This is a genomic window from Thermosipho atlanticus DSM 15807 (genome assembly GCF_900129985.1).
Classification (GTDB): Bacteria; Thermotogota; Thermotogae; order Thermotogales; family Fervidobacteriaceae; genus Thermosipho_A; species Thermosipho_A atlanticus.
In genome coordinates this window covers 1-57,671 of sequence record NZ_FQXN01000002.1, presented here as the reverse complement: position 1 = coordinate 57,671, position 57,671 = coordinate 1, and the positions used below count along the sequence as shown (strand labels likewise).

The 57,671-nt window shown below is 29.3% G+C and carries 54 protein-coding genes and 2 pseudogenes; 14 read left to right on the top strand and 42 right to left on the bottom strand.

What is annotated here, in order from left to right:
- The first annotated feature begins 156 nt into the window (after positions 1-156).
- Positions 157-1,509, top strand: a complete 1,353-nt coding sequence (locus BUB65_RS02575) for an ATP-binding protein (RefSeq protein WP_073071898.1) — start codon at positions 157-159, stop codon at positions 1,507-1,509.
- 233 nt (positions 1,510-1,742) lie between these two features.
- Here the strand turns inward: BUB65_RS02575 and BUB65_RS02570 are convergent, their stop codons facing one another.
- The 13 genes from BUB65_RS02570 to BUB65_RS02515 all read right to left on the bottom strand — a co-directional run bounded on the left by BUB65_RS02570 (position 1,743) and on the right by BUB65_RS02515 (position 15,595).
- Positions 1,743-3,137 (bottom strand): ATP-binding protein, encoded by a 1,395-nt coding sequence (locus BUB65_RS02570; RefSeq protein ID WP_073071896.1) that lies wholly within the window; start codon positions 3,135-3,137, stop codon positions 1,743-1,745.
- Between the two features lie 751 nt (positions 3,138-3,888).
- The gene (locus BUB65_RS02565; RefSeq protein WP_073071894.1) at positions 3,889-4,509 is read right to left on the bottom strand and encodes a DUF3226 domain-containing protein; all 621 of its coding nucleotides are present in this window, start codon (positions 4,507-4,509) and stop codon (positions 3,889-3,891) included.
- Positions 4,506-5,588 carry an AAA family ATPase gene (locus BUB65_RS02560; protein WP_073071892.1) on the bottom strand — a complete coding sequence of 361 codons (1,083 nt, stop codon included), beginning with the start codon at positions 5,586-5,588 and terminating at the stop codon, positions 4,506-4,508. Before BUB65_RS02560 ends, BUB65_RS02565 begins: the two co-directional genes overlap by 4 nt.
- Positions 5,589-5,843: 255 nt before the next feature.
- Entirely contained in the window at positions 5,844-6,284 is a 441-nt protein-coding gene (locus BUB65_RS02555; protein ID WP_073071890.1) for a protein-export chaperone SecB, read from the bottom strand.
- Positions 6,281-6,664 carry a helix-turn-helix domain-containing protein gene (locus BUB65_RS02550; protein ID WP_073071888.1) on the bottom strand — a complete coding sequence of 128 codons (384 nt, stop codon included), beginning with the start codon at positions 6,662-6,664 and terminating at the stop codon, positions 6,281-6,283. The genes BUB65_RS02555 and BUB65_RS02550 overlap by 4 nt, the downstream gene beginning before the upstream one ends.
- Positions 6,657-7,070, bottom strand: coding sequence for a hypothetical protein (locus BUB65_RS02545; RefSeq protein WP_073071886.1), 414 nt, complete (start codon positions 7,068-7,070; stop codon positions 6,657-6,659). The genes BUB65_RS02550 and BUB65_RS02545 overlap by 8 nt, the downstream gene beginning before the upstream one ends.
- 648 nt (positions 7,071-7,718) lie before the next feature.
- Positions 7,719-11,234 carry a P-loop NTPase family protein gene (locus BUB65_RS02540; RefSeq protein ID WP_073071884.1) on the bottom strand — a complete coding sequence of 1,172 codons (3,516 nt, stop codon included), beginning with the start codon at positions 11,232-11,234 and terminating at the stop codon, positions 7,719-7,721.
- Complete coding sequence (locus tag BUB65_RS02535; RefSeq protein ID WP_073071882.1) at positions 11,132-11,407, bottom strand: hypothetical protein; 276 nt, start codon at positions 11,405-11,407, stop codon at positions 11,132-11,134. Before BUB65_RS02535 ends, BUB65_RS02540 begins: the two co-directional genes overlap by 103 nt.
- Before the next feature lie 207 nt (positions 11,408-11,614).
- Positions 11,615-13,486 carry a DUF4209 domain-containing protein gene (locus tag BUB65_RS02530; protein ID WP_073071880.1) on the bottom strand — a complete coding sequence of 624 codons (1,872 nt, stop codon included), beginning with the start codon at positions 13,484-13,486 and terminating at the stop codon, positions 11,615-11,617.
- An 88-nt stretch (positions 13,487-13,574) separates the two neighbouring features.
- Positions 13,575-14,021 carry a hypothetical protein gene (locus BUB65_RS02525; RefSeq protein WP_073071878.1) on the bottom strand — a complete coding sequence of 149 codons (447 nt, stop codon included), beginning with the start codon at positions 14,019-14,021 and terminating at the stop codon, positions 13,575-13,577.
- A gap of 304 nt (positions 14,022-14,325) precedes the next feature.
- On the bottom strand, positions 14,326-15,036 hold the full coding sequence (locus BUB65_RS02520) for a hypothetical protein (protein WP_143606648.1): 711 nt from the start codon (positions 15,034-15,036) through the stop codon (positions 14,326-14,328).
- Positions 15,037-15,127: 91 nt separating this feature from the next.
- Positions 15,128-15,286, bottom strand: a complete 159-nt coding sequence (locus BUB65_RS08550; protein ID WP_407701160.1) for a DUF3644 domain-containing protein — start codon at positions 15,284-15,286, stop codon at positions 15,128-15,130.
- 102 nt (positions 15,287-15,388) lie between these two features.
- Entirely contained in the window at positions 15,389-15,595 is a 207-nt protein-coding gene (locus tag BUB65_RS02515) for a hypothetical protein (RefSeq protein ID WP_073071874.1), read from the bottom strand.
- A gap of 454 nt (positions 15,596-16,049) precedes the next feature.
- On the opposite strand from BUB65_RS02515, the gene BUB65_RS02510 reads away from it, so the two are divergent.
- Positions 16,050-16,235, top strand: coding sequence for a hypothetical protein (locus tag BUB65_RS02510; RefSeq protein ID WP_073071872.1), 186 nt, complete (start codon positions 16,050-16,052; stop codon positions 16,233-16,235).
- Entirely contained in the window at positions 16,199-16,438 is a 240-nt protein-coding gene (locus BUB65_RS08545; protein ID WP_407701161.1) for a hypothetical protein, read from the top strand. The genes BUB65_RS02510 and BUB65_RS08545 overlap by 37 nt, the downstream gene beginning before the upstream one ends.
- 604 nt (positions 16,439-17,042) lie before the next feature.
- On the opposite strand, the gene BUB65_RS02505 is transcribed toward BUB65_RS08545, so the two are convergent.
- Both BUB65_RS02505 and BUB65_RS02500 read right to left on the bottom strand, forming a co-directional pair.
- Entirely contained in the window at positions 17,043-19,427 is a 2,385-nt protein-coding gene (locus tag BUB65_RS02505; RefSeq protein ID WP_073071871.1) for a glycoside hydrolase family 38 N-terminal domain-containing protein, read from the bottom strand.
- A gap of 9 nt (positions 19,428-19,436) precedes the next feature.
- Complete coding sequence (locus BUB65_RS02500; RefSeq protein ID WP_073071869.1) at positions 19,437-20,435, bottom strand: lipocalin-like domain-containing protein; 999 nt, start codon at positions 20,433-20,435, stop codon at positions 19,437-19,439.
- A 222-nt stretch (positions 20,436-20,657) separates the two neighbouring features.
- On the opposite strand from BUB65_RS02500, the gene dps reads away from it, so the two are divergent.
- The 3 genes and pseudogenes from dps to BUB65_RS08390 form a co-directional block, all read left to right on the top strand.
- Positions 20,658-21,206 carry a DNA protection during starvation protein gene (gene dps, locus BUB65_RS02495; protein ID WP_073071867.1) on the top strand — a complete coding sequence of 183 codons (549 nt, stop codon included), beginning with the start codon at positions 20,658-20,660 and terminating at the stop codon, positions 21,204-21,206.
- On the top strand, positions 21,203-21,436 hold the full coding sequence (locus BUB65_RS02490; protein WP_073071865.1) for a cytochrome b5 domain-containing protein: 234 nt from the start codon (positions 21,203-21,205) through the stop codon (positions 21,434-21,436). Before dps ends, BUB65_RS02490 begins: the two co-directional genes overlap by 4 nt.
- 672 nt (positions 21,437-22,108) lie before the next feature.
- Positions 22,109-22,204: pseudogene (locus BUB65_RS08390) on the top strand (ATP-binding protein); the annotation flags it as partial.
- Between the two features lie 171 nt (positions 22,205-22,375).
- Here BUB65_RS08390 and BUB65_RS02485 read toward each other — a convergent pair.
- The 24 genes and pseudogenes from BUB65_RS02485 to BUB65_RS02350 all read right to left on the bottom strand — a co-directional run bounded on the left by BUB65_RS02485 (position 22,376) and on the right by BUB65_RS02350 (position 47,170).
- Positions 22,376-23,269 (bottom strand): hypothetical protein, encoded by an 894-nt coding sequence (locus BUB65_RS02485; RefSeq protein WP_073071863.1) that lies wholly within the window; start codon positions 23,267-23,269, stop codon positions 22,376-22,378.
- A 241-nt stretch (positions 23,270-23,510) separates the two neighbouring features.
- Entirely contained in the window at positions 23,511-23,972 is a 462-nt protein-coding gene (locus tag BUB65_RS02475; RefSeq protein ID WP_073071858.1) for a Panacea domain-containing protein, read from the bottom strand.
- Between the two features lie 379 nt (positions 23,973-24,351).
- Positions 24,352-24,711, bottom strand: coding sequence for a HepT-like ribonuclease domain-containing protein (locus BUB65_RS02470; protein ID WP_073071856.1), 360 nt, complete (start codon positions 24,709-24,711; stop codon positions 24,352-24,354).
- Complete coding sequence (locus tag BUB65_RS02465; protein ID WP_073071854.1) at positions 24,704-24,997, bottom strand: nucleotidyltransferase family protein; 294 nt, start codon at positions 24,995-24,997, stop codon at positions 24,704-24,706. The genes BUB65_RS02470 and BUB65_RS02465 overlap by 8 nt, the downstream gene beginning before the upstream one ends.
- Before the next feature lie 331 nt (positions 24,998-25,328).
- Positions 25,329-25,589, bottom strand: a complete 261-nt coding sequence (locus BUB65_RS02460) for an AlbA family DNA-binding domain-containing protein (protein ID WP_073071852.1) — start codon at positions 25,587-25,589, stop codon at positions 25,329-25,331.
- 493 nt (positions 25,590-26,082) lie between these two features.
- Entirely contained in the window at positions 26,083-26,658 is a 576-nt protein-coding gene (locus tag BUB65_RS02455; protein ID WP_073071850.1) for an RloB family protein, read from the bottom strand.
- Positions 26,642-27,457: an AAA family ATPase gene (locus tag BUB65_RS02450; protein WP_073071848.1), complete on the bottom strand. Its 816-nt coding sequence runs from the start codon at positions 27,455-27,457 to the stop codon at positions 26,642-26,644. Before BUB65_RS02450 ends, BUB65_RS02455 begins: the two co-directional genes overlap by 17 nt.
- Positions 27,458-28,066: 609 nt before the next feature.
- The gene (locus tag BUB65_RS02445; protein ID WP_268807473.1) at positions 28,067-29,488 is read right to left on the bottom strand and encodes a lipopolysaccharide biosynthesis protein; all 1,422 of its coding nucleotides are present in this window, start codon (positions 29,486-29,488) and stop codon (positions 28,067-28,069) included.
- A 36-nt stretch (positions 29,489-29,524) separates the two neighbouring features.
- Positions 29,525-30,664, bottom strand: a complete 1,140-nt coding sequence (locus BUB65_RS02440) for a coenzyme F420 hydrogenase/dehydrogenase beta subunit N-terminal domain-containing protein (protein WP_073071843.1) — start codon at positions 30,662-30,664, stop codon at positions 29,525-29,527.
- 1 nt (position 30,665) lies between these two features.
- The gene (locus tag BUB65_RS02435) at positions 30,666-31,811 is read right to left on the bottom strand and encodes a polysaccharide pyruvyl transferase family protein (protein ID WP_073071841.1); all 1,146 of its coding nucleotides are present in this window, start codon (positions 31,809-31,811) and stop codon (positions 30,666-30,668) included.
- The gene (locus BUB65_RS02430) at positions 31,808-33,175 is read right to left on the bottom strand and encodes a glycosyltransferase (RefSeq protein WP_143606644.1); all 1,368 of its coding nucleotides are present in this window, start codon (positions 33,173-33,175) and stop codon (positions 31,808-31,810) included. Before BUB65_RS02430 ends, BUB65_RS02435 begins: the two co-directional genes overlap by 4 nt.
- Before the next feature lie 61 nt (positions 33,176-33,236).
- On the bottom strand, positions 33,237-34,334 hold the full coding sequence (rfbB, locus tag BUB65_RS02425; RefSeq protein ID WP_073071836.1) for a dTDP-glucose 4,6-dehydratase: 1,098 nt from the start codon (positions 34,332-34,334) through the stop codon (positions 33,237-33,239).
- 73 nt (positions 34,335-34,407) lie between these two features.
- Positions 34,408-35,268 (bottom strand): dTDP-4-dehydrorhamnose reductase, encoded by an 861-nt coding sequence (gene rfbD, locus BUB65_RS02420; RefSeq protein ID WP_073071834.1) that lies wholly within the window; start codon positions 35,266-35,268, stop codon positions 34,408-34,410.
- 17 nt (positions 35,269-35,285) lie between these two features.
- Positions 35,286-35,855 (bottom strand): dTDP-4-dehydrorhamnose 3,5-epimerase, encoded by a 570-nt coding sequence (rfbC, locus tag BUB65_RS02415; protein ID WP_073071832.1) that lies wholly within the window; start codon positions 35,853-35,855, stop codon positions 35,286-35,288.
- A gap of 89 nt (positions 35,856-35,944) precedes the next feature.
- Positions 35,945-36,685 carry a glycosyltransferase family 2 protein gene (locus tag BUB65_RS02410; protein WP_073071830.1) on the bottom strand — a complete coding sequence of 247 codons (741 nt, stop codon included), beginning with the start codon at positions 36,683-36,685 and terminating at the stop codon, positions 35,945-35,947.
- Positions 36,686-36,754: 69 nt separating this feature from the next.
- Complete coding sequence (gene rfbA, locus BUB65_RS02405) at positions 36,755-37,615, bottom strand: glucose-1-phosphate thymidylyltransferase RfbA (protein WP_073071827.1); 861 nt, start codon at positions 37,613-37,615, stop codon at positions 36,755-36,757.
- A gap of 597 nt (positions 37,616-38,212) precedes the next feature.
- Positions 38,213-38,884 (bottom strand): annotated as a pseudogene (locus BUB65_RS08265) (transposase).
- Positions 38,885-39,443: 559 nt separating this feature from the next.
- Positions 39,444-40,688, bottom strand: coding sequence for a hypothetical protein (locus tag BUB65_RS02380; RefSeq protein ID WP_073071815.1), 1,245 nt, complete (start codon positions 40,686-40,688; stop codon positions 39,444-39,446).
- 182 nt (positions 40,689-40,870) lie between these two features.
- The gene (locus tag BUB65_RS02375) at positions 40,871-41,794 is read right to left on the bottom strand and encodes a glycosyltransferase family protein (protein ID WP_073071813.1); all 924 of its coding nucleotides are present in this window, start codon (positions 41,792-41,794) and stop codon (positions 40,871-40,873) included.
- A 95-nt stretch (positions 41,795-41,889) separates the two neighbouring features.
- Positions 41,890-43,089: an HAD-IIIA family hydrolase gene (locus BUB65_RS02370; RefSeq protein WP_073071810.1), complete on the bottom strand. Its 1,200-nt coding sequence runs from the start codon at positions 43,087-43,089 to the stop codon at positions 41,890-41,892.
- Positions 43,086-43,670 (bottom strand): D-sedoheptulose 7-phosphate isomerase, encoded by a 585-nt coding sequence (gene gmhA / locus BUB65_RS02365; RefSeq protein ID WP_073071808.1) that lies wholly within the window; start codon positions 43,668-43,670, stop codon positions 43,086-43,088. The genes BUB65_RS02370 and gmhA overlap by 4 nt, the downstream gene beginning before the upstream one ends.
- Positions 43,671-43,682: 12 nt before the next feature.
- Entirely contained in the window at positions 43,683-44,705 is a 1,023-nt protein-coding gene (locus BUB65_RS02360) for a GHMP family kinase ATP-binding protein (protein ID WP_073071806.1), read from the bottom strand.
- A gap of 23 nt (positions 44,706-44,728) precedes the next feature.
- A complete protein-coding gene (locus BUB65_RS02355) occupies positions 44,729-45,919 on the bottom strand; it encodes a glycosyltransferase (RefSeq protein ID WP_073071803.1) in 1,191 nt (396 codons plus the stop codon).
- Entirely contained in the window at positions 45,920-47,170 is a 1,251-nt protein-coding gene (locus tag BUB65_RS02350) for a sugar transferase (protein WP_073071800.1), read from the bottom strand. It lies immediately after the preceding gene.
- A 784-nt stretch (positions 47,171-47,954) separates the two neighbouring features.
- Here BUB65_RS02350 and BUB65_RS02345 point away from each other — a divergent pair.
- The 7 genes from BUB65_RS02345 to BUB65_RS02315 all read left to right on the top strand — a co-directional run bounded on the left by BUB65_RS02345 (position 47,955) and on the right by BUB65_RS02315 (position 55,119).
- Positions 47,955-48,146 (top strand): DUF1659 domain-containing protein, encoded by a 192-nt coding sequence (locus BUB65_RS02345; RefSeq protein WP_073071798.1) that lies wholly within the window; start codon positions 47,955-47,957, stop codon positions 48,144-48,146.
- Between the two features lie 52 nt (positions 48,147-48,198).
- Positions 48,199-48,411, top strand: a complete 213-nt coding sequence (locus BUB65_RS02340) for a DUF2922 family protein (protein ID WP_073071795.1) — start codon at positions 48,199-48,201, stop codon at positions 48,409-48,411.
- A 31-nt stretch (positions 48,412-48,442) separates the two neighbouring features.
- The gene (locus BUB65_RS02335) at positions 48,443-48,631 is read left to right on the top strand and encodes a hypothetical protein (protein ID WP_073071793.1); all 189 of its coding nucleotides are present in this window, start codon (positions 48,443-48,445) and stop codon (positions 48,629-48,631) included.
- Between the two features lie 87 nt (positions 48,632-48,718).
- On the top strand, positions 48,719-49,048 hold the full coding sequence (locus BUB65_RS02330) for a sigma factor (RefSeq protein ID WP_073071791.1): 330 nt from the start codon (positions 48,719-48,721) through the stop codon (positions 49,046-49,048).
- A gap of 297 nt (positions 49,049-49,345) precedes the next feature.
- Positions 49,346-50,446 carry an MFS transporter gene (locus BUB65_RS02325; protein ID WP_073071789.1) on the top strand — a complete coding sequence of 367 codons (1,101 nt, stop codon included), beginning with the start codon at positions 49,346-49,348 and terminating at the stop codon, positions 50,444-50,446.
- 77 nt (positions 50,447-50,523) lie between these two features.
- Positions 50,524-50,997 carry a crossover junction endodeoxyribonuclease RuvC gene (gene ruvC, locus BUB65_RS02320; protein ID WP_073071786.1) on the top strand — a complete coding sequence of 158 codons (474 nt, stop codon included), beginning with the start codon at positions 50,524-50,526 and terminating at the stop codon, positions 50,995-50,997.
- A 12-nt stretch (positions 50,998-51,009) separates the two neighbouring features.
- A complete protein-coding gene (locus BUB65_RS02315) occupies positions 51,010-55,119 on the top strand; it encodes a PolC-type DNA polymerase III (protein WP_073071784.1) in 4,110 nt (1,369 codons plus the stop codon).
- 59 nt (positions 55,120-55,178) lie between these two features.
- On the opposite strand, the gene BUB65_RS02310 is transcribed toward BUB65_RS02315, so the two are convergent.
- From BUB65_RS02310 to BUB65_RS02300, 3 genes are read right to left on the bottom strand one after another with little or no spacing between them, the layout of a single operon-like run.
- A complete protein-coding gene (locus tag BUB65_RS02310) occupies positions 55,179-55,358 on the bottom strand; it encodes a hypothetical protein (RefSeq protein WP_073071782.1) in 180 nt (59 codons plus the stop codon).
- Between the two features lie 29 nt (positions 55,359-55,387).
- A complete protein-coding gene (locus BUB65_RS02305) occupies positions 55,388-55,885 on the bottom strand; it encodes a hypothetical protein (protein WP_073071780.1) in 498 nt (165 codons plus the stop codon).
- Complete coding sequence (locus BUB65_RS02300) at positions 55,885-56,979, bottom strand: AAA family ATPase (RefSeq protein WP_268807472.1); 1,095 nt, start codon at positions 56,977-56,979, stop codon at positions 55,885-55,887. The genes BUB65_RS02305 and BUB65_RS02300 overlap by 1 nt, the downstream gene beginning before the upstream one ends.
- Positions 56,980-57,416: 437 nt before the next feature.
- Here BUB65_RS02300 and BUB65_RS02295 point away from each other — a divergent pair.
- Positions 57,417-57,671, top strand: a 255-nt coding sequence (locus tag BUB65_RS02295) for a transposase (protein ID WP_143606643.1), incomplete at its 3' end; no start/stop codon positions are given.

The following is a 57,671-nucleotide window of genomic DNA, read 5'->3' as shown; positions in this document are numbered from 1 at the left end:
GTGCCCAGAATGACAAAAGGAATCCAATCTATCCAACCTCTCTAACAGTTGCTAACTCTCGCCAATCTTTTCAATCTCTCTAACGCTCTTTACTAAAGATATCTTTAGTAAATATATCTTTAGTAAATTATGATATAATTCATTTGAGGTGAAAATATGTTCATAAATAGAAAAAAGGAAAAGGAGTTTCTTGAAAAGAAACTTTCCAGTAAAAAGGCTGAATTGATAATAATCTACGGCAGAAGAAGAGTGGGAAAGACCTTTCTTCTTGAACACGTAGTAAAAGACGGCCTTTTTTTCACCGCAAACCTTTCTGGAAGTACAATGTTAATGAACAGATTTCTAAATGAAATAAAAGAACTCATAAACCTTCCTGAAACTCTCAAAATTAGCTCATGGGAAGAATTTTTCTCTTTTTTAAATATGGCAATTGATGCGGGAAAAACTACTTCTGTTGTTATCGACGAGTTTCAATACATTCCTTACAAAGACGATACTTTTCTATCTATATTTCAAAGATGGTGGGACAAAGAATTTTCAAAAAAAGGTGTAAAGTTCATTTTTTGTGGATCATACAGCGGCATGATAGAAAAAATCGCTCTTTCACAAAACAGCCCAATATATGGCCGCAGAACAGGACAATACAAAATATCTCCTATGGATTTTGAAGATTCCGCAAAATTCTATAACTTCAAAACAAAGCAAGATTATATTCTTGCATATAGCGTCACAGGCGGTATTCCGCTCTATCTTCTTGAATTTTCTGGATATACCAGCTTTTTTGATGCATTAAAAGAAAAAATTTTGACTCCCGGAGAATTTTTGGTGGAAGAGGGAAAGTTTCTGACTCTTGAAGAATTCAAAAAAGACCCATCAAACTATTTTTCTATCTTAACTGCCATAGCAAATGGAAAGACCACACCAAATGAGATAGCAAATGAAAGTGGTATGGAACATAAAAATATAGGTACATACCTTTCAAGACTTCTTGAACTTGAGCTTGTAAAAAAAGAACAACCATTTTCACTGAAAAGACCACGAAAAAAAGCATTTTATTACATAAACGATGAATACCTCAGGTTTTATTTCCGTTATATTTATCCCTATCAAGAAATGATATACAGAGGCCTTGGAAACAAACTGCTTGAAAAAATAAAATTCACCATATCTCAACATGCGTCCTTCACATTTGAAAAAATCTCAAAACAATACTTTAAAAAACACACTGGTGTTGAAAAAGCGGGAAGATGGTGGGATGCTGGTAATAAAATAGATATTGTTGGCATTAAAGACAATATCCTATATGTCGGTGAATGCAAATGGACAAATAAAAAAGTTGATGAAAAAGTTTTGAATAATCTTCGAAAAAAAATTCCATTTCTTCTAAAAGACCTCGAATACGAACCGGCAAAAATCGTTTATTATTTATTCTCAAAAAGTGGTTTCAAAAATTTAAAAGAAAGCGATGATGTAAAATGTATAGATCTAAATAAAATAATTCCTCAATAGCAAAGAAAATGTTATTCAACCTCTTTCGTCATTCTGAGGAGTGTAACGACGAATGGAATGTCGTCCTGTGCAGAGCGCAAGCGTAGTCAAAGGATCTTACTTTACATTCGAAAAGTCATTCAAGATCTTTCGCGCATACGTGCTCAGAATGACAAAAAGGTTCCAGTCTATCCAACACTTGCTAACTCTCTCTAACTCTTGCCAATAATAACGTCTTTTTTATTTCTCTATTTTCAAGAAAGATTAATCAAATCATTTAAACTAAACAATAGGATATTTCCACTAACCTTTGAAAAATTAACAACTTCATCGGTAAAACCATTTTTTGAAAAAAATACGTAAAATTTGTTTTTAAAATCAAACAAAACGCTTTTGTCTATCATTTTTTTTACAATAGACATATCAACCAAACCATTTTTCCATTTGCATTCTCCAAAAAGGATATTTTCTTTATCATAGGCAACTATATCTATTTCCTCTTCTTGTTTTTTTATAGGATTATTTCCCCACCATTTTCCTATTCTTTCAAAAACAAATGGTAATTTTCCATTTTTATTCATCTTTTTTAGATATTCAAAGGCTATATCCTCAAATACAAACCCCAAATAATCATTTATAAACGGTTTAATCTTTTTCTCTAACACAGTATCCAACAATTCTTGTTCAATTAATTCCCTATTTTCAAAGACAAATCTGTACCAAAATCTGAAAAAATTGTCTTTAATTTTAAAAATGCTGCTTCTTCCAGTTTTGCCTATTGGTTCTGGTTTGATTTTTTCAACTATTTTCAAATTAATTAGCGTATCTATATATTTCGAAACCTTGGCATTATTAACTTTTATTTTTGTAGCAATTTCATTTAATTTTGTTCTTCCAGTCGCAATTGCTTCTAAAATAGAATTGTACAACATTGGCTCTCTTAACTCTTCACGTAACAAAAATCTTGGTTCTTCGTATAGATAAGATGATTTATTTAAAATTTTTTGTTTTACATTTTCAAAAACATACAAATTTTCATCAAAAGTTATTAGATATTGAGGTGTTCCACCTAAAATCCCATACACACTAACTTGACTTTCCAAATCATACTTTGGAAAGAACTTTTTACTATCAAAAAAATCAAATGGAGTAATTTCAAATTGTGCGGTTCTCCTACCATACAATGGACTTTCATATCCTAAAACCTCTTTTTCCATAAAACTAACATACGAACCACAGATAATCAAAAATAATTTAGTATTTTTTAAATGATGATCTATCAATTTTTGTAAAATCGATGGTATACTTTTGTTGGAATTTACAAGATATTGAAACTCATCTATTACTATAACCAACCTTTTTTCCTTTGACCTTTCACCTAAAAAATTAAATGCCTCTTCCCATGTCTTAAAACTACTCAAACCACTTAAATGGAAATATGAAAAAACTTCTTTTGAAAACTTCTCTAAAGATATACTGTCTACAGATTCATCTGCTACATAAAAAATACAAGGTTTTTCTTTGCAAAACTCTAAAAGTAAAGTAGTTTTTCCAACTCGTCTTCGACCATATACAACAACAAATTGAAATTTATCCTCTTTGTATAACTCATTCAAAGTTTTCAATTCTTTTTCCCTACCCACGAACATATTACCACCTCATTTATATACTTATAAGTTACTAACTCATAAGTAAGTAACTCGTAAGTTAGTAATATTATACCATAAAATAACTCAAAAATACAAATAAAAATTAAAACTCCTACTTTGTCATTCTGAGCATTTGCGAAAGGTATGCCATTCTGAGGAACAGGCGGGCGAAGTGAATGTCATCCGAAAGGAGCAGGCAGGCAAAGGATATGTCATCCTGAGCACGTAGTGCGAAAGGTACGTCATCCTGAGGAACAAAGCGTCGAATGGGATGTCATCCTGAACGCATGTGAAGGATCTTATACATTCGAAAAATCATTCAAGATTCTTCGTCACTTCGTTCCTCAGAATGACAAAAAAACACTAACCTCGCCAAACTGCCAACCTTTCCAACTCTCTCCAACCTCTCCAACACTCTCTAACCTCGCTAATTCTTATAGGAATTGTCATTTGTTTTTTTGTCACAACTGTCACAATTTGTAGACAGTTGTCACATAAGTCACAGATAAGATTCTTTACCTTTCTGCTCCTCAGAATGACAAAAAGAGAGGGAACTACTTAAAACAATAGAAAAGGGAAACTTTATTTAAAATCCTTTTTCCACATTCTATAATGACATAAAATTGGGACTGCTATATAAAATTATTAAAAGAAGAGTTGGAAATATGAAGTATTATCACTAAAAATAATAAAATTGTGGTGTAGTTATAGAGATACACCTAACTCAGCACAACTTTATCATTACATTTTTTTATCTACAAACCATACGTTTTAAAAATTCTTTTATGTTATCAAATACCGATGCTTCAAGATCTATATGTTTCCTCTTAATCGATACATCAAAATTTCCGGAAGGCTCGTGTTGCACTGCTATGTAACAATAAACAAATGATTTCGCTTCATTTTTGGGATTAAAACCTAATTTTTCTGCACAATTTATGTACTCTTTAATACAGTTCAAAACATTTTTATCAAAAGATCTTATAATTAAATCTTCAATAGTACCAGGATTCTTACAATCTGGGAATAAAAATATTCCCACCTTAATCTGTCCATTATTTGTAGGCTCACCTGGCCTTTTAGGCAACGGTAAATTAGCTTTTTTTAAAGCTGATAAAACACTTTTAAAAGTGTTATCAGGTGAATCATCTGCATCAAGGATAATCAATATATTTTTTACTTTATCAAATCCACTTACTTTTACTGCTGCTGGCAATACTTTATTTAGATTATTTTTACCATTTAACTGTATAATTTTATAATCTTCTATCTCTATTTTTTGCAAAAGTCCTCTTAAAAATTGTTCGTCGTCTTTTCCTTCAACAAATATTATTGTCGATTCATTAATTTCAGTGGGAAATACTTTTTTCATCTGATTTCAAATCCCATCTCTAATGATGTCTCAAGTTCATCTTTTGAGTAGTCTATTACCTTTATATCTTCTTTTATTTTTTCCAATCTGTAAAGTTTAAAATCATATTCTTTACTTTTTGAAAATGCTCTGTGAGCTGCCGCTAAGCATTCATAACTGTGAGTTGTTGCAAAAACTTGAACGTTGAATATATTCGCTAACTTTGAAATAGATAACCAATAATCTTCCAAAATTGAATAGTGGATACCATTTTCTATTTCATCTATAAGCAAAACACCATCTCTAACACTAAACATGGACAATCCTATATCTATTGCTTTGACCAACCCATAGCTAAGATAATAAATAGGAATCAATCTTTTCATACCAATGTCTGCATGCAAAATAGGAACATTTCCAACAACCAATAACTTTATATCCTTCAACCTTGGTTCAAAAATTTTAAGCAAATTAATAATTTCATTCATAAATTCTCCATTCATTGTCAATTCACTAAATCTCTCTGCCATTTCCTGGAAAGAACTTCTTTTCATAGCTCCAAGAAAAACACATGGAAATGAAGGTGGTAGAGGAACGGGAAACGAACTTATTCTACCTTGATCTATTATCATGTAAAAATTACGCTTTTCACCTTCAGATGTTTCACTTATAAGTTCTAATACCTGTATAGCTTCAGCTGATAAATTAGCTCCTCCAAAAGTTGTTTTTCGAATATTTTCAACAAGTTTTATCCTCTTTTCTATATTAAGACATTTTAAGATTGTCTTGCGGTGACCTTTTTTATTATTGCTAATAATTTCTATTGGAACATCAATTTTATATTCATTGAACAAGGAATTCCAAGGTGTTTCAGATGATTTTAAAGGATCAACTTTAAACACTTCTACACCTCTAAAATGATTAACTCTGAAGGCTAATTCAGGATTATATCCTCCAGAATGAATAAAAATGGCTTCCAATATTGCTGTTTTTCCAACTGCATTTTTTCCAACAAATAAATTAACTCTTGAAAAATTGTTCAATTTTAAATCTTTGAAACCTCTAAAATTCTTTATTTGTAAATACTCATATTTTAACATCTAATCACCACCGTAAGCTCCTACTGTTCACCAAATTAGATTATATCATATCTTATAAATGTCATGTTTCCACATTGTCATTCTGGACGAGGTGAAGAATCTTATTTTTCTCTCGATGATCAGTTAAGATTCTTCGCGCATATACGCTCAGAATAACAAAAAGGAGAATTCTTTGGGATGAACGTAGGGATATTCCTCATAGTATTATCTTTTGTCATCATGAATAAAAACCCTTATTTTTAAATCTTAACAAATTCATTCCTTTTTTTGAGAATTTTGCTCATAGGTTTTTAAAAGATTTATCAAAGGCATGATGACAGGTATGTTACCACTTTGAGAAGTAAAAGAAATTATTACACTTCTTGTTATCATTATCAAATTTGCAAAGCCACTTGTGGCACAAAGACTCAAAAAATCCTTTTCATTTAATTTTGTAGAACCCGCAAAAAGCCCCGTAATAGAACATCTAATTTTTGTAAGGATTGTTCTTCCTTTTTTTCCATTTATTTGTAAAGCCAAGTCTAACCGAACAAAATATTTACCATGTTCATCATCTTTAACAATTTTTCCAATTTGAGGATTAACTCTTACTTCATATTTTATATTTTCTTCTTTAGATTGTAATAAGTTTACATATTCAAATTTTGTAATTTTATAATCTAAAAATTCTATGTCGCTTTTTTGAGCTTTCATCATGATACTCTCTCCCAAATTTTATTAATAGAATCTATTTGATATTTATCTAAATCGCTATTTTTATCAACAACAATATCAAAGATGTTTTGAACTTGTTCTTTGGATTTTATTTCAAATTCAGCATCTAAAGCCTTTAAAACTTTAAAAAGAAATTTAAGAGTAGGATTAGAACTAAAACTTTCAAACCTTGAAATAGCACTTTGTTTTGTTCCGATCTTTTTTGCTAAATCTTTTTGAGAAAGCCCTTTTTCTACCCTCAATTTCACTACTTGAGAAATTAGTTTAATAAGAAAATTTTCAAATTCTTCTTCTTCATTAGAAGCTTTCAATTCAAATCTTTCTAATTCGTCATTATCAATTAATTGTTTCAATTTACTCATTCCATCCAGCCTCCTTTTTTAATCTTTTTAACTTGTTTCTAGCAGGTTCTAATCTTTTAGGTTCTTTTTCTGTTTTATACTCCGCATCAAGAATCATTATTTTTTTATTATCCGGAAATATGGTAAAATAAACTCTAAAAACGCCCTCCTTACTTTGTTTGGGTACACGTAATTCATAAAAATTTGATTCCAATACAACTATCTTTTTCTTTTTGTTATTAAAACCACGCTCTTCTTCTAAAACACTAAAGATGTAATCTGCTCCTATTAAATCCATTTTAGCTAATTCAACTTCCAATCTTTTAAAAAGTTTTTTATTTTTATTTTTAAACTCTTCTTCTATTAGCTTTTTCAACCTATTCGAAGATGATGAATTATCATCTGGAAAATATCTTATAAATCCCATGTCCGTCCAACTCTCCCCTATTATATAACATATATGTTATATTCACAACCTGGAAATACTGAAGATTATACACAATTAAACCATAATAAATAGAAATAATTTGCATTTTCATTGTAACTCATATATAATACCTTATTTTAACTTTCAATTTTTTTATGACACTACCACCTGATTTATTATTACAAATAACCTTTTTACCTATCCTTAACAATGTTATAATTAATAAATGCATGTAAACAATCTTGTATTCTTGAAATAACATAAGCGAATGTAAAAGTCAAGAAAAATGGGGTCTGTTTCAAAAATAATAGAAATATATTCTTAAGATTCTTCGTTGCTAACGCTCCTCAGAATAACAGAAAGAGGGGATGTCATCCTGAACGTAAGCGAAGGATCTTAATTTTTTCCTCATCGACAGTCATTTCAAGATTCTTCGCACTTACGTGCTCAGAATGACAAAAAGGTTCCAATATATCCAATACTTGCTAACTCTTACAGGGATAGTCATTGGTTTTTTGTCACAAGTGTCACAATTTGTAGACAGTTGTCACATAAGTCACAGATAAGATTTTTCTCTTTTCTACTCCTCGGAATGGCAGAAAAGGTAATAAATATTATGTAAAATTGTTTCCCGTCTCATTTATCATTTTAAAGAAGTTTAACAAATTCTTTTATTGCTTTTGGAAGTTCTGGAGCTAAGCCTTCAAGTGCCTCAACGAAATCTTGCTCACTTGGTTTTTTAAATACTTCTTTAAATATTTTTGGTCTTTGTTGTTTGAGCTTGTGAGAAAACTCATTGAATTTTTCAAATATTGAGTTGATCTCTTCTGCAACTCCTCTATTATCTTCTGTTTCGCGAGCTTTCCTTGTAATATAATATTTGAAAGTTTCCAAAAACGGTTTAAGAAATAAATCATTTTGAATCAAAAGAAAATCAGTTATTATTCTTATATTCTTAAATTTTTCGAGATTGTTTATGAGCCCATTAAATATATATTTATGAAGGCCTTTATTTAGTTCTATTCTGTTTTTTACGCAGCATTCATAAAAAAATGAATTAGTAAATAATGTGGTTTCATAAAACTCTGGTTTAGAATTTAATTCATTCTCAAATTTTTCAAAAATTGTTTTATCTCTATTGCTTAATTCAAATAAATAACACCATAACTTTATGTTTGCATCTTCAAGTCTTATGTCGCACGAAGAAATAAGTGATGGTGTATACAGTTTTTTGATAACTTTTTCTATGTTTTCTTTTGAAATCCCACATTCTATTAAAAAAGAATAAAATTTAAGGATCCAGCATAGATTAGTTTCCTCAGTTTCTAATAAATATTCATAAATAGTTTCGTACAAATTTTTTATAGAAGAAATTCCCAACTTTGAGGATATCTTTTTGTAAACATCAGAAATATTTTCAGTTTTGCAAATATTGTCTATTTCAGGAGAGTATTCTTTCATATTATCAACGATAAAGTTTGGAACAGCTAAATTGAAAACATTGTTTATTGCTTGTAATTCAGAAGTTTTATCGAAAACTAAAAGAAACAGAGCAAGAAGGGAGGCAATTTTGATTTTCTCCTGATTTTGAGGAATTGAATTAAATAGATTAATAGAATCTTGAACCAAATTCCTTATAATATTGTTAGTCCGCTCATTTTCTTTTGAATAAAAGTAAACATAATAGGTCAGAATAAATTTAATATATTCATACAAAACAGAAGAATTAACAGTATTATATGTTCTTAAATTTTGTTGAAATATACTAGAAAATTTACTTAGAATAAGACTTATTATATATTGTTCTTCTTCCAGCTCTATAAGGTAATTTACTATTAAACCAATCCCCTTTAAAAAGTTAAGTAGTTGGGCATACTTGTCCTCCTTTTCTGCACTACCAATATTTGTTTCATACAATTTTAGAGACTCTTCTATCATAGTTTTAGTTAGATTCATAGTTTTTATCAATTGTTCTAATTGTTCTTTGTGTTTAAGCTTCCTCTCTTTAAAGAATTCTCCTATAAATTCCAGAATTTTATTAACATGTTTTGCATCGTTTTCAGGATTAAATACATTTTCCTCTAAACTGTTTAGAATTTCTGGAGTAAATGATTCATTTTCTAATCCCTTTATTAATCCTGTTACAATTTCACCCTTAAATTCTGAAAACTTTAAAATAGTGTTTATTAAGTTAATGTTAGATTCCTTCTGAATAAACATAATAGATTCCAAAACATATTTCTTATTAATAAGTTGCTTGTCAAATTTACTAAAAATCTTATCATCAACTAAAAAAACAAAACTTTCTGGTTCTTCTAATTTGTTTATCAATATCTCAAAAAAGCTTTCTTTTACTTTTTCATATAGATCTGGAAATATTTCCTTTAAATCTTTTAAGTATTTTCCATGACTAAGTATAATTTGTGGTTCATTACTATATATTTTATCTATAATCCTGTTAATAAGGCTTTCAATTGCCGATTTAAAATTTTCTTTAAAAGAATCAGGAACGTCCGAAACAATCTCTTTAAATTGTTCATCATAGAAAGGTTCAGAAAATATTTTTTCGAGTTTTGGAAGATTTAAAACACGAAAAGCATTTTCATAATTTGTATTGTGATACAAAGCATAAATCCTGTAAACAAGTTCTTCAAAATCAATAAAACTATATGTAGTATATCCTTTTTCCAAAAGATATAATTCAAAAATAGATTTGTCATCTTTGAATTTTTCAATAAAAAATTTTTCTACTTCATCTGAACTGTTTAAAATTCCATATGTTTTTAGAGCAGAAAACAAAGTATAAGAGAAAAGCTCTGAATTTTTTTGAGGGGTATTTAAAGATTTTAGATTAATAGTTGGTGGTATAATTGTGATAAGGTTGTTTAAAAATTTTTTAATTTCCCTAGGAGTTGGTGGTACAAATTTTGTATCAATTTTAAAATGAAATTCTTTTATTTCTTTTTCATTATTCTCTTCGTCATTATTTATATTCAAATCTGTTTTTTCACTATTATTAGCATAATTGACATAGTTTTTGAAATCAATCGCAATGTGAATAGATATTTCAAAAATATAAGACGGGATATCAAGCCCCAATTTTTTTTGGATTTTTTCAAAATAACTTTGCCAACTGCCATAAATTGGTTCAGGAACATAAAATTCCTTTTTAAATAGTTTGTTAAAGTAATCATACCCTCCTTTGTCCTTTCCTATTCTAATTCCATCTGGATCAAACGGTATTATGTAAAATACATTTTTTTCCTCTTGAGGTTTTTCCTCAACTTCATCTGAAACCATAAAAGGTTTCAAAGTTGCAAAAACTTCATCTACTTTATTTTCTGGAATTCTGTCAACATTATCAATCACAATAATAATTTTTCCATCATATACTTTTCTTATACACTCTAATATGCTCAAAAATTCTCTTTTGAAATCCAAAGAATTATTATCCAAAGTTCTCGTTTCTTCGAGTTCTTTAAATTTACCAATTAAAAGTCCACTATACATAGACACAATTGAAGTGATTCCTTCATCCTCTTTTAAGGTTTTTACAAACACCAAAAATGGGGTAGTAAAATAAATAATAAACGCTCCCACTAATATTATTTTTAACATTATTCCTAATATATTTTCATTTCTAAATATTCCACTAAAATTTAAATACACTATAGAACTACCCAACCAAATAAAATATAGAGTAAACCATATTTTCAAAATACGCTGGTTATGACTTTGTACTTCTTTCAGCCCTCTAAGATAATAAGTAAGAATAATTGTTAATGGAAATGAATATATTGAAAGTAAGCTTAAACTTCTTAGAAACCCTAATGATAAATAACCTAGAAATACACTTATAAGACTTGGTACAATGGTTAGCATTAAAATTATAATAAACAAATGAATCACTGCACTCTCTTTATTTGGTTTAACTGTCCTTTCAAGTTCTCGTTTCTTTCCCAAAATTTCAAGTCTTTTTCCTTCATAACTCACTTTACAATCTTCACTATTTTGAAAAACACCTTTTTCCTTAAACTCATTCCAACCCCAATCTAAGAATTTTAAGAGAAAAGCCTGTCTGAATTTATGTCCAAGTTCTGCCCATACATCAAATACAAATACTTTATAATTATAATCTCCTTCATAGCCTCTTTTTTTAACCATTTCAATAATACTAGATTTTCCACTACCCCATTTCCTTTCAGAGCAATTGTTGTGCCACTCTCAATATTTTGAACAAAATTTGCTATTTTTTCAGCTATTTCCTCATGAATTTTAAAATGATCCTCTGTCGTTGGATTATCTGAAATGAATAAAAATTCATCCTTTTTTCCCATTCTAAATCGCCCCCTATACCCCTTGTGAACCTGTCTTTATAATTCTCTTCCTTTTTAATTAACGCGTTTGTTAATCATTTCCTGTTTCACATAATAATTTTAACAACCATAGTTTTTCCTTAAATATTTATTCTTTATTAACTACAAACATTCATCTTTTGAAAATTATTAAAAATAATCTCTAAAAAACATAAAGCATCGTAATTTTCATTCATTATCACATAAATTAGTATCTTCTTTTTTGACAAAATCATATTTACCAATCCTTAGCAGTGCTATAATTAATAGATGCATATAAAAAATGCTATATTCTGGAAATAACATGAGCGAATGAGCGACTTTATGTCTCAAATTGTAACCCGCTTTTTCTACAAGTAAAAATTTAAAAAATAATAGATCATCTTTATCAAAAAGTTCTTTAATAACATCTTCATGCAGAAGTGCATGTATATCTTTTTCCCTTACAATATTCTTACCTTTGACTTTGTAATATGTTGGTTCACCGAAAAATTGACAAATATCTCTAATTAACCCTTCAAATTTAAGAGTAAGTGAATCAATACTGAGGACTAAATTTGGTAAACAATCAGGATTAACAAAAAAATATTGCATCTGAAGAAAATACTCATTAAGAGCAGGAGCTATCAAACTCAACCAATTGTATTCTATTGTTTGATTTGCTACTTTGTTGGTGATAGTTTTACCAAACCAGGAATATTTGCTAAAAAACTCTAATAAAATTTTAGTAGATAGTTTGCTTTTTTTAATAGCAGAAAAAAGAATTTCATTTATTAAATAAATTTTTTCTATTTTTAGTTGTAAATCGTATAATTGAAGAATATAAAAATATTCTCTTTCTTCATCGTTAGAAAACAGTTGAGCAGGATGCCCATTTTGATCAATTATCTCTTTTGAAATTAAATTTTGTAAAACAAATTCTTCACTGTAGTTTTTAACAACCTTGGCTATGTCTTCATACTTTGGAAGAATCTCTTTATTACACATTAAGAATTTTATAATTTCTTCAGGTTCCTTTTGAGTGACTTTTTCAGCTATTTGCTTACAACTTTTTATATGTTCCGTTAAATTTATAGTCGTTGCCAATTCAGCAAATTTAATTGTGTTTTTTAATTCAAGATATTTCTTTTCTAACTGATTAATTTTACTTTCATCTTTGAGTTGTTTATAATATTCTAAAGCTTCCAAGCAAAAAGTTAGAGCAGCTATTTTATTTTCAACTAATTCTGCTTTATTCATAAGAATTTCATAAGATTCTGCTATTTTTTTCTCCCAACTGTTCGTCTTTTTTCCAAGTTTTTGAGAAACTCTTTTTCCTAACTCAAGCATTCTAATTGCTCCATACATATTTCCCGACTTTTTTAGGCTTTCTGTTATTTTACAACATATTTTTTCAAGACCAACAAAATCATATTGTTTAAATCTCTTTTTGTCATCCAACATCAGTTTAATGAGATTAAACCTTAATACAAATGAAGAACTGCTTTCAAAATTGAATGTGCTTATTAACCTTTTAGTCTCTTCTTTGAGCTCTTCAATTTTATAATTCACTTGAGCACCAATAAAGTAAGCATTTTTAATTGCGTTGAGAACATATAAACCATAATGTTTCTGAGGTTCTTTTATATCTTTTTCTTCGTAAATTTTGACAAGCTCTAAATAAGAATCTACGGCTATTTTTGCATATTTTGTATGTTTTTTTGGAGAACACCAAAGGATATGCGAATATCGGGCTTTAAGCATGGGATTAGAGGTGCTACTTAATCTGTTAATAAGATATTCATACGTTTCTTCTATAAATCTATTAAAAGTAGGATACTCAATAATCTCTCCTCTTTTATTAGTTCCAATAAACATTGGTTCGGCTTTTCCCTCTTCAAGTATAAAACTAAAAAAGTCTACTTCCCATTGGACTTTTTTAGCTTCTTTAGTTTTATTTTCTTTTAACTTTAAATCTCTTAGTTTTAGAAATAAGTTTCCAATTTGTTGGGGATTTTCATAATTCATAGCATTTTCTTCTAAATATTTATATAATGATTCTAAGTTACTAAAGTTGTTCACATTATATCACTCCTTCAATGTTTTAATATCAGTTGTTATAAAGTTTGAAACTTGTTATCTTTGCACTATTACTTTTTCACTGGATTAGTTAAAAATCCAAAAATTCATCTGTTCCATCAAATTCTTCTATTTGTGCCATAACATCATTTATGTCTTCAGCTTTTAATCTATCAAAAACATGAATAGCAAAGGCCTTTATGGTATTTCTTATTTCTCTACTCCATCCAGAACCAATTCTTATTCCCTTAAAAATTTTATTTTGTGGAACATGAATTACTCTAAATTCACTGTCCTTTGTTTTTTCATAATTTCTTAAAATTTCATTACCGATGGCATAAAAAGCTTTTATATGTTCATTTTTCCAGTTGCTTGAAGAAGGTAGCACATAATAAAAATATTCTTTATTTCTCCATCTTGTTATAAAATGAAGCTTTAATGTTATTAAAATTTTCTTACTATATCCATCGTTTAAAGGATCATATACATAAACTTTTGAAATACCTCTTCCATCATAAAACTCAATATTTTTAAACATCTTCGGTTGAGATTCAAACAGTTCAACAAATTTATTAAAGAGTTCTATATTCTTATTCTTTACATTTACTGTTCTATATGCTATATAATCGGTCTTTTGAAGATATCTTAATGAGGTGTCTTTATCAAGGGTTTCTATGTATATTTTTATAGCTTCATAAAAAGATAAATAAAACTGTGAAATTATAGCTTCTTTGTTCGCAAACCTTCTTTAAATCGTTTCATGTTTATCAACAGGTCTCGATATCAATGTTGAAGTAATTTTGGTATCATATTCATTATCTGACATATAACTCCCTTCCCTATTAATTCCCTTTAACATATTCTTCCAGAAAATGTATAGAAGCAGTTTTAATATAATACGCCAAAATTATCGAGGTATATAGATATTGCATATCTCCACTTGCCCACAACGAAATCCAATATTTATTGTTTATATTCCAATCGATTCTTATTTCTACAATTCCTCCAGTAATATATTTCCACATTTCCTCATCATCCAAATTTAAATTTCTTTCAAATGTTTTTTTAGTTCCTTCAAATGATATTCTTCCTGTACCATACTCTTGTTCAATTTCATGCTTCAGTTGGTTAAAAAATTGATTTATCTCAGAAATCTCATAATTTCTAAAATTAACTCCATAAATCCCAGCTATTAACACATCATCATAGAAGTCATACATTACAACTCCTTCCTTTTCAAAAATGTTTTTGATATAAACCAATCGTACATACTTTCCCTTTTTATCAAAATACTTCGGTTCTCCTTTTGTTTCATAAACCTCACTTAAAGTAGTTTCAGATAATACAAACTCTCCAAATTTCAAAGATGAAGAAGCTTGTAAATCAACCTTTTCCTCCTTTTTAAAACTTGAGAAAAAGCTGACTATTTTGTTATAAATAAATTTCACTTCCTCAGCATATTTGGGAAACATTATTATATTCCAGAAAAACACAAATACAATTAAAAACACTAATGATAAAATCATTCCTATTTTTCGTAAAATATATATCACTCCTTTAATTGGTATTTACAGAATTAACTTAAAAACAACTTCATACTTCATATTACTTCTTTAAAAGGAATTTATCTCACACCATCAATTTTTACATATTTCCATTTTTCTTATAAAAGTACTTTATGTGAAAAAGAGAAGTCCAGGCAATAATCATTAGAACTATGTACCTATCAGAATGAAAAATTGTATTCAGTTTATTGTAAACCTCTACTGGCAGAAGTACTAATTTGCTTGATTTTTGAAGCAAAGTTGCAAGGCCCCCTCTTTCTAAAAACCAACTTCAAATTTTTAAAGAACATTTAATATTTTTCTCCTACCTCTGAAAATTTAACTTTTTTACCAATTTACATTACTTTGCTATTATTCTGCCTACAAAACCATCTATTATTTTTTTTATCATCAAACATACAAAACGTAGGTTCTCTTTCCTACCATAGCTTCCAAAATTTGCGTATATTATCTTTCTATCAACCGTTTCTTTCTTTAGTTCATAAGTATGTTTCAAATACAACAAATATTTTTCCAACCCTTTTCTTAAAAACTTTTGACCAAACACAACAAACCTTCTACATCATATTCTGAATAATCTCCAGTATATTCTTTACTAACAGGAAAGAACAATTGAGATTACTGGTTATTCTAAATTATTCGTCATTACCAGATAGGCCTAAAAGGAAAGGAAGGATTGATTTTTACAAATTACTTGATATAACTGTTTCATTTATCCCTATCCCCCCTGTATTTTATAACTCCCCCATTACTATATTAACATTTTCATATTGACAAAGTCAAATTTTAACAACTCAAATATAACAAATTGTTAATAATCATTTTTATAATAACAAACTCCTATATTTAGATTTTTTACTAACACGCTCCTCAGAATAATGAAAAATCCCAACAGTCCCCAACTTCTCTATACTTTCACCAATACTGTCACTATTTGTAAAAAGTTATCACATAAGTCACAGCTTGTGTTATAACTAATCCAAACAGCAGATATTATCTTAATGATAGCAAGAAACAAAAACGAAACAAAAGAAATCTTTCAAGCACTTTATAATACCTCTTTATCTTCAAAAAATCCACTTGTTAATAGAGATGAGAAAATAAACTCTCTTAACAATACAGGTAATATTGCTGTAGAAACTATTAAAAAATCACAAAAAAACATTTTGAAGGTTCATTACAACTAACAGAACTTCAGGAAATAGTATTAAATATAATAGCACAATGCAGCAGCAACAGAAACATACTGGTAAAAAAATTAGAAGAAAAAGGCATAAAAAAACAAACAGCATACACCTATATAAATCGTTTAAAAGAAAATGGATTAATTATCGAAAGAAATGGAAAACTAAAAGTTTCAGGTAAAATATTCTATATAATATCCAAGTAGTATTCAAATAATCTGTCACAACAGTCACAACTTGTAGACAGTTGTCACATAAGTCACAATAAGATTCTTCACCCGCTTGCTACTCGAAATGACAAAAAAGAGTGCTTCTTCTTTCATTGTCATCTTGAGCAAAACAGTAACGGAATCGAAGGGTAGGTCACCCTGAGAACGAAGTGAAGAATTTCTCCAAAAATTCTTTAAGATTCTTCACCCACTCGTTCCTCTGAATAACAAAAAAGGAATTTCTTAGAATGAAAAAAGGATATTTCTCATGGTATAACCTTTTAATTGCCATAATGAGTGAAAAAAACTTATTTTTAAATCCTAACAAATTCATTCCTTCTTTGGGAATTTTGCTTAGTGGAAAAATTCATAACAGAAAATTTCTTGCCAAATTTATATAATTAATAGTCTCTGCTTTTGATTCAAGCATGAAAATTTAAATTAAAGGCGTCAGAAATCACCTAAAAATTTTCCAAAATTCTACCTACATACTTGAGCAATTTTTACTAAACACCGCTTCTCAATAAAAATACTAACATTTACTCTTCTCTCAAAATCTTAAGAAAGCTTACCATGTTATTTTCTACTTGTTATGGTTGTTTTAAAAGCCATCAACAAACCTCACTGTTGCAACTGCTCTATTCATTTTAAGATAAACCACACCATCTGAAACTTTTAATTTTTCTATATCGCGTTCTCTTGCGTTGCAAAGGTATGCTTCTTTGAATTCAAAATTTGGTATTATCTTTAAAACCTCATTCACGCCAAAAGGAGCATAAAATCTTGCAATTATTCCATTTCCTTTGAAAGCTCTCTTTACAGAAACTGTTAAGACCTCATTCGGGTAAACTTTTATCAAAGAATCAAGCTCTCTTTTTAGCTCTTTATAACCATCTTCCCAAGGAAACGATAATTCTTTCAGAGATTGTATTACTTTCTCTTCAACATCATCCTTTTTATCAACCAGCATCACACCATAATCTACCACTTCATGTTTATGTTTTTTCAAACTCACAGGATTGGCTGGAAGACCTATTATTCCAAAAGCTTTCTCCCTTTGAGCGCTTCTCATAAGAGAAATTTCTATCCTTCCATTTTCCTCACACGAAATAGCCCCCGGAAAAGATTTAAATATGACAAGATGATAACTTTTTGCTTTAAAAAACGCAAACTCGTTGAGCGGCCAGAAGGTGGGTGCATATATTTTTTTACATGGGCGGTGTATGACGCCTCCCGGAGCATGCATGTATATACCATGAAAAGATGCTTTAAAGTTAAAACGAGCGGTAAGTGTATAGCCTTTTTTCAACTTTCCTTCCACTCTGAAATATATTATTGGATCTTCGTTCTCTATCCATATCCTTTTTTTGAAAACACTTCCTAAAATGCTAACAACACTGACAATTTCCAAAACATTATTATGTTCTATAACTTTTGTTTCGTAAACTTTCACCGGCATTTCAACTTCTTTCCAAACGCCCCCTTTAAACTCATATCCCATTCTCCAAAGTCCCCCAGAGTCGCGGTAAAGAGCATTATCGTTTGAAGGTAAATTTAAAAGATTTTCTTTACCTTTAAAACAAAGACGTGTTATAAGAGAATTCTTTCTATTAATCTCAATTTCATAGTGCATAGTTTCTATGAAAATTTTCTGACCATTCTCTGAAAATTCTGGGCAAGATTTAAAGTTTTCTTCTTTTTTAGAGGCATGCTCATTAACTTTTGCAAGAATTTCTTCTAATTTCTCATCTGCGTCTTTTAACCATGGAAGCTGCTCCCTTTCAACAACTTCGTCAGTAGATGTTCCGGTTATAAAGTCGTGGTGATTGGAAAGAGAAGCTATCCACCAAACCTTCTTCAGCTTCTCCCAATCGGATCCATTATAGTTTTTTGAATAAATGAGCATCTTTTCAAAAAGAAGCGCTTTTTCCACAAGAGAATGGGTAAGTTTTTTAACCTCTGGTCTTGATACGTAAAAACCGGTCCAGTAAGGATTTGGATCCACTTCAAAGACAGGTAATTTATCCTCATGAAACCCAACAAGGGTAAGATAATCATCAAGGCCTGCAACTACGGTCCATATTCCCGTCTTTGAATAATACTCTCTGTTGTAGCGCTCAAGTAGCTCTACAAGATCGGAAATTGGCTCTACAAAATCGAATCCTATTGGGCATAGCATGTATGGCGTTTTGCTGAAAGGTTCTAAGATCCTAACATAATGGTGAACTTTGCGGGCAATGTAACATCTTGCCTTTAAAGGAATTGCAAATCTTGCAAGATACACCCTGCTTATTCCTATGTATGAGAGCATGTCACCCATACCATAGGTAAAAGCATTCCAGTGAGCAAGAACTTTTCCTCCATTTTTGTCTTTCCAGATAAAATCAAGAGTTCTTTCCTTCTTTAGCAAAATTTCTGCCGTTGAACCTTCTCTTGGAAAATTTTTCCTGCTTTCAAGATCACAACCTGGAAAGTACATTCCATCCACACGAGTTATAGCCGTCTTTTCAAACCCTGCAGCGTTTAAAAGGGATGGAAGAAAAGGTGATGCTCCAAAGCTATCGGGGAAATATGCAACTTTAGGTTTTTGAGTCATTTTGTTCTCTTCAAGCCAAAGCTGCCCAATCAAAAAATCTCTTAAAATAGACTCTACTTTTGGAAGAATGGTATCTGCCGAAGTTGGTGCGCTGCTCATAAGGCGAAGCCTTCCCTCGTTAACAAACCTTTTTACAACTTCTCTCTTTTCCGGATTTTTATCCCAATACATCTTCAAAAAGAAAATGTTTTCAAGTGAGTAAATCCTTCTTGGATTTTTTTCTAGTTCCTTAAGTGCAAGATCAAGGTTTTTCTGGACAAATCTTTCAAAATACTCCTCTGATGTGTAGAGCCAGTTTGGATCCCAATGGCTGGATTCGGTGAAAATAAGCACCCTCTCTGCGTCATTTGGAATTCCAAGGCGCCTCCTTACTTCAAGTTCTCGTGTCATATTTCACCTCTACGATTTTTTCAAAAGATTTTTTATACTTGGCTTTTTCTTTTTACTTCTAACTCCTGGAAGAAGTTCAACAAAAGCATAACCAACGTGTTTTCCATATAAATCAATTACCTTTGCCATAAGCTCAAAATACGCTATGTTAACTTGACCATCCATCATGGGAACTACTTTGTAAAATTCTTCCTTTACGCCTGGAAGCATAACATCCCACCCAAATGAAAAAACATATCCATCTACCTCTACAAGTTCCTTCTCTTTAACCGTAAAATCGCAAATCCTCTTGCTCTTTCCATATTTGTCAACATATGTTCCATCCTGATATGGATGCTGTGGAAAGGAAAAGAGCATAACTTCCTCATCGTCAAAAAAGCGAAGAGAAAACCACTCCCAGTGCGTTGCAGGATCAACAATGTTAAAAGGTCCCCATTGTCTGTCAAACCATGATTTTCCGTGGACATCAAATTTTCTTTTTTCTTCTTCAGACTTTATAATAATCCTTCCTTCTGTTGGCATATTCGTAAAAGAGTAATAAACAGTTCTTTGCTTTGAATCTTTTGGAACGCCCATTATCAAAACTCCATTATCTCCATGCCACACTCCGCCTTTCCCATAACCAAGTTTAAGCTCAAAAGAAAATTTATCAGTACTCACCCAAAGATTCATTCCATCCTTTGATCTCTTTAAAACGGCATAAGGCAAAACATCTATGGTCCTCTCGTCTTTAAATACTTTTCTTTCAAAAAACAATGCCTTTTGTTTAAAATAGTGCTTCTTTCGTGAAATATCTGTGAGAGCAAGCTGGAGCACTTTCAGAGTGATACCATACACTCTGGCTCTAAGAAACGTGTATTGATACGAAAAGATTCTTTCTGGACTTTCTTTATCCACAAGATACCCTGTGATATACCACCATCCAGAAACCCCTTTATGAGGAAACCATTCTTCTTCAAAGTTTTTGTGATCTTCCTCTTTATATGGTATTAACAAACGCTTTCTCATACTTACCATCTCCTATGAAAGTTTATATTCTAAAAAACGTTCGGTAAACACTATGTAAATTAGATAAATATCTGATAACTTTTTATTTTAATTATACACTTATTCACAACTAATACAAAAACATTTGTAACATTGGTTAAAATGATTCTATTTTAATTATTTTTTTAATTAAAAAAATGTTATAATAGATTTGTTAACTTTTTTATGAAAGAAGGTGCTATCATGGCAAAAGTAACAAGGGAAATGGTGGAAAGGGCAGGAGTTGATGTGGACCAATTACTTGAGCTTCTTGTAAAAAACGCAGCAGCAGAGCTTACAACTTACTATTACTACACGATTCTCAGGGCAAATCTCATTGGAATGGAAGGAGAAACTCTAAAAGAAATAGCAGAAGTTGCAAGGATAGAAGATAGAAACCACTTTGAAGCTCTCATTCCAAGAATTTATGAACTTGGTGGAAAGCTTCCAGATGATATGAAAGTCTTCCATGACATGTCAGCATGTCCGCCGGCAAGGCTTCCAGAAAACGTAACTGCAGAAAATATCTTAAAAGTTCTCGTGGAAGCTGAAAGGTGCGCCGTTCGTGGATACACCCAGATATGCAACATGACCACCGGGAAAGACCACAGAACCTATGATCTTGCCCTTGCGATACTAAACGAAGAGATAGAACACGAATCATGGTTTTCTGAATTCCTTGGAGAGGGACCATCGGGACACTTCATGAGAAGGGGAGAAACATCACCGTTTGTTTCCAAATTCCTAAAATGAGAGTTTTTACAAAAGAAGAACTTTCAAAATATAATGGAAAGAACGGCTATCCTGCTTATATAGCTTACGAAGGTCTTGTTTACGACGTTACAGAAAGCTTTTTGTGGAAAAATGGAAAACATCAGGCACTTCACAAAGCAGGACAGGACCTGACGGAAGCTTTAAAAAACGCTCCTCATGGAAAAGAGTTTTTGAAAAAATTTCCAGTTGTTGGTATTTTGAAGGAATGAAACTTATCAAAATGGAAAAAGGTGGAATCTTCCACCTTTTTCTGATTTCAATTTTCTTTAATAAGATTTTCCATATCTGTAGCATGTATGCCACTCCTTGAAAACTCTATAAGCTTAACTTTTTCCAAAAACCTTTTAAAGCCTCTTTCTATAACCATCCAAAACCCTGAAATTCACAACTGATGCAACACTGCCCGATGGCGCTATATCAAGTATTCCGGATATTGAAACTATTATCATTGAAAAGAGTAAAAAGAACATAAGAAAAGACCTTGTGTTGAATTTTTCATTAATAATAGAAATATATTCTTAAGATTCTTCGCGCTCACGCTCTCAGAATGACAGGGAAAGATTCCTCGTCGTGTAACTCCTCGGAATGACTAAGAAAAGGAGATGTCATCCTGAACACGTAGTGTGAAGGTTCTTAGATTCTTCGTCACTTCGTTCCTCAGAATGACAGAAAGAGGGAATGTCATCCAAGATTCTTCGTACTTACGTGCTCGGAATGACAAAAAGGAAAGATTCCTCACACGCCCAGGTTTGGAAGAACAAAAAAGATAGCTTGGAATGACGAAAAAAGGTGTTAACACCTTCAAGAATTAATAGCTCAATTGAAAAAAGCTCTAAAAGAAAATAGATTGAAAGTAAGACTAAAACACTTTACAAAATACAAATGTTCTCTCTCAAGCAATATTAGATAGACTATTACACCATTCCCACGTAATCTTAATTAAAGGAAAATCCTATAGATTAAAGGAAAAACTTAAATTTTTCTCTAATTCTTCTAAACAATAATATCTAAACAACAATAATGAACCTTATTTATCCTTTTTTTGTACATTTTTATTTTCCCTTTTTTATGCATTTTTATCTTGACTTTTACAACAGAACCGGATCACAGGAGTGATAATTTTAAAACTGCACAAAACAAACCGTTAATCATTTGAAAAAAGAAAAAATCTTTTGAATTAAACCATTCTTTATTTTATCTAATTTTATATTAATATATTTAGTTATTTGCTCTTCATTACTATTCCAAATATAGCTTAGCTTAGAAAAGTCAGAAAAATCCCACATTTGTATGGGAACAAAAAAAGTATTGTCATCAACCTCATAAATATTAAAAGCTCCTTTTTTATCAAAGTTAAACCTATGTAGATAAAAATAAATTAGTTTAAAATCCCATTTTTCTTCAACTCCAAAAGCTTCATTGTACAAAAGCAACGATTGAGCCGATTTCTTTTGAAAATGTTCATACCATTGACTATTGTCTCTATCGCTATGACTTGTACTTTCTATTGCTAAAACTTTTTTTGAACTTTCATCAATTAAAGCAATATCAAGTTCTAAAGAATCAAATTTAACCTTATTAACAGGCTCTATTGTGACATTTGCATATAATTTGATATTATAACTCTCAAATTCTAACAAGAGTAATTTTCCCAACACTAAGTTGTAAGCAAACTCCATATTACCATGAAATTTCTGAGGATTATCCATACTAATTTCTATAGCTTCTATAAATGCTTCTAAAGTTTTGAATAAACCGCTATCAACTTCAAATGACATAATTCTTTTTAACCCTATTTTTGAATAACCATTTCCTAACCCGTCCTTAATAATTTCCTTGAATTTACAATTTTTCTCACATAAAAAATCACACAAATAATTTTTTAATGATCCGTCTTCTACCAAAATATTGTAATGGATCGTTGCCATAACCTTTTTACAAATATCATTATCTTGTTTAATATCTTTCTGAATATTAGCTAATTTCGGAAGGATTTTATTGTTGTCTATAAAAGAAGGAGTTATATATTTTTTTAATGGCAAGTATAAATTTATCCGCGAATTTTTTTCAAATTATACAAAAAGAATCTTCTTTAAAGTCCGACTAAAAATATAGTATATATGCAAAAATTGCCACACCTTATACAAATCTTCCTTGCACTGAATCTTTGTTATAATTCCATGCATCATTTTCCTTACTTCGTCATTTAGCTTATTTACATCTTTTTTCATTATCCACGGACCAATTTTTTCCATTGCATTCCCCCAACTAATTTTAAAACAACTAAATAATTTCTTCTCCGAAATTTTTATTTTTAACTTTTGGAATGTTATAGACTTCCTCTAAAATTTTACTTAAATCTTTTTTTGAATATCTATCCGCTATTTCCTTAATAATTTTTCTCTCTTTTTCACCTAAAGATTTTGAGACTTCGTTGTATTTTTCATTATTACTAAGCTCAATTAAGTAATAGGTTTTTCCGTCAGAGTTAATATGTTCTTCATAAGAAATAACACCTTTTGCATTTAAAAAAGTCAAGAGATAATCTATATCTCTGGAATATGGGCCATAAAAATATCGCACGTAAGTTAATTCGCTCATCTTCTTTCCATAAATTTCTAAAAATTTCATATCAATTAAAAACAAAAGCTTAACCAATTTTGTCTTTATTAACGGTTCTGTATTCCTCAAAAGTTCTACAATTATTTGAAGGGCTTTTTTATTTTTTTCAGCAATCTTCGTCATAAAAATCACCTTCTCATTATTTCCATTATATTTATATGCATTTACATTATAACATAAATAGAATTAACAATAAAAAGATACGTCAAACAAATAACGAAATTTTTCACTATGTTTATAACATAACTTTACTATTTTTGCTGATAAAATACTTGTTTTTTTCTCTTATCTCAAGCAAAACAGTAACGGAGTCGAAAAAGATGTCATCCCGAGCGTAAGCAAAAGGGATGTCATCCTGAGCACGTAGTGTGAAGGATCTTAGATTCTTCGTTACTTCGTTCCTCAGAATGACAAAAAACACCAACACTCTCCAATCTCTCCAACCTTGCCACGTTATATCACTATTAACATTAGTATGTGAAATTGTACAAAAAAGAGGCTGTTACCGAATGGAATTCTCATCTAAAGATTGTTTTGCTTTTTCAAGTAGCGGCTTTATCTCGGGAATTCTTTTCCTGACCGTTTCCCATAGCGTTTCATAGTCAATGCCAAAATAATTATGAATAAGTTTATCTCTCATTCCTGCTATTCTTTTCCACGGAATTTCTGGAAATTGCTCTCTTATATATTCAGGAATACTTTTAGCTGCTTCACCCATTACTTCAAAACACCTTATTACGGCAAACACCGTTTTTTCATCAGTGATAAATTGCTTGAAAGTGTAACCTTCTACAAATTTTTCAATTTTATTAATCATTTCCACCATGTCATTAACAAAATCCACGTAATTTTTTCTAAACATGTACAATCTCCTTCATTATTTTTCGTTCTATTCGAGGTTTCAAAGTTTTTTTCATAACAAGGTCAACTTTAATTCCCAACAAATTGGAAAGATATTCTTCAAAATCCAGAAATAGGAAAAAATCTATGGGTTTAGTAAACTCCACAAGAATATCAACATCGCTGTATTCATTTTGCTCGCCTCGAACATAAGAGCCGAAAACCCCTATTTCTTTTACAAAAAATCTCTCTTGCATTTCTTTTTTGTGAGTTTCCAACACCTTAAGTATTTCATTTAGAGTTTTCATTTCCGGCACCTCCATGCATTTGCCAGACGATAAAATATATTCTAACCTCATTATACCACAATTGTTACGCTTTTTTCTTTTGTCATTCCGAGCGTTTGCGAGGGGGATGTCATCCTGAGGAGCGTAGCGACGAAGGATCTTACCACATTCGAAAGACAATCCAAGATTCTTCGTCACTTCGTTCCTCAGAATGACAAAAAATATTTCTCAGAATGACAGAAAAAGTGAGAGAAGTTTATATTTTTTATTTTTTGAAATAGACTCATTTTTATCTTGATTTTTACACCCGGGATACACCTCATCCACAAGTAAATGTTTGTCATCTATATTTTCAACATATATCAAGTATAATGGTTGGATGGCATTTATCATGTACCATATTAGCTATTCTATCCTTTAAAGAAACTATTTCTTTATCTGGCACATCAACTATTTCCTTTGTTCCGTCTTTTATTCCAAAAATTATCTTTCCACCTGAACCATTTGCAAATGCAACAACAGTTTTTAAAAATGACTCTTTATTTTTACTAGAAAGTTTTTCTTTAAACTCAAGATTTTTATTTTCACCTTTCTTAATTTCATAAAGTATCATTCCATCACCTCAGAATCCAAAAATAAATTAAAAAACTTGGCATAATTCTTCAATAATACCAAACTTTGATCAGATTACAACCTTTAATATTTATAAAACTTTAAGACCATTTAAGTTTCATATACTTTCAACTTTCCCCTATTTATTCAAAATCCCATCCACTTTATTTTTATCACAAAATTTTACGTATGACCTTTATTTTGACACTTTCTTTATATTTTCTACCATTTACGAAAATTCTGATAAAGGTTTAATAGTTTTTCTATCATCTTTTTTCAATTATCTCAATTCATCTATTTTCTTCAAAATTATATTAATGTCTTTTCAGTTACATTTTAATAATACCAGATATTCTCTCTAATTTATAAATTTTTTCGTTCATTCTCGAAAGTAGTTTTTTTTAGTTTCTTCTATTACCCAAATATGATTCTTTTGAAAAATATCATCTTTATTTATTAAAGTTTTTATTTCAAAAATTTTTCAAGTTCAATAACTAATTTATAAACAAAGGTTTTGTATTACCTTGCTTTTTGTGCTTATTTTCCATCCTTTTTGCATTTTCAATAGCTACATATTTTTTATCAACAAATCTATAATAAACATCACCAAAATTTTTCCTGTATACAGGAAATCTATCTTTTAGTTTTTTTATACAATCTTTAGTTGTTAATGGTGTATTATAATAATCAAAATGCAACAAAAAACAATATTCAAAGCATGGAATAGAATATGCAACGTTTATCTTATTTTCATAAATTGCCTTGCTAACAATGCTATCAAATTCTTCATCACTTAAATCATCTTTGTCAAAAACAATCCAAACTTGGTCATATGTTATATTTTCATTTTTTACTTTATTTTGAGTAAATTTTAATAGAGACTTGGCGGATCTTCCTTTCCCTATGACTTCTATTTCTACGTTTGAAATTCCTGCATCCTTCCTAAAACCATAAAAATAAAACTTCTCCGTTTTTTCACCTTCACAAACTATTAATATTATAGGTTTTGGAGGCCGAATATTTTTTCTACGTCTATTTTTACTTCTAAAAAAGTTACTTTTCTTTCCCATACCTGTCAAACCCTTCTAAAAAATATTTTACAAAAGGTACTGCTCCATACCTTCCTTTCAAATACTCTTTCTCAAAATTAGCTTCTTTCCTGACAGATTTTATTTCAAGCAAAGAATACAATTCAGAGCTTCCATTCTTATTTTTATCAACAAACCAGATTTGATCCTTTCTAAAAATCTTAGGGGTTAAAATGGAAGTGTTATGTGTAGTAAAAACCAGCTGAGCATTATTTTTGTTTTTTTCGGAGTTAAAGAACTCGACTACTGCTTTTAATAACGTGGGATGAAGCTGGGTATCTAATTCATCTATAAACAATATTTTTCCCTCTTTTAATGCATAAATAATTTCACCAATTATATTGAAAAGTTTTTTTGTTCCAGCAGATTCTTCTTCTTCAAAATTAAATTTTTCTACATCAATAACATTTCCATTTTCATCGTATATATTATGATATGTATAAAGTTTTACATTAAATAGCTTATCTGGTTCTCTAATATTAGCATCTACAATCGCATTTTTTACCAAATCAGGCAACTTCGATATATCTATTTCATTTTTTGTATATTCGAAATCTACTATATCTAAGTCTGCCTTTTTTAAAAAACTAAGTATTTCTTCCTTTGTAATTTTTCCTTTTTCAAATAAATTTAGAGTTTGAGCCGGAGAAGAAAAATAAGGAAATTCCCACATTATAACGTTAATCTTTTTGAAAAAACTAACTATTTGTCTTGCAAGCTTACTATTCCATTGAGCAAGAGAAGAAAGAAAAAGTGTGTTTTCACTTGTTTTCTCTTCCACACCTTTTGCTTCAGAAAAATTCCCTCTTTCTATCTTTTGGTCTATTCTTTCAAATATTTTAGCTTCTTTTAATTTTTTGTTTTCAAGATTTGCGCGAAAAAACCATTCGCTTTTAATTTTTTACCATCAACTTCAAATCCATATCTATATATGAAATTTCCATTGATAAACCTATTCTCAAATATAGTATATAGTTTAGGAATAGAAGAAGTATCACCTGGGACAGTTTTTGTACATTTTTATTTTCCCTTTTTTATGCATTTTTATCTTGACTTTTACATTCGAAAGACAATCCAAGATTTTTCGCACATATCGCTCAGAATGACAAAAAACTTCAATCTCTCCAATCTCGCTAACACTTGCTAATACTGTCACTACCAGAGCGCCTGCGAGGAATCTTGTCACTTTGTCATTCTGAGCACATAGGACAATAGTACAAACAAAACAAAAACCACAGAATATTCTGTGGTTTTTGAGTATTAACACAAGAGTAATTTCCGAGCTATCTGATAAAATGCTAAACTTGTGCGAAAAGTTCCGCTTTTTATCTGAATTTACAAAAATTTTACAATTATTACTAAAATTCAAAACAAGAAAAAAGTACACATTTTATCTACCTGTTTTGGAAATAATCGCTACTTTTATTTTTAATAAAATTGCTTTAATTTCCTTTCTATTTATCAAAATGAAAACTATCAATGTTGCTATTTGTATAGTATACATAATAAAGATTTTTTGAATAAAATTTGCAAAAAGCGACAAAGAAACCAATAGAAAGCTTAAAACCAACTTTATCCAATTAATCTTTATTTGAAAATACTTTCTTGTTTCAAACACTCTCAAAATCCACATTGTAAAAAACGCAAGCATTGTTGAAATTGCTGCTGCTTTTAATCCTATTATTGGTATAAATAATATGTTTATTCCAAAATTTACCATTGCTCCTATTACTGATGTTTTAAACGCCCCCATTGTATTTTTGGACGCTATATATCCCACTCCAAAAAAACCTGAAAATGCCGAAAATATCGCTCCTAAGAATAAAAATGGGATATATTTCCATGCTTCATAGAAAGATTCACCTGTCATTATCATTACCATCGGTTTCAAGACTATTGCAAAAAGTAGTACTGTAAATAGTAAAAATATAGAAAGCATTTTAAATACATTTGAATAAAAAATACCTTTGTCTTCTCTTTCATATTGCTCTATTGCTGATATTTGCCATGCCTGGTAAAATATCCCATTTAAAATCGTTATTAGTGACATAAATTTGTATGACACCGAATAAATCCCATTTGCCGCAAACCCAAGAAATATTATTATTAAATATCTATCCGATACATTCATTATCCACCAGGAAAGTCCGTTTGGAATTAATGGAATCGAATATCTTAACATCGCTTTTACCTTATGAAATGATATATTTCTTAACAATATGTCTTTGTATACTTTTCCTGCTATTAAAAGATATATCACATCAATTAAACTAGAAAAAATGTAACTTAGAAAGTATCCTTGTATGCCATACCTTAAAACTGCCACTAATATTATTCCTAATGTTGCAAATGAAAGTGTATGTACTATGTCTCCTAATGCGTAAATAAAAAGTTTTTGTTTAGCTCTAATATAAGTTTTTAAAATCGAAAGTATAGAATTAATAGCAAATGCAAATGCCATGTAAATTGTTAATTCAGATATACTTTTTATTTTAGATATTATTGGAACAAGTACTAAAAATACAAAAGTTCCCCAAAAGGAAACCATTAACGCTGAAGAAAGAACCACTGACTTTTCTTTTTCACCTGTTTTTTCCATTGTAAAACGAAATACAGCATCAGTAATCCCTAATGTAAGAAATGGAAGTAATAGACTTATTGTAGTGTTAAAAAAGTCTATCTTTCCATAATCTGTTTGACTAAGAATTCTTGTAAAAATAGGAAGCATAAAAAAAGATATTGCTCTTGAACCAAAAGAACCCAAAGATATTATGAACGTATTTTTCGCAAGTGATTTATACGCTTTGTCCAGAACCTGTCACCAGCCCCATAAAATACTTTATTTTTATCATTTTCTTCTTGCAAAATTTTTTATATTCCATAATAAAAGCCTTCTTAATTTATATAACATTTTTTTTACCAAAGGATATTTTGAAAAACGCCTGTATATATACTTTAAAAGTCTAATTTGTTTATTTACCCTTTTTCTATTAAAGTACTTTAAAGGATATCCTAATGGTTGCGATTTTTTTAATTCTTCAATATTCGAATTAAATACATTAATAAGTTTATTTTCTTTTATTACTTGCAACCCCTTTTTTGTGTTCGCTGTAAAAATTGCTATTTTTTCCCCAGTATCAATTCCCCAATTATCTCCAACAGAGATATCTGAAAATTGTATTCCAAATAATTTTCTACAGTTCAAACACCCATCAGGAATAAAAAAGTAATCTTTACTAATAAAATAATCAAAACAATCAATTGTAATCTTTTTCCCATCCTCTAGAGTCACAATAATATTTCCAGGTCTTTTTAAACCATACCTTGATTTATAACTTTCAACATTTTTTTCAAATACACAAGATAAATTTTTTTCTTTAAAATATTCTTTTATTCCATTTTTCATTCTTCCAATTGTACAAGCCAAACTAATTGTTACATAAACATTATTTATATTAAATTTTTGACAAAATTTTTCAAACGCTATATTATGACAAGGAAGTCCTACAAACAAAACTGATTTATATTTTTTTATTTTTTCTATGTTTAAAAGTTGTTTCGACGTATGGTAAAATGATCCTGAATGTTGCATAACCTCATCTTTTGAAGTTATAAAATCACCATAAATATTTAATTGACTATCAAAAAATGCTACTAAAGCTGCATCTATTTTCTCTTTATCGAATAAGTCAATAATTATTGATGAGACAATTCCGCCCGAAGATGAGTTTTTAATAATTTCCTTATTTTTTGATTTTCCAACAAATATTTCTTTAACATCATTAAGATTTTCTTTTTTGCTTATTAAATCCGTTGGACAAACATCAACACAAATCCCACAAGAAGAACATTTTCTAATATCAACAAAAGGTAATATACCTTTATTTGAAACCTCATGTATATTTATACATTTCTTAGGACATATTCCTTCACAAAGTCCACACCCTATACAATTAAACTTTACTTTTTCAAAAACATTATTTTTCATATTACACCTCTTTGATTTTTAACTTTATTTTTTCCAATGCTTTAGTTAAATATTGTTTTGAATTTTCTATTACTCTGCTAATTTCTTTATTTTCCAGATTGTGATAAGCCATCTGAGTTTTTTTCAAAATTTTTTCAACAATTTCAAAATTATTCAAAGTATTTTTTATCTGAACATTCTTTAATTGATATAAATATAATAAACTTTCCATCCTTGAATTCACTTTAGAATGAGCAAAGGACACAAACGGTTTATGAAAGATTAACGAAAAAGCTGTACCATGAAATGAATTTGTTAAAATACATTTTGCGTGTAAAAATAATTTAATAAAATCTATAGGGCCAACATCATGTAATTTTTTTATTCCAAAGTTCTTACCAAAAAACCTTATAAAAGGTATTTCAATACTTAAAACAGGAATATTATATTTTTTAGATAAATATCTTGCTGTTTTTAATAAATTAGAATTATGTTCTAACATATATACTAGAACATAACCTTTTCTTGGAATATTATAATTACTATTTTCAGATATTTTTTTCCATTCATTTGAACTTATAAGAAAAACTGGATCTATACATAAATTATACTTTTTTCCCTTACAGATTTTACTTACATAATCTATCGAAGATTTTTCCCTTAATGAAACAAAATCAAAATCCGATAAAGACTTACAAAATAAATCCAATAACTCTTTTTTTACTTCGTCCTTACCAAGACTTGCAGCATAACTCATTTTATTACATCTAAAATTGTATAAAAGATAATCTTTAATATAATCTTTTGTTATATCATAATTCCAAACTTGGTCACTACCTACAATAACTAAATCAAATTTATTTATTATCTTAGATAACTCATCTCTATCTTTTGCTTTTTCTGTTAAAATTAAGTTTTCATGGATAAACTTCTCAAACTTTTTATATTGTTCGAATTTTATAAATTTCTCCATTAATCTTTTAATCGCCGTCCTAAAACGAATTTGTGTATTAAAAATCTTTTTATTATACATATTATCAAAATAATCTGGAACATAGTTTATAACATAAACCTCATTGTCTTTACTTAAATATTTATATTCCGCATACATCTGTAACACAGCTCCATAATTGATGGCCCAATTAAATGTTAATATACCTATTTTCATAATTTTTCCTCCAATAAATTTTTATAACAAACTATAATTTCATTTACATGATGCTTTAAAGTATATTTAAAACCAATTCTTTTAATTTCTTTATTCATTTCTTGCAACAAATATGGATTTTCTAAAATAGCTATTATAATTTTTTTCAAATGTTCATTTTCACTATCTTCTTTATAAATAAACCCTGTTTTACCATCCTCCACCAAATCACTAAACCCAACATTCTCAGAAGATATAACTGGAATCCCGTAAGAAAAAGCCTCTAACCCAATTAAACCAAAAGTTTCTTTCCATTTACTTGGAATTATTAGAATACTTGAATTTGAAAATATATAAATTAAATCTTTATAACTATATTTACCATAAAACTTGAAAAAATTATTATCAAAATTATCTAAATTTATCCCAGAATAATTACCATAGATATTTATTTGCCAATTTGTATGAGTTTTCTTTATTTCATTCAAAATATTTACCAAATCATAAAAACCTTTTCCCTTAACCAAACCTCCCATAAAAAGAAAATTAACTTTCCCATTAATTAAAGGTTTGTAATTTATAACATTTCTATTGTCTTTTATACTTGAATGTGTTACAGGCAAAATTTTATATGTTAATTTATTTAGATTGATATATTTAGAAAACTCATTTTTTGTTACACTACTATTGAAGATTATAAAATCAAAACTTTCCAGAATTTTAATATAATATCTTCTAAATTCCACAAATTTTATTGCTTTATTTTTATTAAACACTAATTTTTGATAATATTTTTTCTCAGCATATTCTTTTTTGCTTTGTCGACTTGATCTCTTAAACAATTGATATGTTTTTCTAAGTATTCTATAACCTAATGGAAATACTATTAATAAATTTCTTGACTTTATAGCTCTATTTGAAGCTTCATAATTACACAAAACACACGATTTTCCCTCATTAAAATCATTACATAAAGTACCATCATATTTAAACAATCTATACTTAGGACAAAGCCCAAAATAATCATGAGCACTAAATATTGTTTTTATTCCCAGATTTTTTGCTTCATCTAATAGTTCTTTTGGAAAACCCATTAAAGAATGAACATGTAGTATTTCAATATTATTCTTCTTTAAAAAATCTCTATAGTTATTTTCTTTTTTTTCTTTGATAAAATCACTTGGATTACCTATTCCTGAAAGGTTTACAGGATGCGAATTTATTATCTGATACACAGGCAGTTTTTCTTGAACTTTAAAAAATTTTATTTTACTTTTCCCTTTTCCATTATAAATACCTGGCATTAACATTATAACGTTATGCCCCATTTTTAATTGTTCTTTCGATAAATCAGTGGCATAAACCATAAGTCCTCCATAATGCACTGGAGGAAACCCCAAAAAATAATGTGCAATATTTATTTCTCACACCTCCTAATGTATATCTTTATTTTTTATAACTTCTTTTAAAGACAACAGTTTTATTGCTCTTCCCATAATGTTTCTCGTAAAACTCCATATACTCTCCAGATATTACCCTTTTTACCCATTCAAGATTATTTAAATACCATTCTATTGTTTTTTCTATCCCTTCTTCAAACATTATTTCTGGTTCCCAGCCAAGTTCTTTTTTTATTTTACTTGGGTCTATTCCATATCTTCTATCATGCCCCGGTCTATCTTTTACATGTTTTATAAGGCTTTCACTTATCTTTTCATCTTTTGTCTTTTCCCTTAGTATCTCTATTATCTTTTTTACTATTTCTATGTTTTCTTTTTCGTTATGTCCTCCTATGTTGTATACTTCTCCTATTTTTCCTTTTTCATATACTATGTCTATTGCCCTACAATGGTCTTCTACGTATAACCAGTCTCTTATTTGCCTGCCATCTCCGTATATTGGTAATTCTTTGTGATTTAGCGCGTTCCATATCATTAAAGGTATTAATTTTTCTGGAAATTGGTATGGTCCATAGTTGTTTGAACATCTTGTTATGTTTATTGGCATTTTATATGTGTCATGGTATGCTTTTACTATAAGGTCTGCAGATGCTTTGCTTGCTGAATATGGGCTGTGTGGATCAAGTGGCGTTTTTTCTGTAAAATACCCCGTTGGTCCAAGTGACCCATATACTTCGTCTGTGGATATTTGTAAGAATTTTTTCCCACTTTTCCAACTTTTCCCATCATACCAATATTTTTTTGCTACATCAAGTAGTGTTTGCGTCCCAAGTACATTTGTCTTTAAGAATACTTGTGGCTCATATATTGACCTATCTACATGTGATTCTGCTGCAAAGTTTATTACCCCATCTATATCATATTCTTCAAATATATATTCTACAAGTTCTCTGTTACATATGTCACCTTTTATAAATTTAAATCTTTTCTTTTGCTCTTTTGTAAGATTTTCAAGGTTTTCAAGGTTTCCTGCATATGTTAGCTTATCCAAGCCTATTATTTTTCTACCTTTGTATTTGCCAAGATAGTAATATACAAAATTGCTCCCTATGAAGCCTGCACAGCCTGTGATTAATAGTGTCATAACAAAACCTCCTTTTGGCTAACGGCATATAGTTTATAGATGAATTTTTTGGCTATGTGTTACTTACCATCATTCATTCACCAAACAATTCTTTCAAAAATCTATCCACAGCATTTTTCCAATGTGGCATTTCAATGTCCAACGTCTCTTTTAAACCAAAATTATCAAGTTTTGAAAACTTAGGCCTTTTTGCAGGAAGATTGAAATCTTCCTGTTTTTCTTCTTTTATTACACCTTTCCATCCAATCTTTTCAAGAATGTATTTTGCATATTCATATCTTGAACATATCCCTTCGTTTGAAATATGATACAATCCTCGTACCCTTTCTTTAACAATTTCCAATGTTACCCTTGCAAGGTCAACTGTATATGTTGGAGCAGATATTTCATCTGTAACCAACCGTAATTCATCTTTTTTCTTTGACCATTCGATTACTTTTTTAGCAAAATTAATATTTCCTTTCCCAAAAACCCAACTTGTTCTAATAAGTGCGTAATCGTCGAAAAATTGCGAAAGTAATTTTTCACCAAGATATTTACTTTCCCCATATTTTGATAACGGATTTGGTGTGTCATAAATGGTATATGGAGAACCTTTTTGTCCATCAAACACATAATCTGTTGAATAATGAACAAGAAATGCATTTATTTCATATGCAGCTATTGCTAAATTTCGTACAGAAAGTCCATTTACATTGTATGCTATTTTCCATTCTTTTTCTGCTTTATCTACCGCATTATATGCTGCACAATTTATTATAACATCTGGTTTTGTTTGTTTTACAAGTTCTCGTACATCTTTTAAGTTAGTTATATCAAGCTTTGTATAACCTTCTATAAAATCAGTTGCAATATATTCTATTTTCTCTTTTTCAAATAATTTTTGTAAATCCTGCCCAAGCTGCCCAGCAGCACCTGTTATAAGAATCTTCATTTTATCACCCAATTTTTTTACCATTCAAGTTTTTTTACTATTTCTTTTAATTGTGGTAGTTTTTTATCTTTTTCCGATAATATTGGCTCTTTTATACCATATTCTTCAAATGGCCATTTTATGTTTATATCAGGATCATTCCATATTACTCCAGCATCATATTCAGGATAGTAATATTCTGTTGTTTTGTAAAGAAAATCAGCCTCATCACTTAAAACAAGAAAACCATGTGCAAAACCTTCTGGAATATAAAACATTTTCTTGTTTTCTTCAGATAATATTACACCATACCATTTTCCAAATGTTGGTGAATTTTTTCTAAGGTCCACTGCTACATCAAATACTATACCTTTTACTACACGAACAAGTTTTCCTTGTGGATATTTTACTTGGAAATGTAATCCTCTTAATACCCCTTTTTTTGACCTTGAATGATTATCTTGAACAAAGTCTATATCAAGTCCTATTTCAGAAAATTCTTTTTTATTCCAGCTTTCCATAAAAAATCCACGGTTGTCCCCAAAAACTGTCGGTTCTATAATATACAATCCTTCTATAGGAGTTGATACTTTTTTAAATTTTGACATAAACACTTCCTCCTTAATTAAAATTGAATCTAACAACATTTCCAAAAAAAAGTAACATTTTACCCTTGATTCATTACTTTTTCTTATTATTAATTAATAATATCTAAAAAACATCGTTTAATAATTCCAAAATTTTTCTTTAATAACTGATACCTAAAAAGGAATTTATTCGTATACCATATTCCCATCGTAGTAGGAATCTTTTTGACATTCTTATATTGTTTAACAATTTTACTAAGAGTATAAAAATATGATTTATCTAATTTTCCTTGTGATTTATGATGTATACTCTCAATAGGAAGTACCCAGATAGGAATATTTTGTTTTGAAGCCCTAAGACACATTTCTACCGCATATAAATGATATCCACCTATTAAGTCAATATTAAATTTCAATTTGTTAAAAGTTTCTCTATCAACTATAATAACACATTCATCAAGTGTTTTTACACGAACAGGAAAATCAATAGAATATCTTCCCGCTGGTTTTAAATCATCTCCATGCTTTATATTTGTAATTGTTCCTTTATCTTTTACTCCAGCAACTCCATATATCCCTTTTCCCATTTTTTCAACATAGTTTTTTATATCATTTAGTGTACTTGAAGAAAGAAATCTAATATCTTGATGAACAAAAACTAAAACCTCGCCTTTAGCTTTACTTGCACCCTCATTTAAAGCTACTGCAGCTGATTCATATCTGTTATTTTTGTTATTTAAAAGTATTAATTCATAATCAATTCCTTTTTGCATTTTTAATGATGAAAGTAAAAATTCATTTAAAATTTTTTCATCATTGTATACACATATAATACTTATTAATTTGATCATAATTTCACCCCATAATTTTAAAAATTGCTATATAAATTTTTCTCACAACTTTCTCACATACTATAAATATCATTCAACTTCTAATAAATACCTACCATATTCTGTTTTTTCCATAGGTTTTGCAAGATTAAGTAATTGTTCTTTTGTTATATAACCAAGTCTGTATGCTATTTCTTCTATTGCTGCAATATAAAATCCTTGTCTTCTTTGTATTGCTGCAATAAAGTTACTTGCTTCTAAGAGTCCTTCTGGTGTTCCCGTATCAAGCCATGCAAAGCCTCTACCAAAAAGTTTTACTTTCAACTTTCCAATTTTTAGGTATTCTTTATTTAAATCTGTTATTTCAAGTTCTCCTCTTGCAGAAGGCTTTAGATTTTTTGCAAGTTCTACTACCTGTTCGTCGTAAAAATATAATCCAGGAACAGCATAATTTGATTTTGGATATTTTGGCTTTTCTTCTAATGATATTACATTTCCATTTTCATCAAATTCTACTACACCATATGCTCGTGGATCTTTTACATAATATCCAAATATAACTGCCCCTTCTTTTAATGAAGCTGCGTCTCTAAGTATTTTTGAAAATCCCTGTCCATAGAAAATATTATCTCCAAGGATAAGGCAAACTTTATCACCAGCGATAAAATCTTCTCCTACAATGAATGCATCTGCAAGTCCACGTGGTTTTTCTTGTACTTTATATGAAAATTTTAAGCTTAATTGTGAACCATCTCCCAAAAGCTTTTTGTACAAATCAATATATTCTGGATTTGAGATAATGAGTATTTCTCTTATACCTGCAAGCATTAAAACAGACAAGGGATAATAAATCATTGGTTTGTCATATATAGGAACAAGTTGTTTTGAAACAACCTTCGTCATTGGATATAGTCTTGTTCCTGAACCTCCTGCAAGGATTATGCCTTTCATTTTTTCACCTCCAAATGAATCTTTAGCATAAAATTGAATATTGTTATCCTTTAATTATTTACAACTTACTCTGTGATAATTTCACGAAACACTGAAAAAGAATTTTTTATATTAAAAATTCAATATTATTTTCTTTTGCAAAAGCTTCTATTTTACTATTGTGTGCTACTGCTATACAATGTACTCCTCCATAATAAGAAATTATAAGAGGGCGTAATCGCATAAATGTGAAAACTTCATTTTTCCAAAGATATTTTACAATATCCTCAAAAGATTGTTTTTTAAATTAAAATGAATTACATCTCCGTTTCCGGAAAGAGAATTTATAAATTTTTTGATAAATTCCAAGTCCCACTCTTTTTCGAAAAATATGTAATACTCTATCTCATACCCCAATTCTACATAAGAATTAATTAATGTTTTAAGTTTCGAATAATTGAAATTTGTAGTTTTCATCAATACTATACCAACTCTTTTTGTTTTTGGATTGAAAACTCAAAGTTTTTAGACTCTATCCAATAGGTTCTGTCAAGAAAATGCTGTAAAAATACCCCTGTACCCTAAAACAGATTAATAATCCATATCTAACTATCTCCTTTAAAGTAACCATTCTTCGTTAATATTAAGCAAAATTGTTACAGTTAATCTTAAAAGTGATCCTTCATTTGGAAAAGCTCCTACTACTTTAGTTTGTCTTTTTAGTTCTTTGTTTATTCTTTCTAACATATTTGTTGTTTTTATTCTTCTCCAATATCTTTTTGGATATTTTTGATAATTAAACAAGTCAAATATAAATCTTTCACACACCTTTACTGCTTTTTGTAGCCCTTTTCTTTCAAGTTCTTCGTTAAGAAATTCATTTACTTCTTTGGCTATATTAGAAACTGTTTGCCTTGAAAGTTCTTCTACTCCAAGTGTTGAAATTATTTCTCTTATCTTTCAAGTCTATACTCCTTGAAGATATGATTCAACAACTGCATTCTTTAACGCCTTTTCTACTCTTGAATATCTTTCAAATACTTTCATTTCAAAAGAAAATTCTCTAAATTGTGGTTTTCTTAATTGTAATTTTCCTAATCTTGTGTTCAAGCTTCTTTTCCTATAACCATTGCGATGCGCTCTTCTATTCCTCGTTCTTTCGTAATGTTCTGCCCCTGCTTGCAAATATGCTTCATATTCCATTACTGTGTTCAAAAACCAGGTGAAAAGATTTCTTATTCCCTCTTCATTTTCTGTAAGAAATTGTAGTATAATATCTTTGATTTCCATGGCCCTGTATCCCTCCTTTGTAATAAGTTTTCTCACTTATCTATTTTAGGATACAGGACCTTTTTTGTTTTTATAGCTTTTATTTTACACTGCCATCCAATCTATTACATAATCTTTTTCTATAACTATTTTCGTTGAAAATTCTGGTAAATACCTTTGTATCATGTTAAAAGATTAAAAATCTCTTACAGATACATAATCGGCTTTTTAACAATTTTCTTAAAGAGTATTCTATTTCACTCTATAATAAGTTTATCTGATAATAAAAGATTCAAAAAAAGCAAAAAAATTTTTTTACTAAAAGAAGCAACTTTGTGAATCTTTGATGTTTGATGTGGATTATTGCTTAAAACAAAGAAAATTTTTTCGTTACGATGTTTCTGAATGAGAGAATGCAAAATAAATTCATCACCAATATTATCATAACCAAAATAACCTACCACGGTTATTTTGGTTTTATTAAAAAACAATTTGACTTTTTTGCTAATTAAATTAATTGAATTTTTTACAAACGATATGCAACACATTTCAAAAACATCTCCCCTATAAATTTTCCATACTAATTTCTAAGTTTACTTGCAATTAAATTGGCATCTATATAAGCAATCCAAAACCATATCGCAGTTGTTTGAAAAGGTCCTAAAGAAATAAAAGCATACGTAAATATTCCTAAAATAACTGATTTAATTATCTTTTTATTTTTTAATGTCATAATATTTTCACTTCTTTTCAAATTTATTAGTAACTTTTTTATAAGAAAAAAAATCATCCCTATTCCAATCAAACCATCATAAATAATAATTTTACTCCAAAAAGATGTTAAAAAATTCTTAAATAACTTAACTTGAATAATTTTACTTAGAGATTCTTGCGGTAATATTTTCGCTACGTTTAAATACTCCATTCCAAGACCATATCCAAATATAGTATTCAGATTAAAGTGAAAATTTTTCAAAATCAAAAAAAAGCTAAACCTATCAATAAAAGAAATAGTACCAACGTATATATCCTTTTTGATAAAAACTGCTTCTATAGTTCTATTTACTTGGTATACAATATAAGAGCTACTAAAATAAAATTTAATTATTGCAATAAAAATCGAAAAAATAATTATTGTAATCAAAATTGATTTGATACTTTTTCTAAAAGATTGAAAGAAAGAAAAATACATAAGAAAAATGAAAAGCGCAAAATAAGTTGTGAAACTAAAAGTCAAAAATATTAAAATACCCAATATAAATAATAATAAAACTTTTTTCTTAATTTTGTAATTTGAAATAAGAATGGCTGGTAAAATTACGAAAACTAAATAAACACCCAAGTGACTTGGTTCAGTAAAAGAACCATGAATTCTTATAAAGTTACCTGTCATAAAACTTTCTAATATCACAAAAACTATAATTATAACTAATGAGCTCGAAATAATTAAATCAATTACTCTCTCCTTTTCTAAATCTAAAAATATATACCTTAAAAGGAAATATTCACTTAAACCTACAGTCAATCCCGACACCTGTCTAAAAATTGGTACAAAATCATACAAATTAGGTGAAAAAACAATGGCAAACAAAGAATTTATTATAGTTATAAAAATACTATAGAAATAGAAAATAAATAAAATTTTAGAGACTGATGTAATTTTTATACCTTTAGCAAAAAAAAATGGAATATAAAAAATTGAAAACAAATGAAACAAAGTAAAACTTTGAGCTATCAAAATATTATACTTCCTTAAATACAAAAACAAAAATCCTGTCGGAAGCAAGAATAAAAGCCAATTTTTTTTACTAAATTTTATTCTCATAATTCCTCCCTACAAAAACAATTTTACATTTATGTATTCATATTCATTAGTTAGCAATTTCCTTAAACAAAAACATATTTTTTTTACATTATCATTGCTAATTATAGTTAAAACTAATCGATTTTTAATAAAATTTATATATTTTTTTATTTCACAATGAAATTTTTCAACTCAACAAAATATCAATTCTTTTTCATAATTTTTTCAAAAAAACTCCAAAAAAAATTTCCTAAATAATTTACACCATTTAACATTCTAACTATAGTTTTTTTTATAAAATATCTATATCTTAATGTTAGAATTAAAGATTCTCGCCAAAAACTATCCTTGTAAAAAAGTCTTATTATCTCCAAGTTACTTTTAATAAAATATGGTATATTGTTTATATTCTTTTCCAATGGTTTATGGTAATGAAGAACCTCAATAAAAGGAACGTAATATATATTCCACTGGTATTTTTTTGCTAACAATCCCATTATTCTTTCTTCTTCGTATAAAAATACATTTTTGAAATATTTATATATTTCAATAAACTTATTACTATTTACTAACATAACAGAGCCTTCTATTGCAAACACTTTCTTTGAAGAACCTAAAGCTTTTTTTCTTTGGATTTCCTTATAAACAAAATAACTAAAAGGATACGCAATGTTGTAAATCACATTAACAAATGGAGCCATGTAAAGCAAAGGTGTAGAAGGATACCTACTTGAATTAATAATCTTTGGCCCAACCAAAAAATCATTATCGTTTTTTAAAAATAACAACAAGTTTTCTACTAAATTACACCAATTTTGAGAACTTACATCAGGATTCAAAATCAATACTTTATTAATTTTAAAATGTTGTTTTAAATAACTTACACCTATAAAATTTCCTTTAAAATAACCCAAATTTTTTTTTGATAGGATATATACGATATTTAAAGTACCCAAAAAATTTTTAATTAATTGCTTTACTAACAATATCTCTTTTTCATTATTCGAATTATCAACTACCACTATAGGAAATTTTATATTATCACGAACAAATTCCTTTAAAAGTCTCTCTAAATCATTAGATGAGTTAAAATTCAAAATACATATACCTATATTATTATCTTTCATTGTACCTCCTCGCAATAGTTTAAATGTTTTGCTGCATTTGTAATATTATATTTGTAAGATTCTATTATTAACAAAAATCATTCCTGAAAACATTTTTATTTAAATAATTTTTTACCAGACATTATTATAGAATTTAATCCCCATAATTCTATTTTATCACTTTCTTTGTCGCCAATCATTATAGATTTTTTAATTCTTATTCTAAAATCTTCACTTGCTTGTAAAATCATCCCAGGTTCAGGTTTTCTTGCCAAAGATATTTTTTTATAATTAGGGATAATACCATCAATATGATAAGGACAATAATAAAAAGCATCTATTTTGAGCCCTTTTTCTTCGTACACTTCCTTTATATAGTTATTTGTTCTTATTACTTCATCTTCACTAAATTTTCCCCTTGCTACTCCTGCTTGATTTGAAATCACAATTGCAAATTTTTCTTCTTTGTTGGCCTGTTTCACTAGATCAAATGTTTTTTCAATAAAGTTCAAATTTGTTCCGTGTGGATAACCTGTATCTTCAATTATAACTCCATCTCTATCCAAAAACAATGCAGGCTTTCTTTTTTGCTTAATACAATTAGGAATCTCATTTTGTGCTTTTTCATAATCCTTTGGTATTCCTATGTCAATGAATTTTCCTCCCATTGGGATTCCAAAAAGTTTTTTAGAATTTACCAAGTCGGGAAATATTTCCTTTTCCAATGAAATAAAATTATTTCTCTTAAATTTATTTAAATACTTCTCTAACGTTTTCTTTTTAAAATAATATATTCCTCCATTTATGTATCCATCTACTCTATTTGACGGAAGTGTCCCTTTTTCAATAAACTTTTCAACATAATATAAATCATCAATTTCTACAAATCCATACCTTGACAAATCTTTAGTATATCTCAAAACTATTAGTGCCTCTGGAGATTTTTCATCAACAAAATCAAAGAGTAAATCATATTCTATATCAAAAAAAGTATCACCATTTAATATCAAAAATTCATCTTCAAGTTTATCCCAAGCACTTATAACAGCTCCACCTGTTCCTAAAGGCTCTTTTTCTTCAGAATATGTAATACTTATTCCAAATTCTCTTCCATCTTTAAAGTAGTCCTTTATAATAGAACCTTTATATCCTATTAGTATAAGTATGTTGGTTATTCCAACTTTTTTTAAAAGATAAATTTGATATTCCAAAAATGGTCTTTTACCAATCTTTGCCATTGGTTTAGGTACATCTTTTACAATACTTCTTAAACGAGTCCCCAATCCTCCAGCTAAAATAACTGCTTGTTTTATCACTCCTTAATACCTCCAAATAATTCATCTTCAATTATTTCACATATTATGTGACCAATCATTATATGTGCTTCCTGAATACGCGGGGTATCGCTTGAAGGGACATTTAACAATATATCAGAAAATTCTGCCATCTTTCCTCCTGTTTTACCGGTCAATCCAATAGTAAAAATACCATTTTCTTTTGCAAACTTCATCGCTTCAACCACATTTTTTGAATTTCCGCTTGTACTTATCCCAACTAATATATCCCCTTTTTCCCCTAAACCTTTTAATTGTCTTACAAAAACTTCATCATATGAAAAATCATTCCCAATAGCAGTTAACACTGATGTATTAGTTGTCAAAGAAACTGCTTGAAGTGGTGATCTATTTAAATAAAATTTTCCCATTAGTTCTGCTGCCAAATGTTGTGCATCAGCTGCACTTCCACCATTTCCACAAAAAAACACTTTCCCATTATTTCTTAATGATTTTGTTATTCTTTCTGCAGCCTTCTCTATTTTAAAAATAAAACCTTTGTCATGTAAAATTTTATCTTTTACTTCTATACTTTCTATTATTCTATGCTCTACTTTTTCCACCTTATTCACTCCTTATTTTTCAACCTTCCAAGTTCTCAAACCTTTATCTTCAAATGAATAATTAATTACTTGAGCACCAAGTTCTTTTAACTTTTTTATAACATCATACCTTCTATCAAGTTCTGTGAAGAAAAACATAAATCCTCCTCCACCAGCTCCAGAAATTTTCCCTCCCAGAGCACCTGCATTTTTAACTTCTAAATAAATATTATCAATTTTTTCATTAGTTATACCTTCAGCCATTTTTTTCTTATAGTTCCACGCTTCATCAAGATACAAACCAAACTTACCAAGTTTCCCCATAACAAGTGCATTCTTCATATTAATAGCAAGTTCTTTTAAATTATGAAGCGATTGTAGTGATTCTTTATTCTTAGTTTTAACATTTTTGATTTGTCTTGATAAAATCTTAGAACTATCGTGACTGCCACCAATATACGCAAGAATTAAGCTATAATGTAGTTCATTTATTATATTCTCACTTAATTTTAATGGATTTACAATTGTTCGATTATCATAGAATTCCATAAAGTTAAATCCTCCAAATGCCGTAGCATACTGATCTTGTCTTCCACCTTTTATACCAAGCTCAATTCTTTCAATTTTAAATGCCAATTCTGCTATATCATAAGGTGTTAGAGGTAAATTTAACCATTCTTTAAACGCTCCAATTAACGCTACACAAACAGCTGATGATGAACCTAAACCAGAACCAGGAGGAGCATCGTTGTGTATATAAATTTCGAAACCAGAGGGAATTTCATTTTTACCTTTAAAATGATTAATCACTCCTTTAATCAAATCAAGTTGTCCATCGTAAGCCAAATTTTCGTCCACATCATACTTAACTGTTAAATCATAATCAACACTTTTTATAACCATATTTTTATCATTTTTAGGAATAAGCGTTATAGTCGCATATCTATCAATAGTTGCATTTAACACCATTCCACCATATTCATCACAATACGGTGAAACATCCGTCCCTCCCCCACTAAAACTTATTCTTAATGGAACTCGTGAGCGAATAATCACTTTTTCACTCCTTCTTTTATTTACTATTCAATTACTTCATATATATAATTTCTAAATTTATTTTCAATTTTTTTCCAAGTATAATTTTCTTTTATGTAATTTCTAGCATTTTTACCTATTTCTAATCTCAGAGTTTTATTTTTTAGCAAGGAATTTATAGCCTCCACAAATTCTTCTGAAGAATTAACAGCAAAAACATCCTGAAAATTTTTAATATTTTCAAAAGCTTTAATACGTTCTTTAAAAGTCACAACAGGCTTTCCAAGTGCCATACCTTCTAAAATCTTATTTTGAATTCCTGCACCTATTCGAATAGGTGCAATTACTATTTTGGATCTGGCCATCAATTTATAAGGATTTTCTATATAACCTGTAACAAAAACATTGGAATACTTTTTTTGTAAATTCAAAACTGCTTTATTTGGATTCGTTCCAATAATATATAATTTTACATCATAATCAATTTCTGGAAGTATTTCCTTTGTAAAATAAACAACAGCATCTACATTTGGTAAATAATCCATTTTTCCAATAAAAGTAATTATATTTTCATCAGATTCATCATTTTCCATTCCTAATAGTGCTCGCGAAACTCCCATAGGGATAATCTTTATTTTATTATCATCTGGTTCTATGAAATACTTATCGATAACGGATGTGATAAATGCCATTTTATAATCGTTAAGAATATTTTTTTCATATTCCAAAAGTCTTTTACCTTCCATTTTGTAAATTGATTTCCAAAGAAAGTTACCAATTTTATTATTTCCAATCAAATAGTGATAAGCTAAAGAATCATGATAATCTATCAAATGGACCGAAAAATCATTAAAAATATGTTTTCTATATTCATGGGCTCTAATATGATTCCATAAAATTAAGTTGTAATGGTTCTTAGAAATTATTTCAGATAATTTTTGAGCAATTCTCCCTGAATAATATAGATGACTTTGTAAAGGTTCATTTTTAAAAACAGCTTTTGACATTCCGGAAATTTTTTGAAAATTGGTTAAATAAAACGGAAATATATTATCATATAACTTTTTTACTTTTTTAATTAGTTGATTATCTAAACTATCACTATGAATAAAAGAAAGATCTACTTGAAGCCCCATATTTGAAAGAAATTCTGAAAACTTTAGTATTCTCTTTCTGAAACCGGCAGTTGGTGGATAGGGTAATCTTGTTGAAAATATCAATACTTTTTTTTTCACTCACTTCGCTCCCCTCTTCCAGAAAATAACTTCAAGTGTTTGAAGAATTATTTTTAAATCAAGAAATATGTTTCTATTTTTCACATACCATAAGTCATAGCTAAGCTTTTTTTTCACTTCATTTAAATCGGATGCATATTTATACATTATCTGTGCCCAACCTGTAAGCCCTGGCTTTACGTTATGCCTTTGAGAATAAAATTCTATTTCTTTTTCAAATTGCCTGACAAATGGTATTTGTTCTGGTCTTGGTCCTACGATACTCATATCACCTTTTAGTATATTTATAAACTGCAAAGATTCATCTATTCTAACCGGTCTTATTAATTTCCCTATTTTTAATATCCTATTTTGCTCCTGGTCTGCAAATTTTGCTTTACTTTCAATATGTTTTTTCATGCTTCTGAATTTTATTAATGTAAAATGCTTGTTGTCTTTTCCAACCCTCAATTGCTTAAAAATAACTGGCCTTCCGTCTTCAATAAGTATGGCAATTGCCGTTATAAGCATAAATGGAGAAAATAATATTAACCCAAGTATTGAAACAAATATATCAAGTAATCTTTTTGCTGGTGATTCTTTTGTACTTTGAAAAGCTATTTCATAGTACTCTTTAAATTTTATTGCAACCTTTATTGGTATTCTTTTTAAAATATTCTCTGCAAGGTTTGGAAGGTATTCTATTTCATATTTTTCCTTTAGCTCGGTTAACTGCTCTTTTACATATCTTTCAAGTTCTTGATCGGCAATAAGGATTGCATCATACTGTTTTATCTTGGCTTTAAGTGCTGTTGGAGATGGGTTTAAAAATTCTGCAAATTTGACTTTACCTTGTGATTTTCTTTCAATCTCGTTTAGTATATCTTTTAATTCTTCCTTTTCCCCTATTACAAGGTATCTTTTTTGTGGAATATTTTTCATTAAAAGAAAGAATTCTATTTTGTGTAAAATAGGAATTGTTGTAATTAAAAAAAGGGCGTTGTATATGAAAAACCAGCGGTTTAATATTTTATCCATCAATGGATAAAATATTAATATTCCAATAAAGCCTATCATTACTCCTGCAAAGACCCTTATCAGTTGTTCATGATAATCTTTTAGATATTCGTGGTCGTATACCCTAAAAGCATATATTCCTAACCATATTATAACAGAAAGAAAAACGGATATGAAAACAGATGAGAATATAAAGTAATTTAATATAAAAATAATGAAAATATCAATAAAGTTGATTATCCTTATTATTTTCATTCATCTTCCCCCAAAGAAATTAATGATTGTCATCAAGTAATCCGTAAGTTATTAAGTTATTATCTAATAATGTCAAACACCTGCAAGTCAGTTTAGATAAATATAATCTTGTCGAAAGTCGATCCTCATTATCCAAGATACTTAATGGTTTCAATAAATACAGCAACATATATTTGCGTATCCAAGGCTTCTGTATTATTCACACCTGAATTCTCAGATTTACCTCTTTCATTGTTACTCCCCGACAACCTTTGTTTGTTTTTAATATATTGTAAGAAATATGATACACAACCGTAATTTACGAAAAATATTATACCCTATAAAAATATTTGTGTCAATATATTTTAAAAAAATTTACATTTCACCATTCAAAATATATAGAAAATAAACGAATATTTTGACCCACTATTTCTCATTTAACCTAATCAATGAATATATTTAATTGTTTATTTGACAATTGTTAATATTCTGGTAATATTGAAAGTTGACAAACATTTTAACTTAAAAGTATTTTTTTATAGTTATTCCAAAATTTCTTACAATCTTTATATTAATATAACCTTTCTAAAGTTTTAATATTGGGTATCTTGACAAATTCATAGCAAATATCTTCAAATCTACTAGTATTAATACGCAATTAACGTTAATATTTTTTGTGATATTTTGTTACAATATATCGAAAATGCGAACAATTCTGTTAACTTTTCAATCTCACGTAGATATATTTATATGCACGCAAAAAACCGGTTAATGTGTGTAAAAAATTTTTTGGAGGTGGATTTACATGAAAAGACTTTCTCTTAAGTGGCTTGTTGGTACCGATGTAAACGGTGATCCAGTTTTCAAAAGGCAAACTTTAAACGTAGAAGACACTATTGATGTTGCAAAAGCATTAGTTGTTGCACAAACACTTGAAAAGTATACTACATATTCTGTAGATACTGCTCAAGTAATTACATATGAAGCTGTTATATAACTTATTATATCACCATGAAAGTATTTCAAAAAAACCTAAAGGGGGATAAAACATGAAAAGACTTACTTTGGTATTTAGAAACCAAACCGATGGAACTGCTATTAGAATTAATCTTTCTGAACCAATTGCAAACATTGATTCAGCTACTCTTGAAGCAGATGCACAGGTATTAATAGACAATGGACTTGTACCAGTAGGATATGTGTTTGATGAAGCAAAAGTTGTTGAAACAAATACAAATGTTTTGCTTGACCTTATTCAGTAAGAAAAAATTCAATTAGAAGGAAGGTAAAAATATGCTGTGGAATATAATTCGCCTTTTCATGGAGCTCGTGGAAAGACCTGGAGAAGGTGAAAATAAGAAAAAAGAAGTGATCGAACTTGTTGATTGTATTTTAGATGATTTAAATATTGAAATTCCAAGAGAATTTTTGGAAATTATCCTTTCACCAGCGATAGATTACCTTGCAACAGTTATGTTTTAACCTTTTGGAGGAGGAGGATAACTCCTCCTCCATTTTTAACATATATCACTAAAGTATACGTATGTATAAAATAAGGGGGTTATTATTTTGGGAATTTATCAAACTTACAAAAATGAAGTCAAAAACATCACAGGAAGATATTTTAAAATGTACAAAAACAAAGTTTATTCATATGAAGATTTAGAACAAACTGTATGGTACATACTTTTAACAGGTTTAGCTAAATTCGATGGTAGAGGAGACGAAAGATTGTTCATCCTATCGTTCATTAGATATAAACTAATTTCCATATTAAAATACAACAGAAAACCGCCACATTGTGGGGATAATCCTTTTACTCCTCTATGTATGGATTATATTTCAGCTGATGATGTTCACACAGAATACTTTGTGAAAGTACACGGCGAATACGATTAAAAACAATTAAAGTAATTAAAAATGGCCGAGAATCTCGGCCATTTTTTACTAACATACCAACAATTTTAAAATCTTAAAAATAAAAGAAATTCATTACTACACATCTATTAATCAAGCATCAAAAATAATCCAAATCAATCACATACCACGGCGAAATAATTCTTTAACTCCTTATTTTTTATAAACATTTTATTTTTTCATTTTTTGTGATACAATTTTATTAGCAATGCGAAATATATGGACATATTTTACATAAGTTGATATAATTGAATGAAAAATAAATAATGGGGGTATTGTATGGAATTAATAGCTCCTTTTTTCCATTTCATTGCTGATTTTTTTAACGCGTTTATAAAACCACTTGCACCTTACTTTATTGATAAATTTAATATAGACAACAGAACTTTTGCAAGTTCTATTGCCTTAATTGGTGGTTTAACATCACTTGTTCAAGTTTTCTTTGGCGCATATTTTGATAAAAAAAGCAGAGATGGGTTATACATAACTACAATTGTCCTTTTAGAAATCTTCTTTATAACCTTCCTTGGTTTTGTCAATTCATTTATAATTTTCATAGCTCTTGTTGCAATTGTTAGAATTTTAAATTCTGCATTTCACCCAGTAACTGCTGGATTTGCTGGGAAAAGCCAAAAAGGAAAACATATTGCTTTGTTTTCCGTTGCAGGAACACTCGGTGCTGGTATAGCACCAGTATTTATTACAGCTTATCAAAAGTTAGTTGGTATTGAAAAATTGTACTATATAACAGTTATTGTCACTATTTTTATACTCCTTTTTTCAAAAAGCCTTTTATCATACAGAAAAGAAACAATTCCTACAAGAAAACTTTCTTTAAAATTAGATATATTAAAGCTTTTTCCAGTATTTCTAATTGTTACAACAAGAAGCTTTTCAATGAACATCTTTCATACATATATTCCAATATATATGAATGAAGCTGGAAATTCCCTTGTAATAGGTGGTTCTGTATTAACTGCTGGTATGCTACTTGGCGTCTTTACAAACTACCTTGGAACAACTGTTCTTGAAAAAACAAATTCAAAGATAACTAATTCCATCGGTTTTCTCGGAATGGGTATCTTTGGACTTTTGTTTGTCTTTGTACCGAGCATCCCATTTAAAATTTTGTCATTTATCTTATTCGATGGTTTTAGCTTCTTTACAATGTCTTCCAATATAGTAACAGCGCAAAAGCTTCTCCCCAACAACAAGGCTCTTGCTTCCTCCATCTCCATGGGATTTTCCTGGGCGATTGGTAGTTTCCTAACAAGTGGCTATTCAGCTATATTTGGTAACAACATCATGTTCATGATGTTGTCAGCAAGTATTGCTGTATTAATTGTACTTGTAGTTTATATCTCCTCCGTCAAGTACTAATTTTTTAGAATTTATTACCCCTTATTAATTACAAGGTAATAGTAAGATTGTATAATATATGTCATGGAGGAAAAAATATGACTATACTTGGTGTTGACCCTGGATATGGTATACTGGGGTACGGTGTATTAGAAAAAAATGGAAACAAGATAAAGCACATTACACATGGGGTAATTACAACAACAAAAGATATTGAAATGCCCGATAGGTTGGGATATATATATACTGAATTTGTAAAACTTATTGACAAATATTCCCCAGATGTTTGTGCTATTGAAAGTCTTTTTTTCTACAATAACTCAAAAACTGCAATCCACGTCGGAGAAGCAAGGGGAGTTATTCTTCTTGCAATATCTCAAAAAAATATACCACTTAAAGAATTTACTCCGTACCAGGTAAAAAACAACGTAACAGGATATGGAAGGGCAGATAAAAAACAAGTACAGAAAATGATGAAAATACTCCTTGCACTTGATGAAGTACCAAAACCAGATGATGCTGCTGATGCCCTTGCTGTAGCCTGGTGCTATGCCGTAGAAAAAGCATATTAAGGGGGAAAATAAATGAAGTATAAGTTTTCAAACTTAAACTTTCCAATCTCCAAAATTTCAGATTATTTCAACATAGACCTTCCAGGTGAAATAAATGAAATAATATACGATTCTGAAAACAAATTTCTCATCTTTTACATATCAACAGTCTCTAATGACCCGGTTATAAAATTACTTGAAGAAAAACTAAAAATGTTCTTTGGAGTTAATGTACGCATAGAATTTACCTCCAAAAACATTGAAAAAGAAGATATTTTAAATATCTTCAACGGTAATGCACCGTACGTTAAAGATATTGAAATCTTAAATGACACCATCATTGTCAAAACATTCAGTGAATTTGCTGCTAAAAAGATTGAAAAAAAGATAAAGTACGTTGAAAAAATCACAAACAAGAAAGTTGAATTTGAGCTAATTGAAGATGAACTTATAAATACTCCAAAAATCACATTAAATTCCAACGAGAAAAACCCATTGAAAAAGATGAAAAACAACAGTAAGTACTATTTCCCTTCCAACATCAACCTCAGTGCAAAAAATACTCTTCTCAGGGGAAAAGTATTCGAATTTGAAGTATCTGAATATGGAAAACAGATACTTACAATTTACGTTACTGATAGAAAAGATTCCATCACATGTAAAGTATTTGAAAATGTAGGAGAATATACAGACAAAATAGAACTTGGTAAATGGTATTACTTCAAAGGTTCCATGGCGGTTGATAAAAATGGAGAGTTTTATTTCGCAGTAAAAGACATCTTTGAAGACCCAGAACCACTTGAAAGAAACGATGAAGCAGAAGAAAAAAGAATAGAGCTTCACGCTCATTCAAAAATGAGCGATTTAGACGCCATAATCGATATAAAAGAATACGTGAAAAAGGCAAAAGAATGGGGATGGAAAGCTGTAGCAATAACGGATCACGGAAATGTCCAAGCTATACCGTATCTATATCAAGAAGCTACTTCAAATGGAATAAAACCCATTTTTGGAACCGAAATGTATTTTTTAAGTGAAGAGGGAGACATAGTAAAAAATATCTTTGATGATAAAAACATAGACGATGTAACATATACAGTTTTTGACCTTGAAACAACGGGAACAAACGCAAAATTTGATGAAATAATCGAAATTGGTGCTGTAAAAGTAAAGAAAGGAAAAGTAATTGATACATATCAATCTTTTGTAAAACCAACAAAAAGTATAAATACATTTACTCAGAACCTTACAGGTATAACAGATGATATGGTTGAAAATGCTAGAAAAATTGAGGAAGTTCTTCCTGAATTTTTTGAATTTATAAAAGATACAGTTCTTGTTGCACATAATGCAGACTTTGATTTTGGCTTTATAAGAGAAATTACAAGAAAACTGTATGGTAAAGAATTTGATTTTACATACATTGATACCCTTAAACTTTCAAAAGCAGTACTAAAGCACAAAATAAAATCATATGGACTTAGTAAATTGGTGGAATACTTTGGAGTTGGTCCATTTGAACACCATAGGGCATACGAAGATGCTGCCGTAACTGCAGAAGTGTTTGATAAATTGATTAACATTGTTAAAAAACAAGGAATTAGAACTCTTACACAGATAAATAATTTAAAATCAAAAATTTCCGCATCAAGTATAAGAACAAAAAGAGTATTTAATCATTTAACCATCCTTGTTAAAAACAAAGATGGTCTAAAGAACCTATACAAACTAGTATCGGATGCCCACATAAAATACTTTAAATATGTTCCATTTGTTCCAAAAAGTATTTTAAAAACATACAAAGATGGACTTCTTTTTGGTACCGGTTGTGAAAATGGTGAAATATTTAATATGCTAACGGGGGCAGCAACAGATGAGGAGATTATTGAACTTTTAAAAGATTATGATTACGTTGAAATATTTCCCCTCGATACTATTTCAACTGTTGAAAAAGAACAAGCGAAAGAAATATTTAAAAGGTTATATACCCTTGCCAAAAAACTAAATCTTCCAGTTGTAATGGTGAGCAACGCACACTTTATCGAGCCAGAAGATATAAAAGCAAGACATGTGCTTCTTGCACCAAAGGAAAATAGTAATCCAAATGATGAAGATTTAAGAGACAAAAATGCAAGATATTATCTTAGAACAACTGATGAAATGCTTACTGCAGCTATGGAAATATTTGAAGATGAGAAAATTGCAAGAGAAATTGTAATAGATGGGCCAAACAAAGTTGCAGAGATGATAGAAGAAGTTGTACCAGTTAAAAAGAAACTTCATCCACCTGTAATTGAAGGTTCAGATGAAAAAGTTAAAAACCTTTCAATTACAAAGGCAAAAGAACTATACGGCGATCCTCTACCAGAACTAATTCAAACGAGGCTTGAGAAAGAACTTAAAAGTATAATTGAAAATGGTTATTCTGTGTTGTACGAAATAGCTCACCTTATAGTTAAAAAAGCAAATGAAGATGGATACGTAGTTGGCTCACGTGGTTCTGTTGGTTCATCATTTGTCGCCTACCTTATGGGTATAACTGAGGTTAACCCATTACCACCTCATTACCTATGTCCACATTGTAAATATGTGGAATTTTCTGAAGAAGTTGGTTCAGGATATGATTTAGCTGACAAAATATGCCCAAAATGCGGAACAAAATTAATCAAAACGGGGCAGGATATTCCATTTGAAACATTTATGGGTTTTAAAGGGGATAAAGTGCCCGATATCGATTTAAATTTCTCAGGCGAATACCAAGATAGAGCACATAGCTATATTGTAGAACTCTTTGGAAAAGACCATGTGTATAGAGCTGGAACAATAAGTACAATTGCAAATAGAAGTGCAATTGGGTATGTCAAAAGTTATATGGAAGTAAAAAATGAAAAATTAAATAACGCTGAAAAACAAAGACTAGCCAGTATGGTAACTGGTGTAAAAAGAACCACCGGACAACACCCAGGTGGTCTAATGATCGTTCCAAAAGATATGACGGTGTACGATTTTACGCCAATACAATTCCCAGCTAACAAGAAAGACTCTGATATGTGTACAACACACTTTGCATACGAATCTATACACGATGACCTTGTAAAACTTGATGCGCTAGGTCACGATGACCCCACTATGTTGAAATTGTTGTATGAATACAGTGGAATTGATCCAACTACAGTACCCATGGATGATAAAGAAACACTTGCTTTGTTTTCATCTCTTAGACCTTTAAAAATAAAAGCATCGGACCTTGGTACAGATGTTGGAACAATAGGTATCCCAGAATTTGGCACAAATTTTGTTCAAGAAATGCTGAAAGAAACAAGACCAAAAACATTTGCCGAACTTGTTCGAATCTCAGGACTTTCCCATGGAACGGATGTTTGGCTAAACAACGCACAGGAAATAATTAGGTCTGGAAGAGCAACTCTTTCGGAGGTTATTTCCTGTCGTGATGACATTATGAACTTCCTCATTCAACACGGTGTTGAAGAATCAACTGCCTTTAAAATTATGGAAAAGGTAAGGAAAGGTAAAGGATTATCTGAAGATGACGAACAAATTATGAAAGAAAAGAAAATACCAGAATGGTTTATCCAATCTTGTAAAAAGATAAAATATCTATTTCCCAAAGCACACGCTGTTGCATATGTAAGTATGGCATTTAGAATTGCATACTTTAAAGTACACCATCCCCTTGCATATTATGCAGCTTTTTTCTCTATAAAAGGGGGGGAATTCCCATTAGATATAATTTTGAAAGGACCAAAATTTATAAAGAAAAGAATAATGGAACTATCAGTTAACATGAAAAAAGATATTAAAGAAAGGGGAGAAGAAAAAGTACTTGAAGCAACTCTTGAAATGTATCTCAGGGGGATACATTTCTTACCACCGGATATTTTAAAGAGTGATTACAGAAGATTCTTAATTGAAGAAGGAAGACTCAGGATTCCTCTTAACAAAATACCTGGTGTTGGTGAAAACGTTGCTTTTTCCATTGTTGAAGCAAGGAAAGAAAAGAAATTCACTTCAATAGAAGACCTTAAAAAAAGGACAAAATTAAGTAAAGCTCACATAGAAACAATGAAAAAATTACATATTTTAGACCATCTTCCTGAAACCGATCAACCAACTTTGTTCTAAATAATTAAGCAAAACAAATCTCCACCATATGGTGGAGATTTTTCTTTAATATTAAAATTTCACTCTAATATCATTTTATATAAATCATTAAACTCGTCAACTTCTGACCAATCAATTTGTTTTAATTTAGTGGTTAGTCTTTCAAGACTCCAATCTGGAGAAAGAGCAGATAAAATACAGCCAAGTTTAACTTTATCTTTCTTTCTTTCATTTAATGATAACCCACAAAAAATATTCAAATTATTAATATTTTCTTCAATGCTTTCAACTACACAACTTTCATTTTTTTCAAAGAATCAATTAGAAATCTTTCCAGAGCACCTGGTTTATCAGGAGGCACGCAAAGTAAAAGTGTTTTTATTTTCAATTCACCAAATAAAACATTATTTAAAGATATTTCTTCCCATTGATTAACTTTTTGAGTTCTAAAAGGTCCAAGAAGATTTCTTATACTTTCTTCAGTATCATCATCTCTATCAACAATTACTACAAGTTTATCGATTAATCCATTTTCATTTCTAATGTTTATCAAATATTCCTTTACTTCTTCTAAAAACTTTTTGATTTTCGCCTTACCACCTACTGAAATTATCTCTATACTTACATCATTAGTTGCCAAATTTATTTGCTTTTGATATGAGTCTAAATTTATATTAAAGAAACTTTTCTTAGATTTGGGTTTAAATTCAACATCTCTTTTTCTCTCTAAATAAAAACCCAATAGTGTAGCATCGGTATTTCCTTCGCAAACAACTAGAACGTTCATTATCTCAACTCCATATTGAATTTTTTGATATATTTAAGAGCATCAAAGCCGTTTAATTTTAGTAATTTTTGTTTCCCATTGAGTTCTTTTAACGTAAATACCCTAATATTATTTTCCAAAATTTCCTTTCTATCTTCAAATGCATTTAAAAATATCTCAAGAAATTCTTGATTATGAGAAGTTAAAAACATTTGTTCGTAATAATTTAAACTGTAATTAATTAGTAATCTTGCCAAAGTTGGAACTGAAGAAGGATGAAAAGTAGCGTCAATCTCCTCAATCAGATGAACAGAATTTCTGTACATCTCCATATTTCCAATTAAATAAAAAAATCTTCTAAAACCATCTCCAAAAAGCGAAAATGGCAATTTTGAATTTTTTGTTTGTACATATATTTTAGGTGAACCATCAGGATATGGAATATTATCTATTCCTGTTATTTCAGGAAATACTTTTTGTAATTCTTGAACAGTTTCATTTAATTTATCCTTTCTTTTAAGATCACCATACAATATTTTTTCAATTGAAGGATTTCGATGTGACAAAATATCATGATAGACCGCCAATTTTAAATATTTTGAGCTTTCGATTTTCAATGGGAGCGTTAATTCGTATAATTTTTTTTCATTATTCATTGTTACTTCCATCTTACCTAAAAACACTAAAGAGCCTTGTTCTACATTCTCTTTCATCTTATTACTTTCATTTACAAAATCTGTTACTTCATAATTTGTAGAAACATTATCAACCATTAACTGCGACAAAAAAGTAGAAGGAAAAAACTTTATTTCCGTCTTATTTTCTGAATCATTCTCATCTATTGATATAATATTAATCTTCAAATCTCCACTAGAATCAAATCCATTATAAAAAAGGTTTAATAAATCTTCGCCAAATTCATAATTACTAGTAAATATGTTTTTTTGTCTGGCAGGAAAGACGACATTAATAAAAGCTCCTATATTAAGTCCCGATGAATGCAAAAACAAGGCTTCTAGAATTGTTGTCTTTCCAGAGTTGTTATCTCCAAAAAATATGTTTATATTTGATAAGTCTTCTAAAACCAAGAATTTAAATTTTCTAAAATTTTCAATAACAATTCTTTTGAAATTATTTTTGATAATTTCACCACCTCATAGTAATTTTCTTTCAGTATAATTTTAACATATTTCTTTATCTATACTCAAAAATTCCCAAAAATTTATCACAACAATTAATTTGATGCTTAAAGCATATCTCCATTTAAACAAAAACTTACAACCTTAAAAGCAAAGCCCAAGAGATAATAAAAAACAAATAGAGACACAGGTTCTATGTTGCAAACGTATTATCAATGAAAAACCTTATAACTTGGCTTTAAATACCGTTATGGGATACAACTCAAAATCACAAACTGATTAAATAGATGAAACCGATCAACCTACATTATTTTAAATAACATCCCCACTAATGCACTGAACCCCAAAAAAGAAACAATAAAAAAAAGCACCCCCGAAGTGGTAAAATAAAACCAACGAGGGGGTGTTTTTCTTTGGCAAAGAAAGGACAGAAATTTAAGAAGTATTCTTCTAAACTAAAAGAAGAAGTCATTAGACTTTACTTTGAAGAGCAACTTCCAAAACGAACCATTGCATCTCTTTTAGGCATTGATCAAAACAGAGTTCGTTTGTGGATTAACAACTATCTTACTCATGGAACAGTTGAACTAAAAAGGGGTAGGCCAAAGAAGGAAACATTAGAAGAAGAAATGGAAAGGTTAAGAGCTGAGAATGCATATTTGAAGCTC

Bases quoted from the DNA above. Each gene is read 5' to 3' on its own strand.
- BUB65_RS02345 (WP_073071798.1), top strand. From the start codon at position 47,955: ATGAAAAGACTTTCTCTTAAGTGGCTTGTTGGTACCGATGTAAACGGT.
- BUB65_RS02510 (WP_073071872.1), top strand. From the start codon at position 16,050: ATGATAGCAAGAAACAAAAACGAAACAAAAGAAATCTTTCAAGCACTT.
- BUB65_RS02550 (WP_073071888.1), bottom strand. From the start codon at position 6,664: ATGAGTAAATTGAAACAATTAATTGATAATGACGAATTAGAAAGATTT.
- rfbB (WP_073071836.1), bottom strand. From the start codon at position 34,334: ATGACACTATTAATCACAGGCTGTGCAGGCTTCATAGGGAGCAATTTT.
- BUB65_RS02470 (WP_073071856.1), bottom strand. From the start codon at position 24,711: ATGTTTAGAAAAAATTACGTGGATTTTGTTAATGACATGGTGGAAATG.
- BUB65_RS02525 (WP_073071878.1), bottom strand. From the start codon at position 14,021: ATGTTTAAAAATATTGAGTTTTATGATGGAAGAGGTATTTCAAAAGTT.
- BUB65_RS02410 (WP_073071830.1), bottom strand. From the start codon at position 36,685: ATGATCAAATTAATAAGTATTATATGTGTATACAATGATGAAAAAATT.
- BUB65_RS02460 (WP_073071852.1), bottom strand. From the start codon at position 25,589: ATGATACTTTATGAAATTAAGAAAGGTGAAAATAAAAATCTTGAGTTT.
- BUB65_RS02455 (WP_073071850.1), bottom strand. From the start codon at position 26,658: ATGGGAAAGAAAAGTAACTTTTTTAGAAGTAAAAATAGACGTAGAAAA.
- BUB65_RS02570 (WP_073071896.1), bottom strand. From the start codon at position 3,137: ATGTTCGTGGGTAGGGAAAAAGAATTGAAAACTTTGAATGAGTTATAC.
- dps (WP_073071867.1), top strand. From the start codon at position 20,658: ATGGCAAAAGTAACAAGGGAAATGGTGGAAAGGGCAGGAGTTGATGTG.
- BUB65_RS02305 (WP_073071780.1), bottom strand. From the start codon at position 55,885: ATGAACGTTCTAGTTGTTTGCGAAGGAAATACCGATGCTACACTATTG.
- rfbA (WP_073071827.1), bottom strand. From the start codon at position 37,615: ATGAAAGGCATAATCCTTGCAGGAGGTTCAGGAACAAGACTATATCCA.
- BUB65_RS02325 (WP_073071789.1), top strand. From the start codon at position 49,346: ATGGAATTAATAGCTCCTTTTTTCCATTTCATTGCTGATTTTTTTAAC.
- BUB65_RS02535 (WP_073071882.1), bottom strand. From the start codon at position 11,407: ATGGGAAAAAAGGATGAATTTTTATTCATTTCAGATAATCCAACGACA.
- BUB65_RS02500 (WP_073071869.1), bottom strand. From the start codon at position 20,435: ATGAGAAAGCGTTTGTTAATACCATATAAAGAGGAAGATCACAAAAAC.
- BUB65_RS02335 (WP_073071793.1), top strand. From the start codon at position 48,443: ATGCTGTGGAATATAATTCGCCTTTTCATGGAGCTCGTGGAAAGACCT.
- BUB65_RS02375 (WP_073071813.1), bottom strand. From the start codon at position 41,794: ATGAAAGATAATAATATAGGTATATGTATTTTGAATTTTAACTCATCT.
- BUB65_RS02505 (WP_073071871.1), bottom strand. From the start codon at position 19,427: ATGACACGAGAACTTGAAGTAAGGAGGCGCCTTGGAATTCCAAATGAC.
- rfbC (WP_073071832.1), bottom strand. From the start codon at position 35,855: ATGTCAAAATTTAAAAAAGTATCAACTCCTATAGAAGGATTGTATATT.
- BUB65_RS02475 (WP_073071858.1), bottom strand. From the start codon at position 23,972: ATGACGAAGATTGCTGAAAAAAATAAAAAAGCCCTTCAAATAATTGTA.
- BUB65_RS02540 (WP_073071884.1), bottom strand. From the start codon at position 11,234: ATGGTTAAAAAAAGAGGCTATGAAGGAGATTATAATTATAAAGTATTT.
- BUB65_RS02350 (WP_073071800.1), bottom strand. From the start codon at position 47,170: ATGAAAATAATAAGGATAATCAACTTTATTGATATTTTCATTATTTTT.
- BUB65_RS02575 (WP_073071898.1), top strand. From the start codon at position 157: ATGTTCATAAATAGAAAAAAGGAAAAGGAGTTTCTTGAAAAGAAACTT.
- BUB65_RS02435 (WP_073071841.1), bottom strand. From the start codon at position 31,811: ATGAAAATAGGTATATTAACATTTAATTGGGCCATCAATTATGGAGCT.
- BUB65_RS02380 (WP_073071815.1), bottom strand. From the start codon at position 40,688: ATGAGAATAAAATTTAGTAAAAAAAATTGGCTTTTATTCTTGCTTCCG.
- ruvC (WP_073071786.1), top strand. From the start codon at position 50,524: ATGACTATACTTGGTGTTGACCCTGGATATGGTATACTGGGGTACGGT.
- BUB65_RS02440 (WP_073071843.1), bottom strand. From the start codon at position 30,664: ATGAAAAATAATGTTTTTGAAAAAGTAAAGTTTAATTGTATAGGGTGT.
- BUB65_RS02560 (WP_073071892.1), bottom strand. From the start codon at position 5,588: ATGTTAAAATATGAGTATTTACAAATAAAGAATTTTAGAGGTTTCAAA.
- BUB65_RS02340 (WP_073071795.1), top strand. From the start codon at position 48,199: ATGAAAAGACTTACTTTGGTATTTAGAAACCAAACCGATGGAACTGCT.
- BUB65_RS02315 (WP_073071784.1), top strand. From the start codon at position 51,010: ATGAAGTATAAGTTTTCAAACTTAAACTTTCCAATCTCCAAAATTTCA.
- rfbD (WP_073071834.1), bottom strand. From the start codon at position 35,268: ATGAAGATTCTTATAACAGGTGCTGCTGGGCAGCTTGGGCAGGATTTA.
- BUB65_RS02465 (WP_073071854.1), bottom strand. From the start codon at position 24,997: ATGAAAACTCTAAATGAAATACTTAAGGTGTTGGAAACTCACAAAAAA.
- BUB65_RS02555 (WP_073071890.1), bottom strand. From the start codon at position 6,284: ATGATGAAAGCTCAAAAAAGCGACATAGAATTTTTAGATTATAAAATT.
- BUB65_RS02545 (WP_073071886.1), bottom strand. From the start codon at position 7,070: ATGGGATTTATAAGATATTTTCCAGATGATAATTCATCATCTTCGAAT.
- BUB65_RS02565 (WP_073071894.1), bottom strand. From the start codon at position 4,509: ATGAAAAAAGTATTTCCCACTGAAATTAATGAATCGACAATAATATTT.
- BUB65_RS02490 (WP_073071865.1), top strand. From the start codon at position 21,203: ATGAGAGTTTTTACAAAAGAAGAACTTTCAAAATATAATGGAAAGAAC.